Source organism: Photorhabdus tasmaniensis (assembly GCF_011189505.1).
Lineage (GTDB): Bacteria > Pseudomonadota > Gammaproteobacteria > Enterobacterales > Enterobacteriaceae > Photorhabdus > Photorhabdus tasmaniensis.
Genome location: NZ_PUJU01000016.1, coordinates 1 through 57,671, shown reverse-complemented (window position 1 = coordinate 57,671; position 57,671 = coordinate 1). Strand labels below are relative to the sequence as shown.

Here is a 57,671-nt window from a genome sequence, read left to right as displayed (position 1 = left end):
GGAATCTATTTCTTTTCATATTCAATGACGTTATTCAATCTGAAATTTTCTTAAGTCCGGAAATGCTATGCCTGAGGCTCGAATAACGTTTTTAATCAAACGAAATTTCGTGGAAATCCTTAGGCATTACTTCTAAAACTTGCTGGTAAGCGAACGACAGTGGCAATTCAGGGTTAGCAACGGCGAAATTGGGATAGTGCTTCCCAATGTTGTTACTGGCCTCACCGATGATCTCGAAGTTGCGGATCACGGCGTCCTGCACCAACCGGTTGTTTAGGAACGCCAGTTCGTCCATGTCTTCCGTGTAGCTGTCGATTCGCTTGATGGCTTCGAGGATATGCCGGATCACGCCAATGTCAAAGAGAGTGGTTTCCGGCGTCGGGTCAATACGCTGACCAAAAGGTCAGCTATTTTGTTATCAATCTAAAACAGCACCCAAAGGTGCTGTTTAGAATAAGCAATAACTTGTTATCTTCAAACTTAATCGTAGATATTCACGCGATCACGTAACTCTTTGCCAGGTTTAAAATGGGGAACGTATTTACCTTCCAGTTCCACTTTATCACCCGTTTTAGGATTACGACCTACGCGCGCGGCACGGTAGTGAAGAGAAAAACTGCCGAATCCGCGCACCTCTATACGCTCACCATCTGCCAATGTTATTGCCATATGGTCAAGCATTTCTTTCACTGCATCTTCAACGGTTTTGGCCGAAATATGAGATTGCTGGCCAGCAAGTCTTTCGATTAATTCAGACTTGGTCATTAGTACCTCCCTAAACTACCGTACTTGGATAACACTAATGTGATGTGTTATCCACCGTTATTAACTTTAACTACTCGCCTTTAGCTGCTTTGAAAGCTTCAGCCATTGCGTTGTTAGCAAAGTTTGTATCTTCTTGCTTGTTCACAGAAGCAATAGCGTCTTTTTCATCAGCTTCGTCTTTAGCACGAACAGACAAGTTGATTACACGGTTTTTGCGATCAACACCAGTATATTTAGCTTCAACTGCATCACCAACGTTCAGAACCAGAGTTGCATCTTCAACACGGTCACGAGAAGCTTCTGATGCACGCAGGTAACCTTCAACGCCGTCAGCCAGTTCTACTGTGGCGCCTTTAGCATCAACCGCAGTAACTTTACCATTAACAATAGCGCCTTTCTTGTTTACAGACAGGTAGTTATTGAATGGATCTTCCGCCAGTTGCTTGATGCCCAGGGAGATACGCTCACGCTCTGCGTCAACTTGCAACACAACAGCAGCAATTTCGTCGCCTTTTTTGTATTCACGAACGGCTTCTTCACCGGTAACGTTCCAGGAGATGTCAGACAGGTGAACCAGGCCGTCGATGCCGCCATCCAGACCAATGAAGATACCGAAGTCAGTGATAGACTTGATTTTACCTTCAACACGGTCATTCTTGTTGTGAGTTTCAGCAAACAGCTGCCATGGGTTAGCTTTACACTGTTTCAGACCCAGGGAGATACGGCGGCGTTCTTCGTCAATATCCAGAACCATAACTTCCACAACGTCACCAACATTAACAACTTTGGATGGGTGGATGTTTTTATTGGTCCAGTCCATTTCTGAAACGTGCACCAGACCTTCAACGCCTTCTTCGATTTCTACGAAGCAGCCGTAGTCAGTCAGGTTAGTGACACGGCCTGTCAGTTTAGTTCCTTCTGGGTAACGTTTAGCGATTGCTACCCATGGATCTTCGCCCAGTTGTTTCAAGCCCAGAGATACACGGGTACGCTCACGGTCGAATTTCAGTACTTTAACTGCGATTTCATCGCCCACATTGACGATTTCACTTGGGTGTTTAACACGTTTCCAAGCCATATCAGTAATGTGCAGCAAGCCATCAACGCCGCCCAGATCAACAAAAGCACCGTAGTCAGTCAGGTTCTTAACGATACCTTTAACTTCCATGCCTTCTTGCAGATTTTCCAGCAGTTGATCACGTTCTGCGCTGTTTTCAGATTCGATAACAGCACGACGGGAAACAACTACGTTGTTGCGTTTCTGATCCAGTTTGATGACTTTAAACTCAAGCTCTTTACCTTCCAGGTGAGTCGTATCACGAACTGGACGAACATCAACCAGAGAACCAGGCAGGAATGCACGGATACCGTTCAGTTCGACAGTAAAGCCGCCCTTCACTTTGCCGTTGATGATGCCAGTAACAGTTTCTGCTTCTTCGTAAGCTTTTTCCAGCATCAGCCATGCTTCATGGCGTTTTGCTTTCTCACGGGACAGAACAGTTTCACCGAAACCATCTTCAACAGCGTCTAGCGCAACATCAATTTCATCACCGACCTGGATTTCCAGCTCACCCTGAGCGTTTTTGAACTGTTCTACAGGAATAGCAGATTCTGATTTCAGACCCGCGTCAACCAATACGACATCTTTATCAATAGCAACAACGATGCCGCGAACGATAGCACCTGGACGAGTTTCAATAGATAGCAGGGATTCTTCAAAGAGTTGAGCAAAAGATTCTGTCATGTTAATGATCTTCAAAATTTCAATTTAACGTCCATTTAGCTTCCCGCCGAATGGGGTTGTTTTACATGCCCTGTCACTATTTCCTTGTGACAAGGTTGTTTGGTTTGTGGGAAAACTTTATTAGCCCACATTCCCAATTTTCAGTACATCACCAGCAATTATAAGCTAAAAACTTAAAATTGCTCAGGTAATGTAAGCGTTTTTTTCACATAATTTAGCGCTTTATCGATAACTTCTTCGATAGACATACTGGTTGAATCCAATATTAATGCGTCTTCAGCAGGCGCTAACGGTGCAACTGTCCGGTTACGGTCGCGATAATCACGTTCCTGTATCTCGGATAAAAGACGTTCAAAGTTAACACTAAAGCCCTTTTCCTGCAACTGTAGCATACGTCTGCGCGCTCGTTCTTCGGCGCTGGCATCAAGGAATATTTTCACCGGTGCATCAGAAAACACCACCGTTCCCATATCTCGGCCATCAGCAATCAGACCCGGAGCAATGCGAAAAGCACGCTGACGCCGTAACAATGCCTCACGCACCCGTGGAAAAGCCGCTGCCTGTGAGGCGGTATTTCCCACCGTTTCGGTACGAATTTCATTGCTGACGTCTTCACCCTCAAGTATCACGCTTAACTTGCCTTTTTCCGGGACAAAACGGACATCAAGATTAGCTGCCAACGGAACTAACGCGTCTTCACACTGAATATCCACCTGATGATGAATCGCCGCCAGCGCCAACACCCGATAAATAGCACCTGAATCAAGCAGTTGCCAGCCTAAAGCTTTCGCCAGTGCCTGACATAAAGTGCCTTTACCCGCGCCACTTGGCCCATCAACAGTTACTACTGGGGCTATCGCCACCATTATTGTTCTCCTTTCGCATGGCGAATTCATTTTCGCCGGATGCTGAATATTTACTCAATAAAACAATCAATATCTGTAGCTTATTATACGCCTTCAAAGGGGAAGCTAAATAAGCGGATTCTACGGCAAGTAGGTTTTGATCAAAGAAATACGCTTTATTGAGTCATAATTATCGCCAGTTATGACTTTCGCTGGCTTAATCTTTCCAATTGATTGAAATAATCGGGGAAGGTTTTTGCTGTACAACCTGGATCGAGGATAGTAACCGGTGTATCAGACAGAGCCACCAGTGAGAAACACATTGCCATCCGGTGATCATTATAGGTGCCAATTTCAGCAGGTAGTAATCTTTGTGGCGGCATAATCCGGATGTAATCTTCCCCTTCTTCTACCTCCGCACCCACTTTACGCAATTCAGTCGCCATTGCATGGAGCCGGTCTGTCTCTTTCACCCGCCAGTTGTATATATTGCGAATAACCGTTTCCCCTTGCGCAAACAGCGCGGTCGTGGCGATTGTCATCGCAGCATCGGGGATCGCATTCATATCCATATCAATACCAGTCAGGGTACCACGTTCACATTCAACGAAGTCATCACCCCAGCGAATTTTCGCCCCCATTCTTTCCAGTACATTGGCAAATTTGGTATCCCCCTGAAGGCTGTTTTTACCAATTCCAGTCACACGCACACGGCCACCTTTGATTGCCGCCGCCGCCAGAAAATAGGAAGCAGAAGATGCATCACCTTCAACCAGATAGTGGCCCGGAGAATGGTATTTCTGCTGGCCTTTAATGTGGAAAACCTGATATTGATCGTGACTGACGGTAATTCCAAAACTTTTCATTAGTGCCAGAGTGATATCAATATAAGGTTTGGAAACCAATTCACCCTGAATATGAATTTCAGAATCATTTTCTGCCAATGGCGCGGTCATGAGCAACGCAGTCAGAAACTGACTGGAAACACGGCCATCTACGGTTAATTTACCGCCAATAAAGCCGCCTTTAATGTGTAACGGCGGATAATTTTCCTGCTCCAGATAATCAATTTCTGCGCCCCCCTGACGTAAAGCATCCACAAGATGACCAATTGGGCGCTCTTTCATCCGGGGTTCGCCAGTAAGAATGACGTCATTTTTGCCAAGGCATAAAGCCGCCGCTAATGGGCGCATTGCGGTGCCGGCATTGCCAAGAAACAGTTCTACCGGCCCTTTGCCGGTAATCACCCCACCCATACCGTCAACTTCACAACAGGTACGATCATCAGACAAACGATAGCTGACCCCCAATGCCGTCAACGCATTGAGCATATGGCGAATATCATCACTATCCAGCAAGTTAGTTAGACAAGTCGTGCCTTTGGCGAAAGCCGCCAGCAATAGTGCGCGGTTGGAAACACTTTTTGACCCTGGCAGGTTAATAGTTCCATTAATGGAGAAAATAGGTTGTAGCGTCAGGGATTGCATAAATAACAGGATCTCCGATTCTCAATTAAATTTAAGTATAAGTGAGTTATTTTTATGTTTGAGGAAATATTTCCTTAACCCTGAATATTCCGGGAACATTTGCTCCCGGTCATGGTTGGCAAGTTAGCCGTTACGGCGCTCAAAATCAGCCATAAAATCAACCAAAGCCTGAACCCCTTCTATCGGCATAGCATTATAAATAGAAGCACGCATACCGCCGGAAACACGGTGTCCTTTCAGTGCCTGCAAACCTTGAGCCTCTGCTTCCGCCAGAAATTTGTTGTCCAGTGAAGCATCTGCCATCTGGAACGGTACATTCATCAGGGAACGATTTTCAGGGGCAATCTGGTTGCGATAGAACTCACTGTTATCAATGGCATGATAAAGCAGCCCGGCTTTGGCTTGGTTACGTTTTGCCATTTCTTGTACCCCACCTTGCGCTTTCAGCCACTTGAAAACCAAGCCGGAGAGATACCAAGCAAAAGTTGGCGGTGTGTTGAACATGGAGTCACACGCCGCCAGAACGGTATAGTCAAAAATCGACGGGGTTTCTTTACGAGCTTTACCTAATAAATCTTCACGAACAATAACCAGTGTGAGCCCCGCCGGACCAATATTTTTCTGCGCTCCAGCATAAATCATACTGTAACAGCTAACATCCAACGGCCCTGAAAGAATAGAGGAAGAGTAATCCGCAATAATAACTTGATTATCATTAAAATCCGGCTTTTCATGAATTGCGATACCGTCAATAGTTTCATTCGGGCAATAATGAACATAAGCCGCATCATTGCTTAATGACCATTCGCTCATTGGTTTGACACCTTTCAAACCATTAATGTCGGTTTTGATATTAATCACATTCGGCGTGCAATATTTTTTTGCTTCTTTGACTGCACATTCAGCCCAGTAACCGCCATCAATATAATCCGCCTTAACCTTGTCACCCAGCAAGTTCATTGGAACAGCGGCAAATTGACCGCGGGCACCACCGTGGCAAAACAATACCTTATAATTTTCAGGCACTGATAATAAATCCCGTAGATCCTGTTCTGCTTCCTTTGCTACAGCAATAAATTCTTTACTACGGTGACTGACTTCCATAATCGAAGTCCCGATACCATGCCAGTTACAAAGTTCCTGTTCTGCTCTGCGCAATACTTCAACCGGTAACATTGCTGGGCCTGCACTGAAATTATATACCTGACTCATTTACCTCACCCTATTTGACGAAATAATAATGATAACAACAAGAACCCGATATATCGGTTGTATCATTCCCATTTCGTCGCTGCAACGGTTATTGGATATTAAACAAAGATAAGCAGAAAATAACGTGTGTTGACAACATAATGAGAGTTTGATGGGAAAACAACGTATTCAAGGCGCTGTATTTTACAGCGCCCGCACTTAACTTTTATCTCCCCAATAATCAGGGAACGATAACTCAATATTTAACAAACATTTCGTGAATTTTTACCGGATTATGCGTTTTAGTCAGTGCTAATTGTAAAAGCACTCTGGCTTTTTGCGGATTCAGACGTTCAGACGCGACAAAACCATATTTGCTATCATCCACTTCCGCATCCTGGGTGACATAGCCCACCGGTACACGGCTTGATCTCACGACCACAACCCCATCTTTAGCAGCCTGAGCGAGGGTATCAAAAATCGTTTTGTACATATTACCGTTACCCACACCAGCGCTGATAATCCCTTGGTAACCATCATTTAGCAAAGCTTTCGCTGGCAGATCAGAAGCATTAGCATAGTTATAAACAATCCCAACTTTTGGCAGCTTATCCAGTTTACTGACATCAAAAATAGCCTTATCCGCTCTCGGTTTAGCTTCAGCGTAATAATTGACCTTACCATTATGAACAAAGCCTTCCGCCCCGGCATTAATTGGCTGGAATGCCTGAACTTCAGTGGTACTCATTTTCACCACGGTACGCCCACTGATGACCGTATCATTCATAGCCATTAACACGCCACGCTTGGCTGATGCTTTATCTCCCGCAACGACCACAGCGTTGTGCAGGTTTAACGGGCCATCAGCACCCAGCGCCGTAGATGGACGCATTGCGCCAACCATGACAATCGGTTTTTGACATTGGGTCGTCAGATCGAGGAAATAAGCCGTTTCTTCCATCGTATCTGTGCCATGTGTGATAACAAAACCATCGGTTTTGTCGCACTCAGCATTGATTTTTTTCGCCAAGGTTAGCCACACCTGATCATTCATATCCTGCGAGCCAATACTCACCACCTGCTCACCTTTCAGGTTAGCGATATCTTTGATCTCAGGAACAGCGTTGACTAATACATCAATCCCTACTTTTCCAGCAACATAGGTGGATTCAGTGGCAGATTTCCCTCCACCTGCAATCGTTCCTCCTGTTGCCAAAAGAGTAATATTTGGCAAAGCAAATGCAGAACCGCTGATTAATGCTAATAAACTTGCTAAAGCTGTGTGTTTCATCTTTTTCATGCCGCTTCCTTAAGAAAAAATATCCTGTTTGATTATGAACAATGATATCAATAAATCTGTGATGTATACTAGACTTTAGCTACTGAAAAAAAACTCGTATGATGAGTGTTTTGTAATGGGCTCTCATAAGTGAATATCATGACGCAAACCTTCATTCCCGGCAAAGACGCCGCACTGGAAGATTCGATCAATATCTTTCAGCAAAAACTGCAACATCTTGGCTTTAATATCGAAGAAGCCTCTTGGCTGAATCCGGTTCCTCATGTCTGGTCAGTGCATATCCGTGACCGCGACTGCCCTTTATGTTTCACCAACGGCAAAGGGGCAAGTAAGAAAGCCGCTCTAGCTTCTGCTTTAGGGGAGTATTTTGAACGTTTGTCAACCAACTATTTTTTTGCTGATTTCTACTTAGGACACGCTATCGCTAACGGTGATTTTGTTCATTATCCCAATGAAAAATGGTTTGCTTTACCAGATGATGATTCCCTGCCAGAAGGCATTCTGGATGCCCGGTTACGTCAGTTTTACGATCCTGAGAATGATTTATGTGCAAGTCAGTTAGTTGATTTGCAATCAGGTAATGAAGAGCGAGGAATCTGCTCACTGCCGTTTACCCGTCAATCCGATCATCATACCGTTTATATTCCAATGAATATTATTGGCAATCTTTATGTTTCCAATGGTATGTCAGCAGGCAATACAGTTAATGAAGCCAGAGTCCAGGGGTTATCAGAAGTTTTTGAACGCTATGTAAAAAACCGGATTATCGCAGAAGGCATCAGCCTGCCAGAAATTCCCCAGGAAATAATGAATCGTTATCCTGGGGTTGTTGAAGCAGTTAACAAATTACAGGATGAAGGCTTCCCGCTCTATTGTTACGACGCTTCTCTTGGTGGGCAATTCCCGGTTATTTGCGTGGTTCTGTTTAACCCCAATAATGGTACTTGTTTCGCCTCTTTTGGTGCTCATCCTGAATTTGGTGTGGCACTGGAACGTACAGTTACCGAACTGTTGCAGGGCCGCAGCCTGAAAGATCTGGATGTGTTCAATGCCCCCACTTTCGATAATGAAGAAATTGCGGAACAGACTAATCTGGAAACCCACTTTATTGATTCGAGCGGATTAATCAGTTGGGATCTATTCAAACAAGCTGCTGATTATACATTTGCTGACTGGAATTTCAGCGGCACTACAGAAGAAGAATTTGCCACCTTGATGGCTATTTTCAAACAATTGGATGCGGAAGTTTATATTGCTGACTACGAACACCTTGGTGTTTATGCCTGCCGTATTCTGGTACCGGGTATGTCTGATATTTATCCTGTGGAAGATTTGCATATTGCCAATAACACCATGGGGATCCATCTACGGGAAACTTTATTCGCGCTACCGGATAGTCAATGGCGACCGGAGGAATATCTGGCACTGCTTGAACAATTAGATGAAGAAGGTCTGGACGATTTTACCCGTGTCCGTGAACTGCTTGGTATTGCGGTTGGTAAAGATAATGGCTGGAGCAATTTACGTATTGGTGAATTGAAATCCATGTTGGCACTGGCAGCGGGTGACCTGGAACAGGCGCTGATTTGGGTAGAATGGACTCAGGATTTTAACGCCTCAGTCTTTACGATAGAACGGGCTAACTATTATCGCTGTCTGCAAACACTGCTTTTACTTACTTTGGAAGCAGATAAAGAACCTTCGCAATATTACCAGGCATTCATAAAAATGTACGGGCAAGATGCTGTTGAAGCAGCGTCAGCAGCGGTTGCGGGTGAAACATGTTTTTATGGCCTGTGGTCAATCGATTCAGATTTAAAATCACTGTCTGCTCATCAGGCTTTATTAGCCGCTTATGAGAAATTGCAAAAAGCAAAATATCATTTCTGGAATACCAAATAATATTCAATTTGGCTGAAAAGATGATTCAGTATTAAAAGTAGAATTCAGGTTAAATTAAGCTTATTTAAAACAACAAATAAATAACAAATTAACCTGAAATTTTACTTATTGAATTGCCTTTCAATTGGCAAATAAAAAAATACAATAAAATTTAAAAAAAATTTAATCAACGTAACTCAATAAATTAATTAGCATTTTATCCATTCAATCCCATCAAAACCGCGTTTGCTCGCTGAGGATTATGATCTATATCAAATTTAGCGCCAAGCACCTTTGTTACTATCATTACGTACAATAACTAATGAATAATAAAGAGAATGTTAGTATGCGAGCTGACAACCCTTTTAACTTATTGCCACCCGCTGTAATGACGCAAATCGCCGATGATATTGGTGTTTATAAAACCACCAAACATCCTGCAATAACTTATATATCAGCCATCACTGCCGGGGTTTTTATTTCTATTGCGTTTGTCTTTTATATTACCGCCACCACAGGAACCGCCTCTGTCCCTTATGGGTTAGCTAAATTAGTTGGCGGGATCTGTTTTTCCCTCGGATTAATGCTCGTTGTCGTTTGTGGCGCAGACTTATTTACTTCCACTGTGCTCACCATTATTGCTAAAGCAACCGGACGGATAACCTGGAACCAAATGTTTAAAAACTGGATTAACGTTTATTTGGGTAATTTGATTGGCGCGCTATTTTTTGTCGCAGTGATATGGTTTGCCGGTCAATATAATGTCGCTAACGGATTATGGGGCCTGAATGTACTACAAACGGCTGACCATAAAGTACACCACACGTTTATTGAAGCCCTGTCTTTAGGCATTCTCGCCAATCTGATGGTTTGTCTCGCCGTTTGGATGAGTTATGCCGGGCGTAGTTTAATGGACAAAATATTTGTCATGATTTTGCCTGTGAGTATGTTTGTTGCCAGCGGCTTTGAGCACAGTATTGCTAACATGTTTTTAATTCCGCTTGGTATTGTTATTAAGCATTTCGCACCTACTGAATTCTGGTTCAATGTGGGTGCTACACCTGAACAATTTTCTCAACTCACCATTTCACACTTTATTACCAACAATTTAATTCCGGTCACTATCGGTAATATTATCGGTGGCGCAATTTTGGTGGGTTTGACTTACTGGTTAATTTATCTGCGTAGTGAGCAAAAACATTAATTCGCTCCCTCGCCGGGTTTCTCAAAAGTTCGATTATTAAAAGGTAGAAGTATCATGACTGAATTAAATGGAAAATTCTCTATAGCATGGCAAGGTTTTAATCAGGGTGACTGGCAGAACGAGGTTAATGTTCGTGACTTCATCCAAAAAAACTATACACCATATGAGGGTGATGAATCTTTCCTGTCAGGTTCAACCAAAGCAACTGATGCCCTGTGGGAAAAAGTCATGGAAGGTATCAAAATCGAAAACCGTACTCACGCGCCAGTTGATTTTGATACTGATGTTGCTGCTACTATTACCTCTCATGATGCGGGTTACATCGAAAAAGATTTGGAAACCATCGTCGGCCTGCAAACTGAAGCCCCGCTAAAACGCGCCCTGATCCCATTTGGCGGCATCAAAATGGTAGAAGGTTCATGTAAAGTTTATGGCCGTGAACTTGATCCTAAATTAAAACAGATTTTCACTGAATATCGTAAGACGCATAACCAGGGTGTGTTCGATGTTTACACACCAGATATTTTAAAATGCCGAAAATCCGGGATCCTGACGGGTCTGCCTGATGCCTATGGCCGTGGTCGTATCATTGGTGACTATCGCCGGGTTGCGGTATACGGTATCGACTATCTACGTGATGATAAACTCGTCCAATTCAATTCGTTGCAGGAAAAACTGGAAAACGGTGAAGATCTGGCGATAACCATCCAGTTACGGGAAGAGATTGCCGAACAGCATCGTGCTCTGAATCAAATTAAAGAGATGGCCGCTAAATACGGCTATGATATTTCAGGTCCCGCAACTAACGCTAAAGAAGCAGTACAGTGGACTTACTTCGCTTATTTGGCCGCAGTCAAATCTCAAAATGGGGCTGCAATGTCCTTCGGACGCGTATCCAGCTTTCTGGATATCTACATTGAGCGGGACCTGAAAGCCGGTAAACTGACAGAAATCGAAGCGCAGGAATTGATCGACCATCTGGTCATGAAACTGCGGATGGTTCGTTTCCTGCGTACACCTGAATATGATGAACTGTTCTCCGGTGATCCTATCTGGGCAACAGAATCTTTGGCTGGTATGGGAGTGGATGGTCGTACTCTGGTGACCAAAAACAGTTTCCGTTTCCTGAACACTTTATACACCATGGGCCCATCGCCCGAACCCAACATGACTATTCTGTGGTCTGAAAAATTGCCGGTAAGTTTCAAAAAATTCGCAGCAAAAGTTTCCATCGACACCTCATCTTTACAGTATGAGAACGATGATCTGATGCGTCCTGATTTCAATAACGATGATTACGCTATCGCCTGTTGTGTCAGCCCGATGATTGTGGGTAAACAGATGCAATTCTTTGGTGCCCGCGCAAATCTGGCGAAAACCATGCTGTACGCCATTAACGGCGGGGTGGATGAAAAGCTGAAAATGCAGGTTGGCCCGAAAGAAGAGCCAATGCAAGATGAAGTCCTGGATTACGACAACGTGATGGCCCGTCTGGATCATTTTATGGATTGGCTGGCAAAACAGTATGTTACGGCACTGAATATCATCCACTATATGCATGATAAATACAGCTACGAAGCCGCGCTGATGGCGCTGCATGACCGTGATGTTTACCGTACTATGGCATGTGGTATTGCCGGCCTATCTGTCGCTGCTGATTCACTATCTGCAATCAAATATGCCAAAGTTTCGCCAATCCGCGACGAAGACGGTTTAGCTATTGATTTCAACATTGAAGGTGAATACCCACAATTCGGTAACAATGATTCACGGGTTGATGATATCGCCTGTGATCTGGTTAAACGCTTCATGAAGAAAATCCAGAAGCTGAAGACTTACCGTAACGCAGTGCCTACTCAATCGGTTCTGACCATCACTTCTAACGTAGTATATGGCAAAAAAACCGGTAACACGCCTGATGGACGTCGCGCTGGCGCGCCATTTGGACCAGGTGCCAACCCAATGCATGGTCGTGACCAGAAAGGGGCTGTCGCTTCTCTGACATCTGTTGCTAAACTGCCATTCGCCTATGCGAAAGATGGTATCTCTTATACTTTCTCTATCGTACCGAATGCGTTAGGTAAAGATGATGAGGCACGTAAAACTAACCTGGCAGGTCTGATGGATGGCTACTTCCACCACGAAGCAGCAGTTGAAGGTGGTCAACATCTGAACGTCAACGTGATGAACCGAGACATGTTGCTGGATGCAATGGAAAACCCTGAAAAATATCCTCAGTTAACCATTCGGGTATCCGGTTATGCCGTGCGTTTCAACTCATTGACGAAAGAACAGCAACGGGATGTGATCACCCGTACTTTCACACAATCTATGTAATAATGTGTTGCTAAAAGGCCCTGAATTTTGGGGCCTTTATCTATTTATCCCGTCAGTTTTGGAGCAATCCTGTTATGTCCGTACTTGGCCGTATCCACTCTTCCGAATCCTGCGGCACCGTTGATGGCCCAGGTATCCGGTTTATCGTCTTTTTTCAGGGCTGTCTGATGCGCTGCCTCTATTGCCATAACCGCGACACATGGGACACCCACGGTGGTAAAGAAGTCACTGTCGAAGAATTGATGAAAGAGGCCACAACCTATCGTCATTTTATGAACGCATCAGGCGGCGGCGTTACCGCATCAGGTGGTGAAGCCATTCTTCAAGCTGAATTTGTACGTGACTGGTTTAAAGCCTGTCGTGCCGAAAGTATTCAAACCTGTCTTGATACCAATGGATTTGTCCGCCGCTATGATCCGGTTATTGATGAACTGATGGACGCAACTGATCTTGTTATGCTTGATTTGAAACAGATTAATGATGAAATCCACCAAAAGCTGGTAGGTGTTTCAAATCACCGCACTTTGGAGTTTGCCCGCTATCTGGCTAAACGTAATCAAAAAACCTGGATTCGTTACGTTGTCGTCCCAGGCTGGTCTGATGATGATGAATCCGCTCATATGCTGGGTGAATTTACCAGGGATATGAAAAATATTGAGAAAATTGAGCTTCTGCCTTATCACGAACTGGGTAAACATAAATGGATTACTATGGGTGAGGAATATAAGCTGGAAGGTGTTAAACCTCCTGCAAAAGAGACAATGGACAGAGTTAAAGGTATTTTGGAAAGGTATGGGCATAAGGTTGTGTATTGAATTTCTTAACCTCCACTCCTGAAATGAAATATGAAGTACAGTAAAGCTGAAAATCGGATTAGTCCGGTTTTCAAGATTAAAATAAAAAAGGGAACATCTATCAATTCAGGCATAATCTCTCCGAAAGACAGAGATGCATTCAGGAAATAATCGAAGAACTGGTATTTATATTTCCACGCTAACTCTCCTGCGTCTAAAACGCTCTTAAAAAAACACCCTTAAAAACAAAAATAAATATTGACTTACAATTTACATTGTGTATTTTTATTATATCGCGCTATATTAAGTTAAGCTTCAAAGAAACAGGTGGTTTGTTTTGGATACTTTAGATGAATTCTACGAAAGAAATCCTTGGGCCAGAGGGTACTTTGATAATAGTACCAATGAAGAAAGGAAACTTCTGAAAATTCAGATGGATAAACAAAACGAGTTGATGGTGCTCATGGATAGAGTTGCCAACAAATATATGAAATGGAGCCTGGCTAAAGACCACTTTATCGGTGAAGTCATTGCTTATTCTGAAGATATCACCGCAAAAATAAATACCGGGGAGCTTTCGATCTCTGAGGCAATAGCATCGTTAGATGAAGAGATGCGATCGTTAGAAAAACAGGATGCAATGCTTTCTCAAAAGAGAGTAAGGCAAGCTATCGTTGTAAAGAAAAAAGCACCAGATGAGAATACTAAAAGCAAGAAAGATGAAGCAGACAATTTGATTATTGCATGGATTGGATTTGTATCTGGAACTATACAATTCATTGGTGGATTTATTGCTATTGATTCTCTTGTTGAAGCAGCGCCTGGAGCACTATTGATGGCTCATGGCCTTAATAACATCGTTGAAAGTGGGTATTATATCCTTTATCGTGAGAACTATACTGGCCCAGTTAAATTTGTCTATGAAGGGGTTGGAGAGAAAGCTTTTGGAATGGATAAACGCAATACTGATGTGATATATACATCGGTTGATGTTGGTATGTCTATTAATGGATTATTTGGTTACAAGCTCGAACCAGATAGTCAAAGACTATATCGGTATATAAATGCTGATCTACTCGTTGGCCTAAAACGGCGGGGTATAGAAATGATGAATTACAAAGAGTTAATTCTTGAATTAACAGGTGATGCAAACACCATCTATGGACAATACAGATCATATTAAGGAGTAATATAGAATGGGCTATGCATATATCATTTTTTCTTTACTTATACTTTATCCTCTATACTCTGCTTTCAAGAAACTTTTAATGTCTGATAATGTCTATGCTAACTTTTCATCTTTATTACTTGCGATGACATTTATTTGTTATCATCTATACGTTTTTAATTTTGATTATATCCCATTTTTTGGTGTATCTACTTCTGATGATGATTTTGTATTTTATAGCTCTATTGTGCTAGTTATCATTTACAATATTGTCTATATGATTGCACACAGCAGACATTATAGGAAAAACAAATGGTGATTTTATAGATAAATAAATTAATGATCGATAATCAGCTATACTAAGGATATAATCAATGATCTATCTCTACATTTTATTTTCTTTGATTATGATGATTCCTTTGTATTTTTTTCAAAGTGGCTTCTACAAGCCAATAGCTATTACTGCAATTTTGCTGTATTCCATATTGGGTTGCACATAAGAGATTTTATCGATAAGGTTTAACTAATTAATAATTCATTGATTATTTTACTATAAACTCAAACCAGATAGTCAAAGATTATATCGGTATATACTCAAAACACTTCAAGGTGCATGTTTGAAAAACAACTATCTTGTTGAATTTAAATATTTTTATGTCTGGTGATTCAAGCATCTTGAAGTTCATTCGGTATATAAATGCTGATCTGCTTTGGGGATTAAAACACCAAGGAATTAAGATGATGAGTACAGAAGATATAATTTTAGAAATTGCTGGTGATTTAAATACTATATATGGTCAAATAAGGAACCGCTGATGAATTCAGCTTATGTTTCACTGTCTTTGATTTTACTATTTCCTGTTTATTTTTGTATAAAAAAACTATTAACATCACCCGATTTTTATCCTCATCTTTACGCAATAATATTGCCATTGATTTTTTCGGCATTTCATTTTTATGTTTTTAATTTCGATTCAATACCTTTTCTTAATGTCGATATAGCTGATAATGATTTTTTGCACTATTATTCTTTTGCTTTAGGTTATTTAAGCTGCATTCCTTATATAATAGCCAGGCGGATTGTTATTAAACAAATGCAAATCATATTATGAAATAAAATTAAATTGGCTACATATATTACAGTTATATTATCTTTCTTATGTACAATAACATATATATATGATTGCATATATATATGTTATAGAAAGAAAGGGTGATTTTTGCAGGTAAAATAATATTATTTCACCTGCAAATAAATTAATAAATGCGATCATCCCAAATACTATAAGCACTAGTCCCTGCTATATGATGAGTCCATGTGATACTCTTATATCGCAAAGAGATCGTTTCTTGCGGCTGAGAACCCGCATGTGTTATCGAATGAGGATGATAAATAGCCAAATCAGTTATCGTCGCCCCAATCACTTTTATGGTGTAATACAATTCCAGAATCCCGGCTTGATTCGCTCTATAACCATCAAAGATGGCATCCAATACTTCATTATCTGAAATCGCTACCCCTAAAAGCGGTGACGACTTATCAATAGGCTTTTTAAATGTTATCGGATGATGATTAACATTCTGCTCTCTAGTTAGAGAGTGAGCAAGGCTATATACAAATATCTGGTCTATATGATCCAATTGACCTTTATTTCCAATTGAATCTATAGACGAACAACCTGCCGATATTAATCCCTGTTTATGGCCCTTTAAGGTTAAATAAATTAAGTCTGACATATACACTCCTACTTAGTGCTCAAATATCGATGAATTACCATTAACACCAGCCTCCATTCTACATAAAAAAAAACCAAATAGAATTAAAATTTATGATTTAAGGGATATGTTTCGATTAAACTCAGACATTAAATTATATTGAAACACTTTGTTACAATTATTTACAACTTAATACAATTAGAAACACTCAGCAATACATTGAATTTAAATTGACCAGAATTTTTGTCTTATTCATTATAATTAGCACTTGTCGATTAACGAAATTAATATAATATATACTCAGATTTCTCAAATAGTGATGTCTTTTCAAATGAAGACAAGAAAAAGCTATTTAGCCTATTACTAACTAACAGATAAACTGGAAAATTCATGAATAATCAAGATCTAAGTTCTAATCCCAACATACCTGACAATAAAGAAGTGTTTATTCCTGGTGGTCAATCCCTTGATGGGGAAAGTGGAATAAAATGGATTGGTCAGGCATGGAATCTCGTCAAAAAAAAATTAGGCATGTGGGTACTGCTCAATATTATCTATCTGGCTATTATTATAGGTCTCCAGATAATTCCTCTTCTTGGGTTGTTCGCTGGAGTCCTGGGCCCAATATTTATTGGCGGTATTATTGCGGTGTGTGAAAAACAGAGAACTACCGGACAATTTGAGCTAGGGCTGTTATTCAGTGGATTTCAGAAAAATTTTACATCACTGCTTTGCGTTGGTGCTTTATCATTTGGCATTATAATCCTTGGCGTAATCGCAGCACTCATTGTCGGCGGTGATACAATGATTCATACCTTATTATCCAGCCAACAAGGGAACATTTCAGCCGAAATGCTCCAACATAGCCTATCTACGCTATTTCTCAGTACCTTTGTTATATTCATCTTCTACATCGTTGGCCTCGCTTTAACCTGGTTTGCACCAGCATTAATCATTATCCATAATTTGAAATTTGGTGCTGCCATGTCAATGAGCCTGGAAGCCGTGAAAAAGAATTTGTTACCAGGTTTCCTATTCTTCATGACTATCGGCTTAATTTTCATGATCTCCGCAATTCCTTTAGGTTTAGGCCTCTTAATCTCTATGCCACTATTTTTGGTTAGCTATTACTCCTCTTATCGCAGCATTTTTATCGGTAAGGAGAAATCATCTACTTTAATTATCTAAAAGACATATCTACTATTTGCTGAAAAAAATCATTTTTATTTTCAGCAAATTAATAAATATGATAACGATAAAAATAAGTAATCAAAAACACTTAATTAAATATTACATATGCACCAAACAGCCACGTTTCATAAGTATGGAAACGGCATAAGGTACTTCTGAAAAACGATTCCATCTGAGATCAAGTTTTTTAAGATTATATAAATCAATAAAGCTATCAGGTAAAGTAGATAGATTATTAGCTCGTAAATCCAAGGTCGTAAGTTCACTCAGTGAACCAAATGAGTCAGGCAATTCATTAAGTTTATTGAACCTAAAGTTCAATTCTCTAAGTGAAGTAAGATTTCCAAAATCTAATGGGATCTCCGAAATGAAATTATTTGATACATCAATTACAGTTAAAGATTTTATGTGACTAATTTCATCAGGCAACAATTTGATATTGTTATTCATAAGATGAAGTTCACGAAGATTCGATAAGTGTGAAATTTTTTCATCTATATAGGTAATTTTATTATTATATAACCTCAATTCAACTAAAGAATTAATTTTAAAAAGCGCATCTGGAATTTGCTCAAATAAATTATCTGTAAGATTAAGATAAATGAGATTTCTTAATTTATAAAAACTTTCAGGAATTAATGATATATTGTTATCGCTAACATATAAATATTGCAATGATTCTAAATCACCTATCCCATTTGGTAAGTTGTCTATTTCATTGTGACCAAGATCTAGCATCTTTAATGAAGAAAGGTTAAAAATAGATTCAGGAATTATTTTTAACTTATTGCATGATATATTAAGAGCCTGCAAATTTTTGTGATTACAGATGGCATCAGGAAATACATTAATGTTATTGTTATAAAAACTTGCGGTTTTTAATTTTGTCCCTGATAACATCAGCTCATCAAGAGCACTCAATTTCAATCCGTCCTGATTCAAATGTACAACGTCAGAATCTTCATAAAACTCATTTAAATGTTGATGTAGTAACATAAATATCTGCTTTCCTTACTTAACCAATATTATATTTTAAGATGCCATTACACAGCCTGTAAATTGAAATATTTTCTTCCTAAAAACACTTTATTACAATTATTTTCAATGTATTTTTTGAGATGAAGTCAGCCTTTTCTCCAAAGTACATCAACGGTTTGTACTACTATATCTTGAAATGCCTTTAGCCAGAGATATCAGGCCAAGAATAACGCTCCCAATGCATATATACTCAACATAGTGAGCACTCTTTGATAGAACTCACATATATTAATAGATTAAAAAGAAGATTCAATTAATGGATTAATTAAGTCATTAATTTATTCTACGTCTATTTTGAAAATTTCGACGCAATTCATATGGCTGAATAAAATCAGCCAAATAATATTTGACTATCTCAAATTATCTAAAATATAAGCATTAATTAGATTATATAAAAGACAGTAATATATTACATAGACAACTTAGCTATTTAGGTTACTTTGGAATATTTTTATACAATTAAAAATATTTAACCATGAATTGCATGGAAATCCACCAACATTTTTTGCTTATTACTCCTAATTAGTACTTGTTGATTAATAAAATTAATATAATATACTTGCCGGCTTTCTCCAGCAGATTGGAGCTCTTGAGGTACAGACAGAAAAAGCCATTTAATATAAGTCAACAATTAAATTGGAAAAATACATGGATAATAAAAACCTAAGTTTTAATTCCCAAGCAACATCTGACAATCAGGAGGTGTTTATTGCTGGTGGTCAGTCCCTCGATGGGGAAAATGGGATAAAATGGATTGGTCAGGCGTGGAGTCTCGTCAAAAGTAAATTGGGTATGTGGATACTGCTTAACATTGTCTATTTAACTATTGTGTCTGTTCTCCAGTTTATTCCTCTCCTTGGGATATTTGCTGGAATTCTCAATCCAGTATTTCTTGGCGGTATTATTGCCCTGTGTGAGAAGCAAAGAACTACCGGAAAATTTGAACTAGGGCTGTTGTTCAATGGATTCCAGAAAAATTTTGCCGCGCTGCTTGGCGTTGGTGCTTTATCATTTGGTATTATGATCCTTGGCGTTATCGCCATGTTTATGGTCGCCGGTAGTGCATTGATGAATATCCCATTGGCCAGCCAATATGGTGAACCTTCTGTTGAAATACTCCAAAGCGGTATGTTCTCGTTACTTCTTGGTTTCTTTGTTCTGATCGTTTTCTGTATCATTACTGCCGCTTTAACCTGGTTTGCACCCGCATTAATCGTTCTCCATAATTTGAAATTTGGTGCTGCCGTATCAATGAGTTTAGAAGCCGTGAAAAAGAATTTACTGTCCGGCTTCTTATTCTTTACTATTATGGCAATAATACTCATAATCTCTATCATCCCTTTCGGCTTGGGTCTTTTAATCTCTATGCCGTTAATTTTGGCTTGCTATTATTCATCTTACCGCAGCATTTTTATCGGTAAGGAGAAATCATCCATTTTAGTTAGCTAAAAGATATATCTATTCTTTACCAAATCCAACAATTTTCATTCTCACTAAATGAGTAACTAATAGAAATGTAAAAGAATATCTCCTTAGAAGAAGGTAATGCTGTTTGATTAAGATACCTTGAACAACGCCACATCTTTGAAATAATTCAGAGAATCTCCTTTTCTCTGGATTATTTTATGCTCCAGCAGGATATTGAACTGGTCATTAAGGTACTGGGCTCTCCTTTTTCCGTTGACGTTATATTATTTGCTTTTTTTAAACACATAAATATAAAATCTTGTTTCATAAAAATAAAGCTCATTGAGCTGTTTAAAACAGCGTTCAATTGAATCCCGTTGAATGATATGGCATACGACTCTTAATTCAGAAATGAGATCATGATTAAGAGTCGCAATATTGTATTCCTAAATATCCCAAATTGTCATTCTACTTTTAATGGTAATTTATTCTTGGAATAAAGGTAGCTAAGTCTATTTTCTTACTGTTTATATTAATGAGTATCTGAAATGGGGGTAATCTACTATCCCCAATATCATAAAACTCATGGCCCGTTATTACCCATCTCTTTGACTGCCAAGAGAAAACCAACCCAGATATCGCGCCAAAAATATGTCCTTCCGTTGAAATATCTCCTTTCCACGGCAATATCAATAAAATTAAATTTTTTTTACTACTAAGTAATTAGATGATTTAGCTTAAAGAATGATATGAATCACAATATTATAATGTGCTTTTATTCACACAGGGATAATATTTCCTTAGGCGGTGGTCTTAGACTGACAATAAAAAAGCGCCAAATTGGCGCTTTTTTATTAACACAATAGATAATCAACCGATATATTCTAAACCGCCCATATAGGGACGCAATACTTCAGGAATTTCAATGCGGCCATCTGCTTGCTGATAATTTTCCATTACAGCAACCAAAGTACGGCCAACAGCCAAACCAGAACCATTCAGGGTATGAAGCAGTTGAGTCTTCTTATCGTCTTTACCACGGAAACGCGCTTGCATACGGCGGGCCTGGAAGTCCCACATGTTAGAACAGGAAGAGATTTCACGGTAAGTGTTCTGCGCCGGTAACCACACTTCCAGATCATAAGTTTTACATGCACCAAAGCCCATATCACCCGTACACAGTAAGACCTTACGATAAGGGAGGTGCAGTAATTGCAACACCTTCTCTGCATGACCGGTCAGCTCTTCAAGCGCATTCATTGATTCATCAGGATGAACAATCTGGACCAATTCAACCTTATCAAACTGGTGCATGCGGATCAGGCCACGGGTATCACGGCCATAAGAACCCGCTTCTGAACGAAAACAAGGTGTATGCGCTGTCATTTTCAGTGGTAATTCGCTTTCATCCAGAATTTCACCACGAACCAAGTTGGTTACCGGCACTTCAGCCGTCGGGATCAGTGCGTAATGGTTCGCGGTTTCCTCTTCCAAGGGCTTGGTATGGAAAAGATCTTCACCAAATTTAGGTAACTGACCTGTACCATATAAGGTGTCATGGTTAACCAGATAAGGAACGTAGGTTTCCAGATAACCATGCTGCTCGGTATGAAGGTTCAGCATAAATTGTGCCAAAGCCCGATGCAGACGGGCAATCTGCCCTTTCATCACCACAAAGCGCGAACCAGTCAGTTTAACAGCAGCGGCAAAATCCAGACCATTCGCCAGTTCACCTAATGAAACATGATCTTTGATTTCAAAATCATATTGACGTGGTTCACCCCAGCGACTCACTTCCAGATTATCATTCTCATCTTTACCTATTGGTATAGAGTCATCTGGCATGTTAGGAATACTTAACACCAAATCGCGGATTTCAGCCTGAAGTTTTTCCAGTTCGGATTTCGCTGTATCCAATTTCTCACCTAACTGGTTCACTTCCTGACGTAATGGATCAATATCTTCACCACGGGATTTTGCCGCACCAATAGCTTTCGATCGGGAATTACGTTCTGCTTGCAGGGTTTCAGTTTCAACTTGTAAAACTTTGCGGCGCTCTTCTTGTTTGCGCAGCGTATCCACGTCAAGGGTATAACCCCTGCGAGCCAGTTTTTCGGCGACTGCGTCTAGCTCATTACGCAGTATGTTTGGATCGAGCATGCTTGTCCTGTGCTTGTCGTTATTACGTTAGATGATGTGAATAGACCCACAAGTTTATGGGCCATAAGATATTTTTACCCGTCAACCTTACCGCAACAGCAACATTAGCGATAGCGTTTTATCGGGCTATTTTGATCCTGTTCAGCAAGCCAGGCGAGTTTATCACCTATTTTGCCTTCTAATCCTCTGCTAGCCGGGTGATAATAGCGGGTTTCCCGCATTTCAGGCGGAAAATAAATTTCACCGGCAGCGTAGGCGTTAGGTTCGTCATGAGCATAACGATATTCTTCACCAAGCCCCATCTCTTTCATCAATTTTGTCGGCGCATTACGTAAATGTGCAGGAACATCATAGTCAGGCTTTTCCCTTGCATCAGCCAGCGCGGCTTTAAACGCAGTATAAACAGCGTTGCTTTTCGGGGCACAGGCAAGATAAACAATCGCCTGAGCAATTGCCCTTTCACCTTCCGCGGGCCCAACCCGGGTAAAACAATCCCATGCGGCAATGGCGACCTGCATTGCCCTGGGATCTGCATTGCCGACATCTTCCGAAGCAATAGCCAGTAAACGACGGGCAACATATAGCGGATCGCCACCCGCAGTAATAATCCGGGCATACCAGTAAAGCGCAGCGTCAGGCGCAGAACCACGCACAGATTTATGTAATGCTGAAATTAAATCGTAATAACGATCGCCTTTATTATCAAAACGGGCACTACGCTCTCCGCTGACTTCGTTCAATAACTCCGGAGTCAAAACCCGTTGCCCTTGAGCATTGGTTTCTGCCATATCCGCCATCATTTCCAGCAGATTCAGTGAACGACGGGCATCACCAGAAACCAACTCTGCAACCATGTGACGGGTGTTTTCCGGCAAAACAATATCCTGACCATGATAACCACGCTCTTTATCCTTCATGGCTTGATCAAGCACTTGTTCAATCTCTTCTATCGTCAATGATTTAAGCAGATAAACCCGCGCCCGTGAGAGTAATGCGGAATTTAGCTCAAAAGAGGGGTTTTCTGTCGTCGCACCAATAAAGGTGATCGTGCCATCTTCGATATGTGGCAGAAAAGCATCCTGCTGGCTTTTGTTAAAACGATGAACTTCATCAACAAACAAAATAGTTCTACGCCCGGCGTTCCGGTTTTGACGCGCTTTTTCAATAGACTCACGTATTTCTTTAATGCCGGAAGTGACCGCAGATATTCGTTCAATATCCGCCTGCGCATAATATCCAATAATTTCAGCTAATGTTGTTTTCCCCGTTCCAGGCGGCCCCCATAAAATCATGGAGTGCAGTTGCCCCGCCCGAATAGCTCTTGGCAATGGTTTTCCTTTAGCCAGTAAATGCTGCTGGCCGATATATTGCTCTAATGTCACCGGCCGCATACGCGCAGCCAGTGGCTGGAATTCATTTTGTGAAAAATCGAGTGACAGGTTGCTCACTTAAAACCTCACTGGCGCTGATCATCCAGCGTAACGCCTTTCGGTAGCGTAAAACTGAACTTTGCCGCATCTACATGGGTATTTTGCTGCCCTTTTAATTGATAGATACTTTTTTGTCCATCCTGTTCAACAGCTGAAAATTTCTGAATAGTGCCATCAGTCGTTACAGTAATAAAAAAACGTTTCAGATTGCCATTGATATTATTCGGTGTCAGCTCAAAATCATTCCCTTTCTGGCTGATTTTATATTGAGACCAGTCTTTAACATCGTTACGGGTAATAAGCATAAACGGCGTGTTGCCAGTGGCATCTTTCAGCCAGTTGGCCGTTACCTGCTCAACAAACGGATTATAGAACCACAATGTTTTACCATCCGATACCAAAACACTTTCATCCGGTGATGTCATATGCCAGTTAAACAGGTTTGGGCGTTTAACCCACAATTGCCCTTCACCTTCCTGAATTGTTGCGCCATCATCACTGGTTACTGTCTGAGTAAAGCTGGCATGAAAACTATTTACTTTGCCCAAACGTTCCTGCAAATCCTGGCTGGCATTTGCCCATGAGGAATTGATACTCATGCCAGCCATCAAACAACCCATTAATATTAGCTTCTTCATGTAAGAGATACCTTTACTCAGTATTAATTATCCGCGCTCATGTGGCGGCGGTGCCAATACTTCACGATTGCCATTATGGCCTGGAGCACTGACAATCTGCTGTGCTTCCATCTGCTCTACAATCCGCGCAGCACGGTTATAACCAATACGGAACTGACGCTGTACACCAGAAATCGAAACCCGCCGTTTTTCAATCACAAATTCAACTGCCTGATCGAACAGTGCATCCAACTCCTCACCGCTATCAAGACCCAGCCCCCCCTCAGCATCATCACCACCACTGAGGATACTGTCAACGTACTCAGGACGACCACGGGCTTTCCAGTCATTAACCACTTCATGAACTTCCTGATCCCGGACAAATGCACCGTGAACACGTACCGGAATAGAGGAGTTTGGCGCTAAATAAAGCATGTCCCCCATTCCCAAAAGAGATTCAGCACCACTCTGATCAAGGATCGTACGAGAATCTATCTTACTGGAAACTGTAAAGGCGACACGGGTTGGAATATTCGCTTTAATCAGTCCAGTAATAATATCGACAGATGGACGTTGGGTCGCCAGAACTAAATGAATACCGGCAGCCCGGGCTTTCTGCGCCAAGCGGGCAATCAATTCTTCTACTTTTTTGCCAACTGTCATCATCAGGTCAGCAAATTCATCTACCATAACAACAATATAAGGCTCTTTTTTCAGCACAGGATGTGTGATATCCATGCTGTCGCCAGGTTTCCAGAATGGATGAGGAATTGGACGACCCATCTCTTCCGCCTGTTTAACCTTTTCGTTATAACCGGCCAGATTACGTACACCCAACGCAGACATCAGTTTATAGCGGCGTTCCATTTCACTAACACACCAGCGCAGCGCATTCGCCGCATCTTTCATATCAGTAACAACTTCAGTCAACAAATGCGGAATGCCTTCATAAACCGACAATTCCAGCATTTTCGGATCTATCATGATAAAGCGGACATCCTCTGGTTTTGCTTTATAGAGGATGCTGAGGATCATCGCGTTGACACCAACAGATTTACCCGAACCGGTTGTACCCGCCACCAGCAAGTGAGGCATTTTGCCTAAATCAGCGACAACCGGCTGACCACCAATATCTTTACCCAGCACAATTGTCAGTGGTGATGGATTATCGCGGAATTTTTCGCAATCTAATACTTCACGCAAATACACGGTCTGACGTTTTCTATTCGGCAACTCCAGACCAACATAGGGCTTACCGGGAATAACTTCAACAATACGTACCGCTACCGCAGACAAAGAACGCGCTAAGTCTCTTGATAAGTTGGAAATACGTGATGCTTTAACACCCGGAGCCAGATCCAATTCAAATCGGGTAATCACCGGACCTGGCGAAAAACCAACCACGTCAGCTTTAACCCGATAATCACTCAAACGCGCTTCTATCAAACGGGAAGTTTGCTCAAGGGCAAACATATCAACTGGCTCCTCTTCTTCCAGAGGACTGGCTAACAGATCAAGCGAAGGCATTGGCGTCGTTGGTTTTGGTAATGACTGATCATTACGAACCAGAAATGGATGGAATAGGCTATTTTGCTGCGGTTGCTGCACAACGTTGTGTACAGGCGCTGGTATAAAAGCAATTTCTGTAGGCTGTTCTGATAAATTTTCCAGCACTGATTGAACAGAAGGCGTCAACAGCGGCTCTGCCAGCTCTTTTTCCTGCGGGTAACCCAGCACTTGATCATGCTCACGTTGCCGTGGTGCAACCACCTGTTTAACAACCTCTGTCTGAACCGGTTCTTCCACTGAAAGCTGATTTTCCGGTTCCGGTTGATTCTGCACTATCTGGGGCTGAGTTAGCGCCTGTTCTTCGATATCCGCAGTGATACAGTAACGCTCACTCTGCTGTTCAAGAAACTGCTGGCGCAACAACGCTTCTTGCTGTTTATCAGACTCAGTATCATCACCGCCATCTATCTGTTGTCTGGCCTCTTCTTCACGCTGTTGCTGCTCTGCAAGACGCTGTGAAGGAACTTTAATGCCATACAGTTCACGACGGGTTGGCAGACGGACAGGGTTAGGACGAGGCAGTTCTGGCCCGATCCCCCGTTTAACCTGAGAGTTGCCGGCTATAACCGTTGCAGAAGCTACTGGCGCACTATCTTTTGGCTCTGTTTCAGGCGTAAAAGTGAAGGTGTCACTGCTATTGTGCCCGTTGCCAGTCAGTTCAAATGTTGGTGCCGTTTTAACAATAGGCTCAGATTCAGGTTTAAAATTATATTCAGAAGGGATTTCGAACATGTAACGAACAGATTCGTCATTATCATTATTTTTTTCATGTTCTTCTGCTAATGACTGAGACCATACAGCATCATCAGATAGACTTACCTGAATTTCAGGTTCAGCATCAATATCAGCCATATTAATCACTGGGATATCAGATTGCTGTTTTTCTTCGGCTTCTGCTTTCACTGATTCTGGTTCATCCAGTTCAGCTTTTGCCAATTCCGCAGCTGACGGTGCCGTAAACAGCACATCATCATGATCAATATCAACCGCTGTAAATTCGGGTTCTGTTTTACCATTGGTGGAATTCTCCGGCTCAATAACCGTTTCACCATATGGAGTATATTCTTGTTCATGACGGCTGCGATTGGTAATAAATCCTATCGCGCCAAGAATTATTGCTCCAGTTTTTTCAGCAATCGTTAACCATGACCAGCCAGTAAATAACGTAAATCCAATTGCCCAAACACACAATAAGGCCAGTGTCGCACCCAATTCATTAAACCAAGGCAATATCGCACTGCCAAATAGACTGCCAATAATGCCGCCAGAAGCAAAGTAATGGAGATCGTCAACATTCAGCGCGGCTAATCCACATGAAGTCAAGACGATTGCCAATGCACCAATAACGCGCAAAGCAAGCACGAAAAAATCGACATATTCTCTGTCATCATGTTGTCTGAAAGCCGTCCAACAACCCAATATCATGAGTGGCGGGATAGCATAGGCCAGTATACCGAATGCAGAAAACAGCGTATCGGCCAACCATGCACCAACACCACCACCAAAATTATGGACCGGCTCATGCCACGCAGTCTGGGACCAACTGGGATCAGAAGGGTTAAAACTGATAAGTGCGACCATCAGATAAGCCGCTAAGATAACAATGACAAGCAACACAGCTTCTAACAACCTGCGCCCACTACTAAGTCTCTTCAACCTAATATTTTTATCTTCTGTATATTCCTGGCTCAAGAAAGGCTCTCCAGGTTTCCTGTTGATTTAACGGAACAACGCCGAGATAACTCAGCGTTGAAACTGTATGCATAAACAGGAGTGTACCTAAGTTCTTCCAGTTTTGCACCTGTACATTTTTTTTGGCAGGATTTCAGCGGGTCTTAATGACCAAACGGTTACTCTGCTTCACTTCTTCCATCACAACATATGTGCGGGTGTCATTAACACCTGGCAGACGTAGCAAAGTTTCGCCCAGTAACTTACGATACGCTGACATATCTGGTACGCGGGTTTTCAATAAGTAATCGAAATCACCGGAAACCAAATGACATTCCTGAATCTCTTCCAATTTCTGCACAGCAGCATTGAATTGTTCAAAAACATCTGGTGCACCACGGTTTAGGGTGATTTCAACAAACACCAGCAACGATGCATCCAGATAATGAGGATTCAACAATGCGGTGTAGCCAATAATAAACCCTTGACGCTCCAGGCGACGCACACGCTCCAAGCAAGGAGTCGGCGACAATCCTACCCGTTTAGACAGTTCTACGTTAGAAATTCGACCATCTTTCTGCAACTCATTGAGGATATTACGATCTATACGATCAAGATCTTTTCCCGGACGTTTTTTATTATCTATCATCTTTTGATCTCTCTTTATTTTCCTACACCCATAACATTTTCCCCTATCTCTCTTGAGTCTGAGCTGGAAAAGATGTCTTTAAAGTTAAAGCTCCGCTCTATCAGAGTAAAGCAGCTCACAGGCCATTTTCTTCGTGCTGCACAGAGAAGATTATCCGCATATCGATTTGTCGATTTTTATAGAAACGGATTTAGCGAGGTGGATAATTATCTCTTACAGTGATGTTTTCGCAAATGCACAGCCGATTGTCAAAGCAAATGAACAAAAATCAGAACAACCTGTGGAACAAATTTTCAGTTAATCGTTTCGATAGCTTACCATTGATTAAAAATGAGCAAATGAAAGCCAAACAGCACTAAAAGAACACTTTTCTCAGGTTAAAGTCATTGCCAGTTAATATCTATCGGTAAAATCGTTAGTAACATGAGTCTTTTAGCTTTTTTTACCCTCCTATTTCTCCTACAATCGCTCGATATACGATATGCAATAAATGGAAATGAGGTATTCATGAGCACCGCCAAACACCATAAACTCATTATTCTTGGCTCCGGTCCCGCAGGCTATACGGCTGCGGTTTATGCTGCCCGGGCAAATTTAAATCCGGTTCTTATTACCGGGGTTGAAAAAGGCGGTCAGTTGACTACAACCACTGAAGTCGAAAACTGGCCCGGTGATCCTGAAGGTCTGACCGGCCCAAGGCTAATGGAACGTATGCACCAACATGCTGAAAAATTCCAGACCGAAATCATTTTCGATCATATTCAAAAAGTTGACCTGCAAAACCGTCCTTTCCGTCTTTATGGTGATGAACAAGAATATACCTGTGACGCACTGATTATCGCAACAGGCGCTTCTGCACGTTATTTGGGTCTGCCTTCCGAAGAGTCGTTCAAAGGCCGTGGTATTTCAGCCTGTGCAACCTGTGATGGCTTCTTTTATCGTAACCAGAAAGTTGCCGTGGTCGGCGGCGGTAATACCGCAGTAGAAGAGGCTTTATATCTGGCAAATATCGCAGCAGAAGTTCACCTGATTCATCGCCGTGATACATTCCGCTCAGAAAAAATCCTGATTGGCCGTCTGATGGATAAAGTTAAAAATGGCAATATCATTCTGCACACTAATCGTACTCTGGATGAAGTGCTCGGTGATGAGATGGGCGTTTCGGGTGTCCGTCTGCGCGATACCCACAGCGGCACAACCGAAGAATTAGCGGTTACCGGCACATTCATTGCTATCGGCCATACCCCTAACACCGCTATCTTTGCAGGACAATTGGAACTGGAGAATGGTTACATTAAAGTTCAATCCGGTTTACAAGGTAACGCTACCCAGACCTCAATTCCCGGTGTATTCGCCGCCGGTGATGTAATGGACCATACCTACCGCCAGGCAATTACATCCGCCGGTACAGGTTGTATGGCAGCCCTTGATGCAGAACGTTTCCTTGATGGGCTGGCAGCGAAATAAACTCTTTTTCTTTCAAGGCGCTATTTCAGTAGCGCCTTTTCGCATGTAACATATCGGCAGGATGCTGACACTAGTCCAGCCTTTTTGATAATCAGAATTTTTCCTATGGACAAAACAAGACAGTATGAATTGGTTCGCTGGTTGAAGCAGCAAAGTGCTCCGGCCCGGCGCTGGCTCCGCCTGTCCATGCTATTTGGCTTAATCAGTGGCTTGTTGATCATCACTCAAGCCTGGTTACTGGCCTCAATCCTGCAAGCTTTAATCATGGATAACATTCCCCGCGAGCACATCATGGATAAATTCTGGCTGCTAGCGACAACCTTCGCTCTGCGGGCAATAATCAGTGTTATCCGGGAACGGATCGGTTTTATTTGTGGCAAAATCGTGCGCCAGAAAATCCGCACGATGGTATTGGATAAACTTGAACAACTTGGCCCGGTATGGGTTAAAGGTAAACCAGCAGGTAGTTGGGCAACGATTATTCTTGAGCAAATAGACGATATGCAGGATTACTACTCTCGCTATCTGCCACAGATGTATCTCGCAGTGATGATCCCTATTCTTATCCTGATCACCCTATTTCCTGTTAACTGGGCTGCCGGGCTGATTTTGTTTGCAACGGCTCCGCTTATTCCCCTGTTTATGGCACTGGTTGGTTTAGGTGCCGCAGATGCCAACCGGCGAAACTTTGTCGCATTGGAGCGGTTGAGCGGTAATTTCCTTGATCGTCTGCGCGGGCTGGAAACGTTGCGCCTGTTTTATCGTGGCAAAGCGGAAGTACAACAAATCAGCGAATCCACTGAGGATTTCCGCCGCAAGACAATGGAAGTTCTGAGAATGGCATTCCTCTCTTCAGCGGTGCTGGAATTCTTTGCTGCTGTTTCTATTGCCGTCGTTGCCGTCTATTTCGGTTTTTCCTATCTGGGTGAGCTTAATTTTGGCAGTTACGGTATGGGCGTGACCCTGTTTGCGGGTTTTCTGGTCTTAATCCTCGCCCCGGAATTTTTCCAGCCACTGCGTGATCTTGGTACTTATTATCACGCCAAAGCACAGGCGATTGGCGCAGCCGAATCATTGGTGACGCTGCTAAACAGTGAGGGTGAACATGCACCTGCGAGTGGCGATAAAACGCTAAGTACCCAAAGTTCTCTAACGATAATCGCTAATCATCTGGAAATTTTGGCTCACGATGGCAACCCGCTGGCTGGCCCGCTAAATTTTACTATAGAGAAAAATCAACGCGTTGCATTAGTTGGGCAAAGCGGAGCGGGTAAAAGCTCGCTCTTGAATTTATTGTTAGGGTTTCTACCCTACCGTGGTTCAATACAAATCAATGGCACTGAGCTGCGTGAGTTAGATCCACAGAAATGGCGTGATCAATTGAGCTGGGTTGGGCAAAATCCACACCTGCCTGAGCAAACTTTGCTTGATAATCTTCGCCTGAATCAACCTGATGCGAATCAACAACAAATCCATCAGGTTATGGAACAGGCATACGTCACCGAATTTGTTAATGATTTACCTGATGGGCTGAATACCATTATTGGTGATAATGCAGCACGGCTATCCGTTGGTCAGGCCCAACGTATCGCTGTTGCCCGCGCCTTATTGAAACCTTGCCAATTATTATTACTGGATGAGCCTGCCGCCAGTCTGGATGCCCATAGCGAACAACGGGTGATGAAAACACTGAATCAGGCATCTCATCATCAGACGACCCTGTTAGTTACCCACCAATTGGAGGAAACACGGGAATATGATCAAATCTGGGTCATGGAAAAAGGGTTAATCATTGAACAGGGAGATTACCAGACGTTGAAGCAATCTCAGGGAGCATTCGCCCGTCTGTTATCTCATCGGAGTGAGGAGCTTTAGTTATGCGGGTATTGCTTCCCTTTCTGGCGCTCTATCGCCGCCATGGGTTTCTTATCAGTTTAGGTATGGTTCTAGCGATTGTTACGTTACTTGCCAGCATAGGCTTACTGACGCTGTCTGGTTGGTTCCTTGCCGGCACCGCGCTGGCAGGTTTTGCCGGACTTAATACATTCAACTATATGCTACCGGCTGCGGGTGTCCGTGGTGCCGCTATTCTGCGTACTGCCGGACGTTATGCTGAACGGCTGGTCAGCCATGATGCAACTTTTCGTGTACTGGCACATTTGCGGGTATTTGCTTTTCAGAAAATCTTGCCACTTTCACCGGGAGGAATCGCCCGTTTTCGCCAGGGTGAACTACTCAACCGGCTAGTTGCTGATGTTGAAACGTTGGACCATCTCTATTTACGAGTCATTTCACCGATATTCGCAGCCATTGTCGTTATCATCGTCCTCACTTTCGGCCTCGGTTTTCTGGATCTCACATTGGCCTATGCCCTTGGCAGTATTATGCTGACTCTGCTGATCTTGCTGCCATTGGTATTTTATCACGCAGGTAAACCCATCGGCCGTGATCTGACCATTCTGCGTAGTCAATACCGCACTCAACTCACGGCGACATTGCAGGGACAAGCCGAATTGATGGTATTCGGTGCTCTTGGCCGCTTCCGAAAGTCGATGGCGGATGTTGAATCACGTTGGCTAAAGCGTCAGCAACAGCAAGCTAATCTGACCGGTTTGTCACAAGCCATCATGATTTTTGCCACCGGTATGACCGTCACATTCATCCTGTGGATAGCCGCTAATGGTGTGGGAGGGAACAGTCAGCCAGGCGCCTTGATTGCACTGTTTGTCTTCTGCTCGCTTGCCGCTTTTGAAGCCCTGGGCCCGGTCGCTGTTGCATTCCAACACCTGGGACAAGTCATTACCTCTGCAACCCACGTTTCCCAATTGATGCAACAAGAACCGGAAGTGATTTTTCCTGCTTCTGGGCCGGAAAGTTCAGAGCAAATCAGTATTAACATTGAAAATCTCTGTTTCACTTACCCCGAACAACCATTACCTGTCCTGAAAAATATTTCTCTCTGCTTAAAAGCGGGAGAACATATCGCTCTGTTAGGAAAAACAGGTTGTGGTAAATCTACGTTGCTACAGTTACTCACTCGTGCCTGGAACGCGGATTCAGGTACTATCTGTCTGAACCAACATCCTATTACTGTTTATGACGAACCGACCCTGCGCAGTATGATATCGGTTGTTCCACAACGTGTTCATGTATTTAGCCATACGTTGCGTGAAAATTTATTACTGGCAAAGCCAAATGCTGCCGATAATGAGCTGGAAACTGTGCTGAAACAAGTAGGTTTAAGCAATCTGCTGGAAACGGATGAGGGACTGAACTGCTGGATGGGCGAAGGTGGCCGTCAGTTATCAGGCGGTGAACAGCGCCGCCTAGGCATTGCCAGAGCGTTACTGCATTCAGCGCCTCTCATGTTACTGGATGAACCAACGGAAGGGCTTGATGCGGATACTGAACAGCAAATTCTGTCCCTACTGCGCCAGCATTGCCAGCATAAGACATTGATTATTGTTACCCACCGTCTGTACAGTCTTGACCATATGGACCGTATTTATGTCATGGATGGAGGCGCTATTATTGAACAAGGGCAGCATAATGAGTTACTGGCTCGACAAGGCTTCTATTATCAGTTTTATCAGCGGCAATATCAGATTCGCCTGAGTCGGAGCGGTAATACACCATGCCAATAATTCAACTGAATGATGATTCATATGACTTCCCTCACCCAGCAGAGGCATTAATGGAACCGAACGGCCTGCTGGCAGTGGGCGGAGATTTATCCTCTGAACGGTTGAGCGCAGCTTATCATCAAGGGATCTTCCCTTGGTTTTTACCCAGTGAAATACCGCTTTGGTGGTCGCCTGATCCACGTGCGATAATCATGCCGGGTGAATTGCATACTGGCCGGACATTACGCCGGTTTCTGCGCAATCATCCATACCGCATTACGGTGAATCATGCTTTTGAACAAGTGATTCATTACTGCGCTCAACGGCAGGAAGGAACCTGGATAGGCAGGGATATCCAACAAGGTTATCAAGAGTTACACCAGACAGGAAAGGCGCATTCGGTAGAAGTCTGGTATGGTGAACATATTGTCGGTGGCCTGTATGGCGTCAACGTTGGCACTTTATTTTGCGGTGAATCTATGTTCAGCCGAATGGAGAATGCATCCAAATGCGCTTTCGTTGCTTTCTATCACCATTTTCTGCGATACGGTGGTGAACTGCTTGATTGCCAAGTGCTAAATCATCACACTGCCTCACTGGGAGCAAAGGAAATCTCCAGGGAAGAATTTATTCAGTATCTTTATCAATTCAGAAACCGGTCATTAAAACCTGGCTGCTGGTTGCAACAAGTACTGGAATTATAATCAATATTTTACCAACCAATGTTGATTATGGCGGGAATGCAACCATGAGTTATTTGCAAATATAGTGGTTTAAAAGACAACATTCCTTTACATAATGCGGGTTTTTCGGCATTATCTTGCCGGTTAAAAACGATGGTTATTAAACTTAGAGGATTAGATGGCCAAAGAAGACAATATTGAAATGCAAGGTACCGTGCTGGACACGCTGCCAAATACTATGTTCCGCGTTGAATTAGAAAACGGGCACGTAGTCACTGCTCACATCTCCGGTAAAATGCGTAAAAATTACATCCGCATCCTGACAGGCGACAAGGTTACAGTTGAGCTGACCCCATATGACCTGAGCAAAGGCCGTATCGTCTTCCGTAGCCGCTGATTCATTACCGTTTCAGGTATTACACCACAGGTAATAGCAACTTTGTATTCACCTGTGGTGTGACCCTATATCAGTGCACTACGTTTTCCGGTTTCTGCTTATAAGCATTGCTGAAATCGTAGGTCAGTACCCGTTTTGCCTTATCCAGATCAATACGAACCGAGCCACCGTGAACTAATGAACCAAACAATAGTTCATTGGCTAGCGGTTTTTTCAGGTTATCTTGAATGGCCCGCGCCATTGGACGAGCGCCCATTGCTTTATCGTAGCCTTTATTACACAGCCATTGGCGAGCATCCGCACTGACTTCCAGTGAAACGCCTTTTTCATCCAATTGTGCTTGCAGTGCGACAATGAACTTATCGACTACCTGTTGGATAACCTCAACAGAAAGCGCATTAAACCAGATAATGCCATCAAGACGGTTACGGAATTCCGGTGTAAATACCTTCTTGATCTCTCCCATCGCGTCAGAGCTGTTATCCTGCTGCTTAAATCCGATGGATGTGCGCTGAGTTTCACGTACGCCAGCATTCGTTGTCATAACGACAATAACGTTACGGAAATCCGCCTTACGGCCGTTGTTATCGGTCAGAGTACCGTTATCCATCACTTGCAATAACAAGTTAAATACATCTGGATGGGCTTTTTCAATCTCATCAAGCAGCAACACTGAATGAGGATGCTTAATCACCGCATCTGTGAGTAATCCCCCCTGATCAAAACCAACATATCCTGGCGGCGCACCAATCAAGCGGCTGACGGTGTGGCGTTCCATATATTCCGACATATCAAAGCGCAATAATTTGATATTCAGTGCCCTGGCAAGCTGCACGGTGACTTCCGTTTTGCCTACCCCTGTCGGACCAGCAAGCAGGAAAGAACCCACCGGTTTATTATCCTGCCCTAATCCCGCACGACTCATCTTGATTGCTTCGGTTAATGCTGCAATCGCTGTATCCTGACCAAACACCAGCATCTTCAACCGCTCATCCAGCGTCTTCAATACATCCTTATCACTGGCCGAAACTGTTTTTTCAGGAATACGAGCAATACGTGCAACGATAAATTCAATATCCGACACATTGATCGTTTTCTTACGCCGGCTGACCGGCACCAGACGAGTACGCGCCCCCGCCTCATCAATGACATCAATAGCTTTATCGGGTAAGTGACGATCAGTAATATATTTCACTGATAAATCAACCGCAGCGCGGATAGCTTTCGTGGTATAGCGTACATCATGGTGCGCCTCGTATTTTGGCCGCAACCCTTTAATAATCTGTACCGTCTCTTCCGGTGAAGGTTCAACAATATCAATCTTCTGAAAACGACGCGCCAGCGCTCGGTCTTTTTCAAAAATATTACTGAATTCATGATATGTCGTAGAACCAATCACCCTGATACGTCCACTGGATAACAGAGGTTTGATCAGATTAGCCGCATCGACTTGCCCCCCTGACGCCGCACCTGCACCGATAATGGTATGGATTTCATCTATGAATAGAATACTTTTTCTATCTTGCTCAAGGTTTTTTAACAAGGCTTTGAAGCGCTTCTCAAAATCACCGCGATATTTGGTTCCTGCCAGCAATGAACCAATATCCAGTGAATAAATCGTACAATTGGCCATCACTTCCGGTACATCTTTTTGTACAATCCGCCATGCCAATCCTTCTGCAATAGCGGTTTTCCCCACCCCCGATTCCCCCACCAATAATGGGTTGTTTTTCCGGCGACGGCACAGTACCTGAATCGTTCTTTCCAGCTCATCATGGCGGCCAATCAATGGATCAATCTGCCCTCTTAGGGCAAGTTGATTAAGATTAGTGGTAAAATTCTCCAACCGATCTTCACCAGCAGGCTGTTCTTCCGCAGATTGAGCGCCTATTCCCTGATGATCCGATTCAATGTCTTCTTTCTGCGTTCCATGAGAAATGAAATTAACCACATCCAAACGACTGACATCATGTTTACGCAGCAAATAAGCAGCCTGAGACTCCTGTTCGCTGAAAATAGCCACCAGCACATTAGCACCGGAAACCTCTGAACGCCCAGAGGACTGAACATGAAATACCGCGCGCTGAAGAACACGCTGAAAGCTCAAGGTTGGCTGAGTCTCCCGCTCATCATTCTCAGGCAGCAACGGTGTTGTTTGTGAAATAAAATTCTCCAGCTCCTTACGCAATTGAGCCAGATCGACCTTGCACGCTTCCAATGCTTCACGCGCTGATGAATTGCTTAACAATGCCAGCAATAGGTGCTCCACGGTCATAAACTCGTGTCTGTTATCCCGCGCTTTAGCAAAGGCAATATTAAGACTAAGTTCAAGCTCTTGATTGAGCATAGGCACCTCCCCCTAAAATCAGTATACTTGGTCAGATTTTTTCCAGCGTACAAAGTAATGGATGCCCCTGCTCCCTGGCATACATATTTATCTGAGCCGCTTTAGTTTCTGCCACCTCTGCGGTATAAACCCCACAAATAGCTTTACCCTGATAATGGACATCCAGCATTAATTGCGTTGCCCGTTCAACATCATAAGAAAAGAACTTTCGTAATACGTCAACTACAAACTCCATCGGAGTGTAATCATCATTGTTAAGAATGACCTGATACATTGATGGCGGTTGCAATTTTTGCTGTTGCTCACTCTTAACTAACTCTTTATTTTTCAAACTATTATGATATTCACTCATTGTTTTTCCAACAGGATTAATCGCTAATACCAGCTACTGCCAGCAAATAAATTATGTTTCCACTTATCTTATCATTTATCTGGGCAACTCCGTTTACCACAGTCTATTCCGCTATAAAAACCCGGCATAAAAGTGAATGAACAAAACTCATATCGTTATCTATATCAAACTTTGGTCATTCAAAACAACCAGACATTTGTTCTGTACTTGACGAGAATTTGATTTTTATTACAGTATGTTTTGTGAACAAACATAGATAATGTAACTGGTTACATGTGATTGTTTACGCACGTTATATTAATGACTCATCTCAACCGAAATGATTAAACGAGGGATGTAAAAGTATGGAGACAGGTACTGTTAAGTGGTTCAATAATGCCAAGGGCTTTGGGTTTATTTGCCCGGCAAGCGGCGGAGAAGATATATTCGCTCATTACTCAACCATTCAGATGGACGGTTACCGGACACTGAAAGCAGGCCAAAAGGTGTATTTCAGCATTCACCAAGGCCCAAAGGGAAATCATGCCAGCATTATTGTTCCCCTTGAAAACGAATCCAAAGGCCAGATAACCTGACCTATGGGTAATATGACCAGGTGTTACTTTTACACCCCACAGGCAATTTTGCCTGTGGGGTGACATAACGTCCACTTATTCTCTCGCCAGAGCGTCTATCGGATCAAGGCGGGCAGCATTACGGGCCGGCAAAAACCCAAATATCACACCAATTGCGGTAGAACAGGCGAAAGCACTCAGTAAAGCGACTGGCTGAAAAACAAAACTCCAGCCTGGCAGTGCCAGTTGCGCAATAAATGCAATCGTATAAGACAGTGCTATTCCCAAAATACCGCCAACCAAACAAACCAAAATAGCTTCTATCAGAAACTGCTGCATAACATCACTGGTTCTGGCCCCTACGGCCATACGGATGCCAATCTCTCTTGTGCGTTCAGTGACCGAAACCAACATAATATTCATGACCCCGATACCACCAACGATCAATGAGATGACTGCCACCATTGTTAAAAACAGCTGTAAAGTACGGGTCGTTTTTTCCACCGTTTTTATCAGCATATCCGTGTTATAGCTGAAAATATCCTTTTTCCCATGGCGTAAAGTCAGCAATCGAACGATCTTCTGTTCTGCCTCCTTAGAGTTGTGACCATCCTTGATTCTGACAACAACTGAATCCAGATAATTCCGGTTTAGCAGGCGACTGGTCATGGTGCTATAAGGTAACCAGACATGTAATGAACTATCACTGCCTAATGCCGATTTTCTTTCAGCTATCACCCCGACAATAGTGGCAGGCATATTACCCATCAGAATGACTTCCCCAATCACATTTTTTTGGTGAGGAAATAATTTACGCTGGGTATTTCTATCAATAACCACAACTTGCCCCTGACGGCGTACCATATCCGATGTAAAACTCATTCCCTGAGCAAAGCGCAAAGCATAAACCTGAAAATATTCATCACCAATGCCGGAGACCCTCGCAGCAACATCAATGTTTCCTTTACGAAGGCGCGTCCCTCCCTCAATATTCGGTGAAACCGCCAGAATATAAGATTGTGCTCTGATAGCGTCTACATCCGCGATTTTCAGCGCTTGCTTACTGACCGGATCGTCACTACCAAAATCTTCTCCCGGATAAACACTAATGGTATTCGTTGCAATCTCTTTAATATCGGATAACACCAATGCCTTAGCGGCATCTCCAATAACCAAAATAGTCACTACAGACGCGATACCAATAATAATCCCTAACATCGTCAACAAAGTCCGCATCTTGTTGACGACCATCGCCCGCCATGCCATCAATAAAGCTTCATTAAATCGGCCAAAAATCTGACGTATTGATGATATTTTAGATGTTATCGGTGGGGCTTCCGTCACGGTTTTACTCAGTTTCGAGCCTGAGTCACTCATAATGCGGCCATCTTTGATCTCAATAATCCGCTGTGCCTGAGCCGCGATTTTCGGATCATGCGTGACAATAATAACGGTATGCCCCTGTTCACACAGTTGTTTGAGGATAGCCATCACCTCTTCACCAGAATGGCTATCCAACGCCCCCGTTGGCTCATCAGCCAAAATAACCTGACCACCATTCATCAACGCCCTGGCGATACTGACCCTCTGCTGCTGTCCACCAGAAAGCTGCCCTGGCCGATAGTTGACTCTCTCGTCAAGCCCCAAACGGTCAAGCAACTCTACTGCTCTCTGTCTGCGTACAGTTTTAGCCGCCCCGGCGTAAATCGCAGGAATTTCTACATTCTGTTCAGCGGTCAAATGGGTCAGCAAATGATAACGCTGAAAAATAAACCCAAAATGCTCCCGTCTCAACGCCGCCAGTTCATCATTATTCAGTTCAGCAACATTCTGTCCCGCGACCCGGTATTCACCACGACTGGGTTTATCAAGACAACCAAGGATATTCATCAGTGTCGATTTACCAGACCCAGAAGCGCCGATAATCGCAACCATCTCTCCGGAGTGAATAGACAAGGTAACATCATCAAGTACTTTTATCTGTTGCTCACCAGCAGAATAGCTGCGCTCTATGCCTCTCAGCTCAAGTAACGCATTCATTACTCATCCCCTGCTTCACCACGACCAGTAATCACCTGCTCATGTTCTTTCAGGCCGGACAAAATCTGTACATTCACATCATTGCGTACACCAATAGTCACTTCCTGTTTCTCTTCTTTACCCCCCTTTAGGATATCCACCTCATAGCGGGTTGGGGTGATCTGTTTACCCAGAGCAAAAAGCGGGATCATTAACACGCCAGGATGGGAATCGAGCTGGATTTTTACTTGAGCCGTCATTTGTAAACGCAAAAGTTGCTTAGGGTTAGGCACCTCAAAGCGGGCATAAAAGAAAACGGCATCATTAATCTTTTCTGGCGTCGGCAAGATATCTTTCAACACACCAGTGAAATTCTTGTCAGGTGCGCCTAATACGGTAAAAGAAGCTTTCTGACCGGGTTTCAGGTCAATAACATCCGCCTCTGAAACTTCCGCTTTTACCAGCATCGTGCCAAGATCAGCCAATGTCAGAATAGTCGGGGCTTCCTGTGCCGCGATAACCGTTTGCCCTTGAAGTGTTTTGATATTAACAACAATGCCATCCATCGGCGCAGTAATACGGGTGTATTGCAAATTAGCCCTGGCAGTATCAAGGCTGGCCTGATTTTTACTGATTTGCGCCAGCAAAGTTTCTACCCTCGCTCTTTTCACTTCAACATCCGTTTTAACCTGATCTAATTCCTGGCGAGAGACTGCCTGCACTTCTGCCAGATTATTCTGACGTTGTAATGTCAGCTGTGCCAGCTTCAATTGTGCCCTGGCCTCCATCAGATTAGCGCTCAATTCTTTAATCGTCGCTTCAACTTCTTTTACTTGGTTTTGAGCAGGTTTAGGATCGATCAATGCCAATAACTGGCCCTTTGTCACCTTATCACCCACTTCAACATACAAGTTCTGCAACTGACCACTAACCTGCGCCCCTACATCTACTTTTCTGACAGCATCCAACTTCCCTGTAGCCAGGACATTTTTCTCCAAATCGCCTTTAATGACAGGTATAGTCTGATATTTAATCGTTTCTGGTCCACGCAGAAAATAGGCCAGAGCCAACGCAATAACTGCCACAATAGTTAACAACACAATCCATCGACGCTTCGAACTCATAAAATTCATTTAAATATCACCACTTTAAACATGGGAGCAACGGAGTGGGCAAAAAGCAATGTTTCTTGCAATGCCACAAAAACCGGAAATTTCCACTCATCCTAAATAGATACAACCCTCTTTGAGTTTTATATCTACTGAAAGTTCTTAATAACACACCCACCTTAAGAATAAAAAATTCTTTGAGCAACAACATACTTCACCTTATCCTGGCTATTCTCTTAATGTAAAAAAATTGTTATCTTTAATTTCCGTAGTCTTTCAGTCTGATTTTTAGACTAAACTTGGATAAAAAGACGTTAATCGTTTTAAAGGATATTAATTATGTATTCTGGGCTGCTGATCATTCTTTTGCCGTTAGCACTAGGCTATCTTACCCATTTGAATAACAAAGCACTGCTAAACGCTGTTCATCATCTTCTTAATGCAATGGTCTATGTCATTCTGTTTTTAATGGGAATCAGCCTCGCTTTATTGGAAAATTTAAGCAGCAATCTATTTTATATTTTTCAGTATGCTTCTGTATTTTTCTTGTGTATTTTTGCCTCCAATATGCTGGCATTATTCCTGTTTGAAAAACACAATCCCTGGATTGTCAGCCCGCATAAACAGGAAAAACCGCCTTCCCGTTTACATATGATTTTTGAATCACTGAAATTATGTGGTGTTCTGATTTTAGGTTTTCTACTTGGGTTAACCGACTGGTCATGGCTGCATTTCGCCAATCGTGCCAGTGAAATTGCGCTGGTTATTTTACTGTTGCTGGTAGGTATTCAATTACGTAACAGCGGCATGAACCTCAAACAGATATTGCTAAACCGCCGTGGTACGGCTATTGCGATTATCGTCGCTGTCAGTGCACTTGCTGGCGGTGCAATTGCGGCACTTATCCTTGGACTGCCGATCAAAACAGGTTTAGCATTTGCTTCCGGTTATGGCTGGTATTCCCTTTCCGGCATCTTGCTTTCTGACGCTTACGGGCCAATCATCGGCAGTGCCGCATTCTTTAATGATCTGGTGCGTGAACTTGCAGCAATTATGCTTATTCCGGTTCTGATCAATCGGTATCGTTCAAGCGCAATAGGGTTAAGCGGTGCGACTTCAATGGATTTCACTCTGCCGATATTACAACGATGTGGTGGAGTCAGTATTATTCCAGCCGCTATTGTTCACGGTTTTTTGTTGAGCTTACTGGCCCCTTTACTGATCGCATTCTTTACTTAATCAGTATTTCAGCCACAATGATATTCGATGTCATCAATAACAATCTGAACACTTACTTACTGAGAAATAAGAAATAATTATTCATTTCCGCCGTATGAAAACAGCATAAGCAAGCTTTTGTTAACGAATTATACAAAGCACAGTAGAACAGGTTAATCAGACATGTTATTGAAATATCGATTAATAATATTCTATGCATAAAATATTGCATAATTATGCTAATAGGTTTAGCATCGGGATAAATCACTGACTATTCAGAATTAAAGCATGAGTATTCAATTAAAAAGCATTGATTGCTATTACGGAGCCCATCAGGCACTGTTTGATATTAATCTTAAGTGTTGCTCAGGGGAAACGATGGTTTTGCTAGGGCCAAGTGGCGCAGGTAAAAGCACGTTGTTGCGGGTACTAAACCTGCTGGAAATACCGCGATCCGGCCAGTTGGCGGTTGCTAATCATCAATTCAATTTTGAACAAACGCCAGGAATAAAGGAGATTCGTTCTCTACGTCAGAATGTCGGTATGGTTTTTCAGCAATATAACTTGTGGCCACACCTCACTGTCATGGATAACCTGATCGAGGCCCCTTGTCGTGTGCTCGGTTTATCCAAACAGCAGGCTAAGGAAAAAGCAGATAAGCTACTTTCCCGTTTGCGCCTGGAGGATTTTGCCGGTCGCTTTCCACAACATTTATCCGGTGGACAACAGCAGCGGGTCGCTATTGCACGGGCATTGATGATGGAACCACAGATTTTATTATTTGATGAACCAACGGCGGCACTGGACCCGGAAATCACCGCACAAGTAGTGAATATTATCCATGAATTGTCTGCAACAGGTATTACACAGATTATCGTGACCCATGAAGTGGAAATCGCCCGTAAAGCCGCTAGCCGTGTTGTCTATATGGAAAACGGCCGCATTATAGAACAAGGTGATATCAGCCATTTTACTCAACCACAAACCAAAGCCTTTGCTAATTATCTGTCACACTAACTACTACAGGATATAGCGATGAAAAAATTACTCCTTGCCGCCCTCTTGGGTACCGTTACGTTATCTGCAACCGCCACGGAAAAACAGACCCTTCGTTTTGCCACGGAAGCCACTTATCCGCCGTTTGAATTTATTGATGCAAATAATAAAATTCAGGGTTTTGATATCGATCTGGCCAATGCCATCTGTGAGCAAATTAATGTAACATGTACTTTCACTAACCAATCATTTGACAGCCTGATCCCAAGTTTGAAATTCCGTCGCTTCGACGCTTTAGTGGCAGGTATAGATATCACCCCTGAACGTCAGAAACAGGTTGATTTTACTGATACTTATTACGATAACTCAGCGATATTTATCACAATTAAAGGCAAAATCTCCAGCATCGCAGACCTGAAAAGCAAACAAGTGGGTATCCAGAATGGTACAACTCACCAGAAGTACCTGATGGAACAACGAAAAGAGATTAAAACCGTTCCCTATGACAGCTATCAGAATGCCATTCTGGATCTGAAAAATGGCCGTCTGGACGCCGTCTTCGGTGACACTGCCGTTGTCAACGAATGGCTGAAAAAAAATGAAAACTTAAGTACCGTGGGTAACAAAGTCACTGACAAAAATTACTTTGGTATCGGTTTAGGGATTGCCGTGCGTAAAGGCAACAAAGAGCTACAGGATAAACTGAACAAAGCACTGGCTGATATCAAACGAGATGGCACTTATGACATCATCTATAAAAAATGGTTTGAATAATAACTGAACATCAATGAATGAATTTCAATCTCTAGCAAGCGCCGCCTGCATCACCGTCGGCCTTGCCGTTTCTGCATTAGTGCTTGGTCTTATTTTAGCCATGCTATTTGCTGCCTGGGAATCAGCGCGCTGGAAACCCGTTGCCCTGCTTGGCACCTGCTGGGTCACCCTATTCCGGGGATTGCCGGAAATTTTAGTCGTACTTTTCGTCTACTTCGGCGCATCACAACTGCTGATGACACTGGCGGATGGCTTTGAGGTTTATCTTATCTTCTGGCATCCCAGAATCCAGATAGATATTCAGGATTTTTATGTCAGCCCATTCCTTTGTGGTGTCATTGCACTTTCCCTGCTCTACTCTGCCTATGCATCCCAGACACTTCGTGGCGCGATAAAAGCCATTCCTGCCGGCCAATGGGAAGCCGGTCAAGCATTAGGTCTCGGCCGCACTGAAATATTTTTCCGCCTGATAATGCCTCAGATGTGGCGACATGCTCTGCCAGGGCTCGGTAACCAATGGCTGGTTTTACTCAAAGACACCGCATTGGTATCGCTTATCAGTGTTAATGATTTAATGCTGCAAACCAAAAGTATTGCGATACGGACTCAGGAACCCTTTACCTGGTATATGATTGTGGCGCTTATCTATCTGGCTATCACCCTGATCAGTCAGTTTCTTCTGAAAAAAATTGAGATGCATACCACCCGCTTTGATCGGAGTGCTTCCTGATGCTTGAATATATTCAACAAATTCTGCCAGGGCTGCAAACCAGTCTGAGCCTGACCGCTGCGGCTCTTTTTACCGCTTTCATGATGTCCGTGCTGTTCACTATGGTTCTGACCATCAAATTGCCAGTACTGACACAGCTGGTAAAAACCTACATTACACTGTTCACCGGTACCCCTTTGCTGGTGCAGTTCTTTCTGGTTTATTACGGGCCTGGGCAGTTTCCATCTTTAAAAGAGTCTCCGTGGCTTTGGCATTTACTGTCTCAACCCTGGCTGTGTGCAATGGTAACACTGGCGCTTAACAGCGCGGCATATTCTACCCTGCTATTCCATGGCGCAGTAAAGGCCATTCCCGTGGGCCAGTGGCAATCCTGCCAGGCGTTGGGAATGTCTAAAGCACAATCCATGCGGATCCTGCTGCCATATGCCTTCAAACGGGCATTATCTTCCTATTCCAACGAAGTTATATTGATTTTCAAGAGTACTTCTCTTGCAAGTACGATAACTTTACTGGAGGTGATGGGATACAGTCAGCTTCTGTTTGGCCGTCATTATGATGTGATGGCTTTTGTTGCCGCAGGTATAATTTACCTGTGTGTTAACGGTATCCTGACGTTGCTGATGCGGATGATTGAACGACGCGCGCTGGCTTTTGAGCACCGTAATTAAACAGGATGGGCGTTCCCGCCGGAACCCCATCCCAGACACATCTATCATTCAGTTTTGATTCAACACCAATAACGTCAAAACTTCGTAATGCTCAGTATGAGGGAACATATCGAACAACTGTGTTTTTTCCACACGGTACTTGACCAACGCAGTGATATCCTTCGCCATCGTCGGAGCATTGCAGCTTGAATAAAGAATATAATCCGGTGCCATTCTAGCGAGATAATCACACAACGCTTTACCCATTCCGCGACGAGGTGGATTGACCAGAACCAGTTGAGGAATGTGATCCTTTGCTACGGCAAAGTGCGTTGAATCCAACGCCTTGAACTCAATGTTTTCCAAACCCAATGTTTTGGCCGAATCAACGGCACAATCAATCGCTTCCGGGCTGATTTCAATGCCAGTTAAACGGGTATTTTTATCCGCACAATGAAGGCCAAAACCACCAACGCCACAAAACAGATCCCACATACTGCTGATTTTCAGTTCACGCACCCAGCGCCCTGCTGTCGCATACAACTCAGAAGCAATTTCCGGGTTAGTCTGGAAAAAACTGCGTGGACGAATATAAAGAGGAACGCCATTAAATTCTTCTTTTAGTGCTTTTTGTTCAGTAAACAGGATCTCCTTTTCGCCTTCCAGGATCGCCATATGGATTGGCTGAATATTGGCAGAGATAACCGTAAGCTGTGGCAATTGCTCCCGCAACCGGGGTAAAGCACGCTCCAGTTGAGCAATTTTCGTTTCAGAGCGCAGGACAAAACGCAGCATCATTTCACCGCTATGACGACTTTCTGTCAGTAACAGGTATTTCAGCTCACCCCGTTTACGGGCAACGTTATATGGCGTCAAGCCAGCGCAAGCAATGAAAGATTTAACAACATCAAATACACGCTGAAAATGCGCCGGATAGAGAGGACAATTACACAGATCAACGGCAACCCCATCGCGATGCAACATGCCCAGCAATGGACGCTCTACACTGCCACTGACGACCATTTTAGCTTTATTACGAAAGGCGTTTTGTTGACTGGCAATCGGAAGCAACCATTGATTCACGATGGTTTGGCATAATAACTGTTTTAAATTCTGCTGCTTATCTTCTAACTGCTGAAAATAGGGTTTCTCGAGCCACTGACAGGAGTGACAATGCCCCGCGGAATATTGCGTACATTGCATTGTTGAACGACCGTATTGGAAATATTAGTGCAAAGTAAAAGTCGGTGCTTTAACGGAAGCCTGTGACTCTTCTTCCTCTTCAATATCACCCTCGATTTCGATATCACGGCTAATATACAACAAGTTATTACTGTGAATTTCAAAAATCACACTCCCAATCTGTTCTTCGCCCTGCTGCAAAAAATGAGAAAATTGGGTAAAAGTCAGCCCGGCTGAAACAAGGAAAGATTGACATACCACTAACTTCGGTAAGTTTTCATCCTGAATATCAAGAAAAGCCTTAATCATCAGCGAACTGGAGTTAATCTGGCTTAAATTAGCCATCAGAGGAATAATGGCTGTTGGCTTCACCTCAGCCAAAGCAGAGAACAAAATTACATTGTCCAACAGATCAATTTTAGCATCGAATAAACCATCAATATTCTGCATATGAGGTAGATGCAATGCCTGGCACGAATCGCACTCAAAGTAGGAAATTTTGAGCTGATCCAACCACTCACGCAATACTGATAAGTCAGGAATGACAAGTGAACCCATCTAACAACCTCATACAACGGAAAATGAAAAAGCGCTATAGCTTACGAAATTATTCTTTATCGCGCTATCACCAATAGCTGATAAATTATTTTTCTTTACCGTTATCGCTCGCTTTTGCCTTATTTTTACTCTCTTTTTCATCATCGATTCCCAGAAAAGAGAGGCCGTATACCGCACGCCAGACAATGTTGACCGCAGCAGGAACCAAACAACCAATACCAGCGAAAATCATAACAATATGCGCTTCTGACGTCATTAGCCGATCCGGTAATATGACAATATCATTAATAGTCAAATATGCCAGTATCAGCCACCCGATGCCAATAATTTCCAGCAAGATAACCTGCTTTGGCATATCTGCCAATGAACTCATACTGTCTTTATGACTCTGCATTTGCAGCCTCACTGATAACATGGTTTGCATTATACTACCGCAAGCCCGCTGCCAAAATCGATATGATTAATTAAAACAAAAGGCAATTCCTACTTTTTTTTGCCGATCGATACAGGCATAGTAGCGATAAATTAACATGAGCAATACAGCAAATTATAAGATAACCAAGAGGAGTTTATATGTTTACTGTGATTTTCGGCCGTCCTGGCTGCCCGTACTGTGTCCGCGCAAAAGAGTTGGCTGAACGACTGAAAGAACAACGTGATGACTTTGACTTCCGTTATGTTGATATTCACGCAGAAGGCATCACGAAAGCTGATCTGGAAAAAACGGTTGGCAAGCCTGTAGAAACGGTTCCACAGATTTTCGTTGATGAAAAACATATCGGTGGCTGCACAGATTTCGAAGCGTATGTAAAAGAACACCAACTGTTGCCATAAACAAACCTCACGCTCTACTTTTGTTGCTGTAAAAATAGCGGGTGATTATTATAACTGTTGACCAGATTGGTTTGTGCAAAAAATGTTATTTTCATCAAATTGAAAAAAATTTGTATTTTTTTCTTAATCACAAAGAACTTTCTTGCCAAATCGTAGTCTGACTTAATGCCACTGCTTTTCTTTGATATCCCCATATTGAGGAACCCGATAGTTCATCCATTTTGGTTCAAGACTATCGGGTTTTTTTATGGCCTGAAAAAATTGCCTAAAGGATATGACGTTCAACAACACATCACCGATTCTACTGATGCTCAAACTATCAAATATGGGTACTACCACAAGGCCAAATCAGAGAATAATATTATATATATCAATAGATTGTTCATTTTTCATCATTATGACTACCCGATATTTTCTTGATGGAAATATAAACGAAAAATAAATAACACCCATAATTAAGACAATTATTCTTTACTCACAAACCAAGCAATTTTACTCTCTTGCGTCCAACTACCGTGATGTACATAAATAAATGACTATAATGTGAGGCCCGATTTGTTAGAACAAATGAACCATAATCTGTTTACTTTTTTCAATGCTACGCCTGAATCATCACCTGTCATGATTGTAATGGCTATTTTCATTGCGAAATACCTGGTTCTTATTTTCCCTCTGACATTGGCTAGTCTCTGGTTTTGGGGTTCAGAGCGTGCTCTTTCCCGTCATCGGATTATCGTCAGTAAAACCGCTATGGCTTGCTGTTTTGCTATGCTAACCTCATTGTGTATCGGTTTACTCTGTCCTCACGACCGCCCTTTTGCCGAAGGTTTTGGTTACAATTTTCTTCCCCACGCGCCAACAACCTCATTCCCAAGTGATCACGGGACAATAGTCTTTACTTTCGCTTTATCCTTTCTGTTCTGGTACAGAATGTTACCTGGCTTATGTCTGATGGCAACCGCATTGGCTATCGCATGGTCCAGAGTCTATTTAGGCGTTCATTGGCCGATGGATATGGTTGGGGCCTTTCTCGTCAGCTTGATGGGATGTGCTTTTACACAAATGGTATGGACTCTGTTCGGCGAAAATTTGCAAAAAAGATTACACAACCTGTATCAGCGCTGCTGCTCTTTTCCTATCCGGAAAGGTTGGATAAAAAGCTAGCAACACACTGCCAATAATCCAGACTCACAAAAGTATGGGTATTTATGCCAGCACAGTGTTTTTAACAGACAATATACATGCAACTTAATCATCCCAGATAAGCAAACTCTGCCTTAATCAAGATCTTTTTATTAGAAATTACTGACTAATTTCACAGGCAAAGATGAACGTTAGTTAAACAATAGGATAATATCCCACATCCTATTTAACATTTATTTGCCTTTAAATTCAGCTCAACTCTTTTCATAAATCAAGAAAACCTGTACAAATCACTATGCAAATAAATATATAACGAAAGAGATTATTAAAATTTGATCAAAGAATGGTTAGTACATATTTCATGCATATTATTGATGCTATCAATCTGTTATTCTTGTTTTATATATATCTTTCACAAAGATACGAGCATGGTAAAGGATAGATATATTTTCATATCTGGTAACAAATTGATATTTATCAATTTATTAACTCTTACTTCTATTTGTCGTTTCCATTCATTAATATGTAAACAAAAGAAAGGAAATAGCGAAAACATAAGAGAATAATGAGAGTTGAGTAATAGAGAAATTAAGGTTATAATTTGACCTTATTAAAATTGGTAATACTCAGGTAACAATTACACTAAATCTCGTAACATGATGACTTTTCGGGATATATTATACATTTGGGATGATGATCACGGTACTATTCACTGAAAATCGCTATCTTGCCGCTATCAAAAGTCTGGCTTTAAAATTTCCAGACTTTCTTTCAAAAGAGAAAGTAAAGCGAAAATTTTGGCTTACTCATTTAAAGTCTGATTTTCGACCAAAGCGATAATAAAAGCGTTTAAATAGAAACCAGAGATATTTAAAGAATTTATATTTATAAAGAAAGAGTTAGGCCACATGCATTTGCATGCATGTGGCGTTGTAATTTTGTTTTTTAATTTACCGCGTTATTCTCGGAGATACCTATGGATATGACTCAAACAGGTACGATCGCTTCCTCGGCTACCAGCCCAAGCGATTATAAAACCTGGCGTAAATCAGATACAGTATGGATGCTTGGCTTATATGGTACCGCGATTGGTGCTGGTGTGCTGTTTCTACCCATCAATGCAGGTATTGGTGGTCTACTGCCCCTGCTGGTGATGACACTGCTGGCTTTCCCAATGACATTCTTTGCTCACCGCGGAATGTGCCGTTTCGTTCTGTCCGGTAAGAATCCAGGTGAAGATATTACCGAAGTAGTAGAAGAGCACTTTGGCAACCTGGCAGGTAAACTGATCACCCTGCTCTACTTCTTCGCTATCTATCCGATTCTGCTAGTTTACAGTGTTGCTATTACCAACACCGTAGACAGCTTTATTGTTCATCAATTGCATCTGCCCTCTCCACCTCGTGCCCTTTTGGCTCTGATCTTGATTGTTGGCATAATGAGCATCGTTCGTTTCGGTGAACAAGCTATCGTTAAGGCAATGAGCGTACTGGTATTCCCATTTGTTGCAGTTTTGATGCTACTGGCGTTTTACCTGATCCCTAACTGGAACACCGCCATCTTCGAAAACATCACCATTTCTGCTGCAGGTGCAAGCCATGGACTGCTGGTTACCCTGTGGCTGGCAATCCCAGTCATGGTATTCTCCTTCAACCACTCACCAATCATCTCAGCATTCGCGGTAGCAAAACGTAAAGAGTATGGCCAAGACGCTGAGAAAAAATGCTCACGCATTCTGTCATACGCTCACATCATGATGGTTATAACCGTCATGTTCTTCGTGTTCAGTTGTGTATTGAGCCTGTCCTCAGAGAACCTAGCAGAAGCCAAAGCACAAAATATTTCTATTCTGTCTTATCTGGCTAACCACTTTAATACACCAGTGATTGCCTACATTGCTCCGTTTATTGCATTTATCGCAATTACCAAGTCTTTCCTTGGTCATTATCTGGGAGCTCGTGAAGGTTTTAACGGTATGGTTGTTAAGACACTGCGCGACCAGGGCAAAACCATTGCGCCTAAAAAGCTGAATCGTATCACATCCATTTTCATGTTAGTGACCACATGGATAGTCGCTACCCTGAACCCGAGTATCCTGGAAATGATCGAAAGATTGGGTGGTCCGGTTATCGCAATGCTGCTGTTCATTATGCCAATGTATGCAATCCGTAAAGTCCCTGCCATGCGCAAATATAGTGGCAAACTGAGTAACGTATTTGTCGGCTTCATGGGGCTGATTGCTATCTCCGCTGTCCTTTACTCGCTATTTGCATAATCAACGCCCGGTTGCTGCCTTCTTCTATGGGCAGCAACCGAATAACGATATCAGCCTGCTGATTCTCAATATCAAAACACCTGAGTCAGTAAGCAGAAAAATTTAAACTACACTGCCCACTTCACCCAATCCCCTTGCTGCTCGTCATATTGCCACAGGTCGTCTTCGTCGAAATGTCCACGCTCCTCTATCGGTACCCCCTGCTGTTCCTCCTCTTCCCATTGTTGCCGCAACTTATCTGTTAAGATATAAGGCGTCCTGGTGGCGACTTCTCCAGTAAAAGGAAATCTATTCCCGGCTTCCTCTAAGCGGATAAACTTGGCATCAGTGGGAATATTCGAGATAACCACGGCCTCAGTCGCTGACGGAAAGAGCATATAACCATTAATCAAAGGGAAATATCGTGGTAAACCCGGTTTATGCGGTGGTGGAATGATGTCAACCGCATTCCATGAAAGAAGATAATCCAACCCCTCATCTTTATTGGGCCCCATTGGATAACCTTGGTAAAAATAACGATTTTGAACTGAATAACTTCCCGTTAATACATAGGCTATATAAAAATAGTAACTAACCAGATCTATTTCTTCTGTTCTGAACGTACCGAATATTGAATGCAAAGGAAACGTTCCCATGCCACCAAGGAGACCAAGAACCTCATACTGTTCATTGTGACCATACTGATCAATATATTTTCCCGTCTTGATTTTCGACACCTGCATATCCGTCAAGATATTATCGTGTCCATTACTTGAGTTGAATCTATATCGACCGTAAAGAAAATGCAGACTATCCTCATAAATGTAAGTAAATTGCTCTTGATTAAGAGTACGGAGAGGATCGGGTTTATCTGTCCATCGCTTATCAGCGCCTAAATTATTGCGATTTCCGAAACGGATGGAAAGCTCCATCGGATCAAGATATGACATATAACCACCTTTTCATCACAAAATAGTGGGCACATACGCCCATTAAAAAACGATAATTATTTCCTTTTTACGCATATTAATTATTTGATAAATATAAAAATCACCCGATATCATTTAACCTTAATATTGAAATAGTTAATCATATCTCTATCTTATACGTTAATGATTTTTTTAAAGAATAGACGAACAATTCACAAAGGAAAAGATTTTTTGTAAAAAACATATAAAACACTTCATTTACATTGATATTCATATAAATTTCAAACAAATAAAATAACCATATTTATTTACAATAATTAAAAATACAACCTATTTCTTTAATTAAAAAATCAATCATTTCAAATAAACACATTACCAATAATATTTTAATTTCACCCAATTATATACATTTTATAAAGTTACAATTATTTTATATTCATCACATTGACAATATACCTTATATTCTTTTAACAAGATAATTCTATATATCAGATGATTACATTATTTTTCAAAAATTATTTGACAACATCTAAATAGCACCTATAGTTATATGTGTTAGACAAAATGTTATATGCCAATTAAAACCATTAACTGCCCTATATTTTTAGTACTAAAAAAATTTCTTATGTAGATTGCTTTTATAGTAGAAGTACCAACCACCTTATATTCCTCAAGAGAATGGTTTTACATTCTTTACCTTGGGAAAATATAAGTTAATTTATTAATTAAATTATATTTTGGAGTTTACATTATGATTAACGACATGCATCCTTCTTTAATGAAAGATAAAGACCTAGTAGACGATGTACTCTTACGTAGCTGTAAAATCATTGGCATGAAGGTTATGCCTGACAAAGCTATGCAAGTTATGGTGACGGTATTACTCCTTGATGGCGTATCTGAAGAAATGCTGTTGAAGTGGAATCTTATGGATAATAGAGGCATGGCTATTTATAAGGTTCTTATGGAAGCTCTTTGTGCTAAGAAAGATGTGAAGATAGGAACGGTAGGAAAAGTCGGACCTCTCGGCTGCGATTATATTAATTGCGTAGAAATCTCTATGTAAAATAATTGCTTGTTGTTAAATGTTTGGGCTAAATAATAATTCCTAATATAAAATCGATCTGATTAAAACGATTTAATGAATTGCAAAATACAATACTGCTGCAATAGGATATTTAGCACAACATTTTTCAGGTAGAATGATACCGATTTTACAAAGACGCATTCTATCAAACTTAAGGCAGAACGTAATATTAACGTTCTGCCTGCCATTATTATATTCAACACCATCTAATAGCGAAATATAAATTCATAAAAATAAATTTATCAAAAGATTAAAATCAATTCACCTGACTATATAAATAGGTTTTCATAATAGTGATACACCCATTTTTACCCTTCCCGATTTTTGCTGTTGTCATGATACTGCTTCCATGAATACCTTTACATGTTGAAGCCATTGCCACATAAATTGACAACAGTGGTTCCGTGTCACGTCGTTCATTTCAGAGTATCGATGCGATGATAGGCATAACGCTGGTCGTTTGGTGATTTGTGACGATTAATCAGATCGTCAAAATCGGACTGAGTTCCCTCCAGTGATCTACTCTTTTGAAATCTTATTTAATCAATAAATTAACCCAGTACCGTGGCGGTAAAACGACACATTGGATCCTCACGCCAGTTTCAAATTGCCTGATGGCTTACTGGATGAACAAGGAAAAACTCAAACAGATACATGGCAACACTAATGCAACATTGGGCAATACCATCCCACTCTCGCCTGTTAGGCTTGAAGCGCTAACTGCGTGACAACCGCACCTCACAAAAAATTCGTGATCTACATCACATTTTTAAAATTAATCGGATATTAACCAATCAAATAGCCGCGACACCGTACATTTTTTGTTATATTTCTTCGCTCAGATATTATATAGGCAAAACTATTCATTCTTTGTCTTTACTCTCTGAGGTAACCCATGGCATAACAGCCCAGATTACCTGCTTGATTGCTCAATGACGGTTATCAACAAGACTATCAGCAACAGACTGCTAGCAACCTCATTGCCTTAATGCTTTTCTTCAGGGCGGTCCCTTTGACCCCTTGATTATTTGCTGACTACACGCAAAAAACCGCCGGACCGAGGGTCTGTGCGTTGAATATCCTCATGAATAATTTAAGGAGGCGTGATGTCATTCCAGAAAAATCAACCCAGGCCATCGAGTGCCAAACACATTGCCGACCGGCCAGCGCGAAGCGTTACTGGCGGTTATCGACAGCTTCCAGGCCGCCGGATGAGTTGACAGGGGGTGAAATATGTCACTTGGTGATGAGATTGTCGCCCGGATTGCCCGAGTCGGGGCGTTACATGCCGCCCCGGTTGCGCCCCCATCGGGCGCTCCCGGCCCGGCAGCGGCCCGAGAAGGCGACCCGATTAAACATGCCAGCTTCCTCGGTGCTCTGGCCGGAGCCATTACCGGGGCGCTGATAGGTGCGGCGGTGTTTGCCGCCGCCTCGGCACTGGTGGGCCTGACCCTCCTCACCGGCGGATTAGCCACCGTTGCCATCATTGCACTGGGCAGCGCGGCGACCTTTGCGCTGGGCGATGTCATCAGCGCCGCCAGTTCGGCGGTGACCAAAATGGTGGACAGTATCGGCCCGCCCAGTGGCGCACTGCTGACCGGCTCCCCCAATGTGTTTATTGAAGGTAAAGCTGCGGCACGGGCCACCGTCGATACCGCAGGCTGCAATAAACACCCGGCTCCGCCCCTGATTGCTCAGGGCAGTGAAACCGTGTTCATCAATGGCTTCCCGGCAGCCCGGGTGGATGACAAACTGGTCTGCGGTGCCACCATCAAAGCCGGGGCCAAAACCGTGTTTATCGGCTCCGGTCAGGGCACCTACCTGGCCGTTGCCGAAGAGTTCTCCGCCTGGCAGCGGGCGATTCTGATGGCGGTGGAATTTCTGGTGCCGCCCTCCCGGGGGGCGATTAAGGGCCTGGGTAAACTGTTCACGAAAACTGGCCGGCAGGCCGTGCTCAATGGGGCAAAGGCCGGGGCCCGGCACGTCGGGAAAATCGTCTCGGGTAAAACCTTCTGCTGTGCCAAAACCGCCTTTAAAGAAACTCAGGGAGTGAGACGTTACCGGGACAGCACCAAAAAATTCTTCACCGGCGACCCGATTGACGTCACCACCGGCCAGCTCTTCGACCAGCGCACCGATATCACCCTTGGCCAGACCCTGCCGCTGGTGTTTTTACGCAGCTGGGCTCCCGGGGAACAGGGCCTGCTGGGGCCGGGCTGGACCGACAGCTTCTCCCAATGCGCCCGGGTTACCGGCGACCGGGTGGAAATCAGCACTCCCGAAGGGGCGTCACTCTACTTTGCCTTACCGGCCGCCTGTACCCACAGTATCAACCCCGACCACCCGGATTTTACCCTGAGCCGGGGCAAACAGGGCTATATCCTGCGCCACCGTGACTCACCGGTATGCAAGTATTTTGCCCTGCCCGTTCCGGTTGCCGCCGATGCGCCCCAACGCTGGCAGCTGACCGAACACCGGGACTGCTATGACAACCGGCTGCGGTTTATCTATAACGAGCGCTATCAGCTGACTCAGGTTATTCACAGTGACGGACCGGTCCTGACACTGCGTTATAACCTGCGGGGCCAGCTCACCGATATCCTGCGAACCGATGAAGGGTTACAGGAAGTGATGGCCCGCTATCACTACCATGACAATGGCTGGCTGGCCGAAGCGGACAGCACCCAACACTTTCACCTGTATTATGAATATAACGCGCAGGGCCTGATAAGCCGCTGGTCTGACGGTGACCAGACCGGGGTGGATTACCGCTACGATAAACAGGGGCGCTGTACCGACAGTGTGGGCACCGGCGGCTTCTACCCGGTCCACCTGGACTATGCTCCCGGCATCACCCGCTCTACCACCCCACAGGGGCACACCACCACCTGGCATTACAACGACCAGCTGCTGGTCACTGAAATCCACACGCCCGGCGGCAGCGTGACCCGCAATGACTACGATAACTGGGGCAATCTGGTCCAGCAGACATTGCCGATGGGCGAAACCCTGGCCCTGACCTATCTGGCCGATACCGGTCGGGTGACATCACTGACGGATGCGACCGGGGCAGTCTGGCAATACAGCTATGATGCGGACACCCTGCAACTGACCAGCATGACTGACCCGCTGCACCGCACCTGGCTGCAACTGTATGATGAACAGGGCCAGCCCTCGGGATTTATTGCCCCGGACGGCCGGAAAACCACCCTGACCCGCAATGCCTTTGGGCTGGTGACCGCAGAAGAAGACACTGACGGGAACCGCCGCACTCAGGAATATGATAGCCATCAGCGGCTGGTGAGACTGTTTGATGAGGAGCACCGCACCGTCAGCCTCGGCTATGACAGCCAGGACCGGCTGCGCAGCCTGACCGCTGCCGGCGCGCTGTGGCGCTGGCGTTACGACCGGCATCACCGGGTGGCGGTCAGCGACCGGCCGGACAACCATCTGGAGCATTTTCACCATGACCGCCACGGGAACCTGACCTGCTGGACGGATGCGCGCGGAGTGGCCTGGCAGGTGGAATACGGCCCGTTTGACCTGCCGGTAGCGCGGGTTGATGGTGAGGGGCACCGCTGGCAGTATCGCTACGATGCGGATACGCTGCAACTGACTCAGGTGATAAACCCACAGGGGGAAAGCTACACCTACCTTCTCGATGCTGAGGGCCGGGTGGTCACTGAACAGGATTATGCCGGCACCCGCTGGCACTACCGTTATGACTTATCGGGTAACTGCATTGAAAAACGGGACGGAGAAGACACGGTTACCCGCTATAACTATGATGTGGCGCAGCGCCTCACGACCCTGCATACCCCGGAAGGCACCACGCATTATCATTACGATATTGTGGGACGGCTGCTGACAGTTGAATCACCGGACAACACCCTGTCGTTTGAATATGATGACCAGGACCGGATAGTCCGGGAAATCCAGCCGCACGGGGAAATTCAGCGTCACTACCCGGATAACCGCACCCTTGAGCGGCAGCTGTTCACCGGGGAAACAGCCCCGCCGGCCGGGCCGTCACGATTTACCGGCCAGACCCACCGGGAACACTGGCAAAGCCAGATACAGGTTAACCGGGCCGGGGAGCTGACCGGCCTGACGCTGGACAGCCTGCTGCCCCTGACGGTAGAACGCGATGAAGCGGGACGGGACACGGGTCGTTACACCGAAAGCGGCTTCATTGTGCGCCAGCAGTATAACCTGATGGGGTTACTGACGGCACAACGGGCGGGCCGTAACCCGCACATCTTTCGCCCGGCTGAACTGGAAGACATTGGCGAACCGGCCTATGCCAGCCTGGCCCGCCGGTATGACTATGATACCGGGCTGAACCTGGCCGCCGTCCACGATGACAGGCAGCAGCGGCACTATTGCCTTAACGGCAACGGCCAGGTGGTCTCGGTCAGTGACGAAGGGAACCTGCGCGAACATTATCAGTATGATGCCACGGGCTACCCTGCCCGGCGGTTCGACGGGGTGCAGGAGATAATGGGGGAAACCCTCTATCAGGAAGGTCACCGCCTGAACTGGGTTGGCTCACACCGGTTTGTCTACGACCTGGCTGGTCGCATGAAAGAGAAACAATTTTTAGC

47 protein-coding genes (1 of these 47 running past the window's edge) are annotated in these 57,671 nt (G+C 43.4%); 25 read left to right on the top strand and 22 right to left on the bottom strand.

Annotated elements, in window-relative coordinates; all coding sequences use genetic code 11:
* On the top strand, positions 1 to 54 hold the end of the coding sequence (locus tag C5471_RS09655) for a LysE family translocator (protein ID WP_133814545.1). 582 nt of this gene lie to the left of the window's left edge; only the last 54 of its 636 coding nucleotides appear in the window; its start codon lies off the left edge, out of view; its stop codon occupies positions 52 to 54.
* Between the two features lie 37 nt (positions 55 to 91).
* On the opposite strand, the gene C5471_RS09650 is transcribed toward C5471_RS09655, so the two are convergent.
* The 7 genes from C5471_RS09650 to ansB all read right to left on the bottom strand — a co-directional run bounded on the left by C5471_RS09650 (position 92) and on the right by ansB (position 7,332).
* Positions 92 to 349 (bottom strand): HepT-like ribonuclease domain-containing protein, encoded by a 258-nt coding sequence (locus C5471_RS09650; protein ID WP_207627280.1) that lies wholly within the window; start codon positions 347 to 349, stop codon positions 92 to 94.
* A 131-nt stretch (positions 350 to 480) separates the two neighbouring features.
* Positions 481 to 765, bottom strand: a complete 285-nt coding sequence (gene ihfB, locus C5471_RS09645; protein ID WP_021325190.1) for an integration host factor subunit beta — start codon at positions 763 to 765, stop codon at positions 481 to 483.
* A gap of 70 nt (positions 766 to 835) precedes the next feature.
* A complete protein-coding gene (gene rpsA, locus C5471_RS09640) occupies positions 836 to 2,509 on the bottom strand; it encodes a 30S ribosomal protein S1 (protein ID WP_133814544.1) in 1,674 nt (557 codons plus the stop codon).
* A 173-nt stretch (positions 2,510 to 2,682) separates the two neighbouring features.
* Entirely contained in the window at positions 2,683 to 3,375 is a 693-nt protein-coding gene (cmk, locus tag C5471_RS09635) for a (d)CMP kinase (RefSeq protein ID WP_133814543.1), read from the bottom strand.
* Positions 3,376 to 3,554: 179 nt separating this feature from the next.
* A complete protein-coding gene (aroA, locus tag C5471_RS09630) occupies positions 3,555 to 4,841 on the bottom strand; it encodes a 3-phosphoshikimate 1-carboxyvinyltransferase (protein ID WP_133814542.1) in 1,287 nt (428 codons plus the stop codon).
* A 123-nt stretch (positions 4,842 to 4,964) separates the two neighbouring features.
* Positions 4,965 to 6,053, bottom strand: coding sequence for a 3-phosphoserine/phosphohydroxythreonine transaminase (gene serC, locus C5471_RS09625; protein ID WP_133814541.1), 1,089 nt, complete (start codon positions 6,051 to 6,053; stop codon positions 4,965 to 4,967).
* A 235-nt stretch (positions 6,054 to 6,288) separates the two neighbouring features.
* The gene (gene ansB, locus C5471_RS09620; RefSeq protein WP_133814540.1) at positions 6,289 to 7,332 is read right to left on the bottom strand and encodes an L-asparaginase 2; all 1,044 of its coding nucleotides are present in this window, start codon (positions 7,330 to 7,332) and stop codon (positions 6,289 to 6,291) included.
* A gap of 138 nt (positions 7,333 to 7,470) precedes the next feature.
* Between ansB and ycaO the strand changes: the two genes are divergently transcribed.
* From ycaO to C5471_RS09595, 5 genes are all read left to right on the top strand, one after another.
* A complete protein-coding gene (ycaO, locus tag C5471_RS09615; protein WP_133814539.1) occupies positions 7,471 to 9,234 on the top strand; it encodes a 30S ribosomal protein S12 methylthiotransferase accessory factor YcaO in 1,764 nt (587 codons plus the stop codon).
* Between the two features lie 325 nt (positions 9,235 to 9,559).
* A complete protein-coding gene (gene focA, locus C5471_RS09610) occupies positions 9,560 to 10,417 on the top strand; it encodes a formate transporter FocA (protein WP_133814538.1) in 858 nt (285 codons plus the stop codon).
* Between the two features lie 54 nt (positions 10,418 to 10,471).
* The gene (pflB, locus tag C5471_RS09605) at positions 10,472 to 12,754 is read left to right on the top strand and encodes a formate C-acetyltransferase (protein ID WP_133814537.1); all 2,283 of its coding nucleotides are present in this window, start codon (positions 10,472 to 10,474) and stop codon (positions 12,752 to 12,754) included.
* Positions 12,755 to 12,828: 74 nt separating this feature from the next.
* The gene (gene pflA / locus C5471_RS09600; protein ID WP_133814536.1) at positions 12,829 to 13,569 is read left to right on the top strand and encodes a pyruvate formate lyase 1-activating protein; all 741 of its coding nucleotides are present in this window, start codon (positions 12,829 to 12,831) and stop codon (positions 13,567 to 13,569) included.
* A 316-nt stretch (positions 13,570 to 13,885) separates the two neighbouring features.
* Positions 13,886 to 14,731 (top strand): DUF4225 domain-containing protein, encoded by an 846-nt coding sequence (locus tag C5471_RS09595; RefSeq protein ID WP_133814535.1) that lies wholly within the window; start codon positions 13,886 to 13,888, stop codon positions 14,729 to 14,731.
* Between the two features lie 1,242 nt (positions 14,732 to 15,973).
* Here the strand turns inward: C5471_RS09595 and C5471_RS09590 are convergent.
* Entirely contained in the window at positions 15,974 to 16,453 is a 480-nt protein-coding gene (locus C5471_RS09590; RefSeq protein ID WP_166295830.1) for an Hcp family type VI secretion system effector, read from the bottom strand.
* 369 nt (positions 16,454 to 16,822) lie between these two features.
* On the opposite strand from C5471_RS09590, the gene C5471_RS09585 reads away from it, so the two are divergent.
* Positions 16,823 to 17,620 carry a BPSS1780 family membrane protein gene (locus C5471_RS09585; RefSeq protein ID WP_133814533.1) on the top strand — a complete coding sequence of 266 codons (798 nt, stop codon included), beginning with the start codon at positions 16,823 to 16,825 and terminating at the stop codon, positions 17,618 to 17,620.
* 102 nt (positions 17,621 to 17,722) lie between these two features.
* Here C5471_RS09585 and C5471_RS09580 read toward each other — a convergent pair whose 3' ends face one another.
* On the bottom strand, positions 17,723 to 18,619 hold the full coding sequence (locus C5471_RS09580; RefSeq protein ID WP_133814532.1) for a leucine-rich repeat domain-containing protein: 897 nt from the start codon (positions 18,617 to 18,619) through the stop codon (positions 17,723 to 17,725).
* A 690-nt stretch (positions 18,620 to 19,309) separates the two neighbouring features.
* Here C5471_RS09580 and C5471_RS09575 point away from each other — a divergent pair.
* Complete coding sequence (locus tag C5471_RS09575) at positions 19,310 to 20,110, top strand: BPSS1780 family membrane protein (RefSeq protein WP_242688640.1); 801 nt, start codon at positions 19,310 to 19,312, stop codon at positions 20,108 to 20,110.
* 828 nt (positions 20,111 to 20,938) lie between these two features.
* On the opposite strand, the gene serS is transcribed toward C5471_RS09575, so the two are convergent.
* The 5 genes from serS to lrp all read right to left on the bottom strand — a co-directional run bounded on the left by serS (position 20,939) and on the right by lrp (position 28,164).
* A complete protein-coding gene (gene serS, locus C5471_RS09570) occupies positions 20,939 to 22,228 on the bottom strand; it encodes a serine--tRNA ligase (RefSeq protein ID WP_133814530.1) in 1,290 nt (429 codons plus the stop codon).
* Positions 22,229 to 22,332: 104 nt separating this feature from the next.
* Positions 22,333 to 23,676, bottom strand: a complete 1,344-nt coding sequence (locus C5471_RS09565) for an AAA family ATPase (protein WP_133814529.1) — start codon at positions 23,674 to 23,676, stop codon at positions 22,333 to 22,335.
* Positions 23,677 to 23,684: 8 nt separating this feature from the next.
* Positions 23,685 to 24,296 carry an outer membrane lipoprotein periplasmic chaperone LolA gene (gene lolA, locus C5471_RS09560; protein WP_133814528.1) on the bottom strand — a complete coding sequence of 204 codons (612 nt, stop codon included), beginning with the start codon at positions 24,294 to 24,296 and terminating at the stop codon, positions 23,685 to 23,687.
* A 27-nt stretch (positions 24,297 to 24,323) separates the two neighbouring features.
* Positions 24,324 to 27,536, bottom strand: a complete 3,213-nt coding sequence (locus tag C5471_RS09555; protein ID WP_133814527.1) for a DNA translocase FtsK 4TM domain-containing protein — start codon at positions 27,534 to 27,536, stop codon at positions 24,324 to 24,326.
* Between the two features lie 133 nt (positions 27,537 to 27,669).
* Positions 27,670 to 28,164: a leucine-responsive transcriptional regulator Lrp gene (lrp, locus tag C5471_RS09550; RefSeq protein WP_023044766.1), complete on the bottom strand. Its 495-nt coding sequence runs from the start codon at positions 28,162 to 28,164 to the stop codon at positions 27,670 to 27,672.
* 507 nt (positions 28,165 to 28,671) lie between these two features.
* Between lrp and trxB the strand changes: the two genes are divergently transcribed.
* The 5 genes from trxB to infA all read left to right on the top strand — a co-directional run bounded on the left by trxB (position 28,672) and on the right by infA (position 34,334).
* Positions 28,672 to 29,631, top strand: a complete 960-nt coding sequence (gene trxB / locus C5471_RS09545) for a thioredoxin-disulfide reductase (protein WP_133814526.1) — start codon at positions 28,672 to 28,674, stop codon at positions 29,629 to 29,631.
* A gap of 105 nt (positions 29,632 to 29,736) precedes the next feature.
* Positions 29,737 to 31,506: a heme ABC transporter permease/ATP-binding protein CydD gene (gene cydD / locus C5471_RS09540; RefSeq protein ID WP_133814525.1), complete on the top strand. Its 1,770-nt coding sequence runs from the start codon at positions 29,737 to 29,739 to the stop codon at positions 31,504 to 31,506.
* A 2-nt stretch (positions 31,507 to 31,508) separates the two neighbouring features.
* The gene (gene cydC, locus C5471_RS09535; protein ID WP_133814524.1) at positions 31,509 to 33,275 is read left to right on the top strand and encodes a heme ABC transporter ATP-binding protein/permease CydC; all 1,767 of its coding nucleotides are present in this window, start codon (positions 31,509 to 31,511) and stop codon (positions 33,273 to 33,275) included.
* A complete protein-coding gene (gene aat, locus C5471_RS09530) occupies positions 33,266 to 33,958 on the top strand; it encodes a leucyl/phenylalanyl-tRNA--protein transferase (RefSeq protein WP_133814523.1) in 693 nt (230 codons plus the stop codon). Before cydC ends, aat begins: the two co-directional genes overlap by 10 nt.
* 157 nt (positions 33,959 to 34,115) lie before the next feature.
* The gene (gene infA / locus C5471_RS09525; RefSeq protein ID WP_002211347.1) at positions 34,116 to 34,334 is read left to right on the top strand and encodes a translation initiation factor IF-1; all 219 of its coding nucleotides are present in this window, start codon (positions 34,116 to 34,118) and stop codon (positions 34,332 to 34,334) included.
* Between the two features lie 70 nt (positions 34,335 to 34,404).
* On the opposite strand, the gene clpA is transcribed toward infA, so the two are convergent.
* Together clpA and clpS are read right to left on the bottom strand one after the other, a co-directional pair.
* The gene (gene clpA / locus C5471_RS09520; protein ID WP_133814522.1) at positions 34,405 to 36,681 is read right to left on the bottom strand and encodes an ATP-dependent Clp protease ATP-binding subunit ClpA; all 2,277 of its coding nucleotides are present in this window, start codon (positions 36,679 to 36,681) and stop codon (positions 34,405 to 34,407) included.
* A gap of 31 nt (positions 36,682 to 36,712) precedes the next feature.
* The gene (clpS, locus tag C5471_RS09515) at positions 36,713 to 37,033 is read right to left on the bottom strand and encodes an ATP-dependent Clp protease adapter ClpS (RefSeq protein ID WP_133814521.1); all 321 of its coding nucleotides are present in this window, start codon (positions 37,031 to 37,033) and stop codon (positions 36,713 to 36,715) included.
* Positions 37,034 to 37,377: 344 nt separating this feature from the next.
* Between clpS and cspD the strand changes: the two genes are divergently transcribed.
* The gene (gene cspD, locus C5471_RS09510; RefSeq protein ID WP_133814520.1) at positions 37,378 to 37,608 is read left to right on the top strand and encodes a cold shock-like protein CspD; all 231 of its coding nucleotides are present in this window, start codon (positions 37,378 to 37,380) and stop codon (positions 37,606 to 37,608) included.
* 75 nt (positions 37,609 to 37,683) lie between these two features.
* Here cspD and macB read toward each other — a convergent pair whose 3' ends face one another.
* Complete coding sequence (gene macB / locus C5471_RS09505) at positions 37,684 to 39,627, bottom strand: macrolide ABC transporter ATP-binding protein/permease MacB (protein ID WP_133814519.1); 1,944 nt, start codon at positions 39,625 to 39,627, stop codon at positions 37,684 to 37,686.
* The gene (gene macA, locus C5471_RS09500; protein ID WP_133814518.1) at positions 39,627 to 40,739 is read right to left on the bottom strand and encodes a macrolide transporter subunit MacA; all 1,113 of its coding nucleotides are present in this window, start codon (positions 40,737 to 40,739) and stop codon (positions 39,627 to 39,629) included. Before macA ends, macB begins: the two co-directional genes overlap by 1 nt.
* Before the next feature lie 315 nt (positions 40,740 to 41,054).
* On the opposite strand from macA, the gene C5471_RS09495 reads away from it, so the two are divergent.
* The 5 genes from C5471_RS09495 to artM all read left to right on the top strand — a co-directional run bounded on the left by C5471_RS09495 (position 41,055) and on the right by artM (position 45,101).
* Positions 41,055 to 41,954 carry a LysO family transporter gene (locus tag C5471_RS09495; protein WP_133814517.1) on the top strand — a complete coding sequence of 300 codons (900 nt, stop codon included), beginning with the start codon at positions 41,055 to 41,057 and terminating at the stop codon, positions 41,952 to 41,954.
* 267 nt (positions 41,955 to 42,221) lie between these two features.
* Positions 42,222 to 42,950 carry an arginine ABC transporter ATP-binding protein ArtP gene (artP, locus tag C5471_RS09490; protein ID WP_133814516.1) on the top strand — a complete coding sequence of 243 codons (729 nt, stop codon included), beginning with the start codon at positions 42,222 to 42,224 and terminating at the stop codon, positions 42,948 to 42,950.
* Between the two features lie 18 nt (positions 42,951 to 42,968).
* The gene (artJ, locus tag C5471_RS09485) at positions 42,969 to 43,703 is read left to right on the top strand and encodes an arginine ABC transporter substrate-binding protein (RefSeq protein ID WP_133814515.1); all 735 of its coding nucleotides are present in this window, start codon (positions 42,969 to 42,971) and stop codon (positions 43,701 to 43,703) included.
* Between the two features lie 13 nt (positions 43,704 to 43,716).
* Positions 43,717 to 44,433, top strand: coding sequence for an arginine ABC transporter permease ArtQ (gene artQ / locus C5471_RS09480; RefSeq protein WP_133814514.1), 717 nt, complete (start codon positions 43,717 to 43,719; stop codon positions 44,431 to 44,433).
* Positions 44,433 to 45,101, top strand: coding sequence for an arginine ABC transporter permease ArtM (artM, locus tag C5471_RS09475; RefSeq protein ID WP_133814513.1), 669 nt, complete (start codon positions 44,433 to 44,435; stop codon positions 45,099 to 45,101). Before artQ ends, artM begins: the two co-directional genes overlap by 1 nt.
* 48 nt (positions 45,102 to 45,149) lie before the next feature.
* Here artM and rlmC read toward each other — a convergent pair whose 3' ends face one another.
* The 3 genes from rlmC to C5471_RS09460 form a co-directional block, all read right to left on the bottom strand.
* On the bottom strand, positions 45,150 to 46,283 hold the full coding sequence (gene rlmC / locus C5471_RS09470) for a 23S rRNA (uracil(747)-C(5))-methyltransferase RlmC (RefSeq protein WP_133814512.1): 1,134 nt from the start codon (positions 46,281 to 46,283) through the stop codon (positions 45,150 to 45,152).
* A 24-nt stretch (positions 46,284 to 46,307) separates the two neighbouring features.
* Entirely contained in the window at positions 46,308 to 46,820 is a 513-nt protein-coding gene (locus C5471_RS09465) for a type III secretion system chaperone family protein (RefSeq protein WP_133814511.1), read from the bottom strand.
* An 85-nt stretch (positions 46,821 to 46,905) separates the two neighbouring features.
* Positions 46,906 to 47,214, bottom strand: a complete 309-nt coding sequence (locus C5471_RS09460; RefSeq protein WP_133814510.1) for a YbjC family protein — start codon at positions 47,212 to 47,214, stop codon at positions 46,906 to 46,908.
* 179 nt (positions 47,215 to 47,393) lie between these two features.
* Between C5471_RS09460 and C5471_RS09455 the strand changes: the two genes are divergently transcribed.
* The 3 genes from C5471_RS09455 to C5471_RS09445 all read left to right on the top strand — a co-directional run bounded on the left by C5471_RS09455 (position 47,394) and on the right by C5471_RS09445 (position 51,072).
* Positions 47,394 to 47,654 (top strand): GrxA family glutaredoxin, encoded by a 261-nt coding sequence (locus C5471_RS09455; RefSeq protein WP_133814509.1) that lies wholly within the window; start codon positions 47,394 to 47,396, stop codon positions 47,652 to 47,654.
* 567 nt (positions 47,655 to 48,221) lie between these two features.
* The gene (ybjG, locus tag C5471_RS09450) at positions 48,222 to 48,818 is read left to right on the top strand and encodes an undecaprenyl-diphosphate phosphatase (RefSeq protein ID WP_133814707.1); all 597 of its coding nucleotides are present in this window, start codon (positions 48,222 to 48,224) and stop codon (positions 48,816 to 48,818) included.
* A 955-nt stretch (positions 48,819 to 49,773) separates the two neighbouring features.
* Positions 49,774 to 51,072, top strand: coding sequence for an HAAAP family serine/threonine permease (locus tag C5471_RS09445; RefSeq protein ID WP_133814508.1), 1,299 nt, complete (start codon positions 49,774 to 49,776; stop codon positions 51,070 to 51,072).
* A gap of 107 nt (positions 51,073 to 51,179) precedes the next feature.
* Here the strand turns inward: C5471_RS09445 and C5471_RS09440 are convergent, their stop codons facing one another.
* Positions 51,180 to 52,001, bottom strand: coding sequence for a hypothetical protein (locus tag C5471_RS09440; protein WP_133814507.1), 822 nt, complete (start codon positions 51,999 to 52,001; stop codon positions 51,180 to 51,182).
* A gap of 730 nt (positions 52,002 to 52,731) precedes the next feature.
* On the opposite strand from C5471_RS09440, the gene C5471_RS09435 reads away from it, so the two are divergent.
* From C5471_RS09435 to C5471_RS09425, 3 genes are all read left to right on the top strand, one after another.
* A complete protein-coding gene (locus C5471_RS09435) occupies positions 52,732 to 53,046 on the top strand; it encodes a Cro/Cl family transcriptional regulator (RefSeq protein WP_133814506.1) in 315 nt (104 codons plus the stop codon).
* A gap of 548 nt (positions 53,047 to 53,594) precedes the next feature.
* The gene (locus tag C5471_RS09430; RefSeq protein ID WP_133814505.1) at positions 53,595 to 53,795 is read left to right on the top strand and encodes a hypothetical protein; all 201 of its coding nucleotides are present in this window, start codon (positions 53,595 to 53,597) and stop codon (positions 53,793 to 53,795) included.
* 505 nt (positions 53,796 to 54,300) lie between these two features.
* The coding region (locus C5471_RS09425) for a PAAR domain-containing protein (protein ID WP_166295826.1) at positions 54,301 to 57,671 on the top strand (3,371 nt) is incomplete at its 3' end.

Bases quoted from the DNA above. Each gene is read 5' to 3' on its own strand.
- ihfB (WP_021325190.1), bottom strand. From the start codon at position 765: ATGACCAAGTCTGAATTAATCGAAAGACTTGCTGGCCAGCAATCTCAT.
- rpsA (WP_133814544.1), bottom strand. From the start codon at position 2,509: ATGACAGAATCTTTTGCTCAACTCTTTGAAGAATCCCTGCTATCTATT.
- cmk (WP_133814543.1), bottom strand. From the start codon at position 3,375: ATGGTGGCGATAGCCCCAGTAGTAACTGTTGATGGGCCAAGTGGCGCG.
- aroA (WP_133814542.1), bottom strand. From the start codon at position 4,841: ATGCAATCCCTGACGCTACAACCTATTTTCTCCATTAATGGAACTATT.
- serC (WP_133814541.1), bottom strand. From the start codon at position 6,053: ATGAGTCAGGTATATAATTTCAGTGCAGGCCCAGCAATGTTACCGGTT.
- ansB (WP_133814540.1), bottom strand. From the start codon at position 7,332: ATGAAAAAGATGAAACACACAGCTTTAGCAAGTTTATTAGCATTAATC.
- ycaO (WP_133814539.1), top strand. From the start codon at position 7,471: ATGACGCAAACCTTCATTCCCGGCAAAGACGCCGCACTGGAAGATTCG.
- focA (WP_133814538.1), top strand. From the start codon at position 9,560: ATGCGAGCTGACAACCCTTTTAACTTATTGCCACCCGCTGTAATGACG.
- pflB (WP_133814537.1), top strand. From the start codon at position 10,472: ATGACTGAATTAAATGGAAAATTCTCTATAGCATGGCAAGGTTTTAAT.
- pflA (WP_133814536.1), top strand. From the start codon at position 12,829: ATGTCCGTACTTGGCCGTATCCACTCTTCCGAATCCTGCGGCACCGTT.
- C5471_RS09590 (WP_166295830.1), bottom strand. From the start codon at position 16,453: ATGTCAGACTTAATTTATTTAACCTTAAAGGGCCATAAACAGGGATTA.
- C5471_RS09585 (WP_133814533.1), top strand. From the start codon at position 16,823: ATGAATAATCAAGATCTAAGTTCTAATCCCAACATACCTGACAATAAA.
- C5471_RS09580 (WP_133814532.1), bottom strand. From the start codon at position 18,619: ATGTTACTACATCAACATTTAAATGAGTTTTATGAAGATTCTGACGTT.
- C5471_RS09575 (WP_242688640.1), top strand. From the start codon at position 19,310: ATGGATAATAAAAACCTAAGTTTTAATTCCCAAGCAACATCTGACAAT.
- serS (WP_133814530.1), bottom strand. From the start codon at position 22,228: ATGCTCGATCCAAACATACTGCGTAATGAGCTAGACGCAGTCGCCGAA.
- lolA (WP_133814528.1), bottom strand. From the start codon at position 24,296: ATGAAGAAGCTAATATTAATGGGTTGTTTGATGGCTGGCATGAGTATC.
- lrp (WP_023044766.1), bottom strand. From the start codon at position 28,164: ATGATAGATAATAAAAAACGTCCGGGAAAAGATCTTGATCGTATAGAT.
- trxB (WP_133814526.1), top strand. From the start codon at position 28,672: ATGAGCACCGCCAAACACCATAAACTCATTATTCTTGGCTCCGGTCCC.
- cydD (WP_133814525.1), top strand. From the start codon at position 29,737: ATGGACAAAACAAGACAGTATGAATTGGTTCGCTGGTTGAAGCAGCAA.
- cydC (WP_133814524.1), top strand. From the start codon at position 31,509: ATGCGGGTATTGCTTCCCTTTCTGGCGCTCTATCGCCGCCATGGGTTT.
- aat (WP_133814523.1), top strand. From the start codon at position 33,266: ATGCCAATAATTCAACTGAATGATGATTCATATGACTTCCCTCACCCA.
- infA (WP_002211347.1), top strand. From the start codon at position 34,116: ATGGCCAAAGAAGACAATATTGAAATGCAAGGTACCGTGCTGGACACG.
- clpA (WP_133814522.1), bottom strand. From the start codon at position 36,681: ATGCTCAATCAAGAGCTTGAACTTAGTCTTAATATTGCCTTTGCTAAA.
- clpS (WP_133814521.1), bottom strand. From the start codon at position 37,033: ATGAGTGAATATCATAATAGTTTGAAAAATAAAGAGTTAGTTAAGAGT.
- cspD (WP_133814520.1), top strand. From the start codon at position 37,378: ATGGAGACAGGTACTGTTAAGTGGTTCAATAATGCCAAGGGCTTTGGG.
- macB (WP_133814519.1), bottom strand. From the start codon at position 39,627: ATGAATGCGTTACTTGAGCTGAGAGGCATAGAGCGCAGCTATTCTGCT.
- macA (WP_133814518.1), bottom strand. From the start codon at position 40,739: ATGAATTTTATGAGTTCGAAGCGTCGATGGATTGTGTTGTTAACTATT.
- C5471_RS09495 (WP_133814517.1), top strand. From the start codon at position 41,055: ATGTATTCTGGGCTGCTGATCATTCTTTTGCCGTTAGCACTAGGCTAT.
- artP (WP_133814516.1), top strand. From the start codon at position 42,222: ATGAGTATTCAATTAAAAAGCATTGATTGCTATTACGGAGCCCATCAG.
- artJ (WP_133814515.1), top strand. From the start codon at position 42,969: ATGAAAAAATTACTCCTTGCCGCCCTCTTGGGTACCGTTACGTTATCT.
- artQ (WP_133814514.1), top strand. From the start codon at position 43,717: ATGAATGAATTTCAATCTCTAGCAAGCGCCGCCTGCATCACCGTCGGC.
- artM (WP_133814513.1), top strand. From the start codon at position 44,433: ATGCTTGAATATATTCAACAAATTCTGCCAGGGCTGCAAACCAGTCTG.
- rlmC (WP_133814512.1), bottom strand. From the start codon at position 46,283: ATGCAATGTACGCAATATTCCGCGGGGCATTGTCACTCCTGTCAGTGG.
- C5471_RS09465 (WP_133814511.1), bottom strand. From the start codon at position 46,820: ATGGGTTCACTTGTCATTCCTGACTTATCAGTATTGCGTGAGTGGTTG.
- C5471_RS09460 (WP_133814510.1), bottom strand. From the start codon at position 47,214: ATGCAGAGTCATAAAGACAGTATGAGTTCATTGGCAGATATGCCAAAG.
- C5471_RS09455 (WP_133814509.1), top strand. From the start codon at position 47,394: ATGTTTACTGTGATTTTCGGCCGTCCTGGCTGCCCGTACTGTGTCCGC.
- ybjG (WP_133814707.1), top strand. From the start codon at position 48,222: ATGAACCATAATCTGTTTACTTTTTTCAATGCTACGCCTGAATCATCA.
- C5471_RS09445 (WP_133814508.1), top strand. From the start codon at position 49,774: ATGGATATGACTCAAACAGGTACGATCGCTTCCTCGGCTACCAGCCCA.
- C5471_RS09440 (WP_133814507.1), bottom strand. From the start codon at position 52,001: ATGTCATATCTTGATCCGATGGAGCTTTCCATCCGTTTCGGAAATCGC.
- C5471_RS09435 (WP_133814506.1), top strand. From the start codon at position 52,732: ATGATTAACGACATGCATCCTTCTTTAATGAAAGATAAAGACCTAGTA.